49 protein-coding genes (2 of these 49 cut by a window edge) are annotated in these 57005 nt (G+C 69.3%); 17 read left to right on the top strand and 32 right to left on the bottom strand.

Annotated elements, in window-relative coordinates; genetic code table 11:
• Positions 1-528 carry the 5' portion of a methylated-DNA--[protein]-cysteine S-methyltransferase gene (locus AC1RRV_RS01560; RefSeq protein WP_492857821.1) on the bottom strand. The gene continues 48 nt to the left of window position 1, outside the view, so 528 of the gene's 576 nt are visible here — the first part of the coding sequence; it begins with the start codon at positions 526-528; its stop codon lies off the left edge, out of view.
• Positions 529-610: 82 nt separating this feature from the next.
• On the opposite strand from AC1RRV_RS01560, the gene AC1RRV_RS01555 reads away from it, so the two are divergent.
• Positions 611-2242: an amidohydrolase gene (locus AC1RRV_RS01555; RefSeq protein WP_492857820.1), complete on the top strand. Its 1632-nt coding sequence runs from the start codon at positions 611-613 to the stop codon at positions 2240-2242.
• 44 nt (positions 2243-2286) lie between these two features.
• Here AC1RRV_RS01555 and AC1RRV_RS01550 read toward each other — a convergent pair whose 3' ends face one another.
• Entirely contained in the window at positions 2287-4392 is a 2106-nt protein-coding gene (locus AC1RRV_RS01550; protein WP_492857819.1) for a DUF6311 domain-containing protein, read from the bottom strand.
• A gap of 92 nt (positions 4393-4484) precedes the next feature.
• The gene (arr, locus tag AC1RRV_RS01545) at positions 4485-4880 is read right to left on the bottom strand and encodes an NAD(+)--rifampin ADP-ribosyltransferase (RefSeq protein ID WP_492857818.1); all 396 of its coding nucleotides are present in this window, start codon (positions 4878-4880) and stop codon (positions 4485-4487) included.
• 170 nt (positions 4881-5050) lie between these two features.
• Here arr and AC1RRV_RS01540 point away from each other — a divergent pair, with 170 nt between their 5' ends.
• Complete coding sequence (locus AC1RRV_RS01540; RefSeq protein ID WP_492857817.1) at positions 5051-7600, top strand: helicase-related protein; 2550 nt, start codon at positions 5051-5053, stop codon at positions 7598-7600.
• Positions 7597-7881 (top strand): RNA-binding S4 domain-containing protein, encoded by a 285-nt coding sequence (locus AC1RRV_RS01535; protein WP_492857816.1) that lies wholly within the window; start codon positions 7597-7599, stop codon positions 7879-7881. Before AC1RRV_RS01540 ends, AC1RRV_RS01535 begins: the two co-directional genes overlap by 4 nt.
• 122 nt (positions 7882-8003) lie before the next feature.
• Here AC1RRV_RS01535 and AC1RRV_RS01530 read toward each other — a convergent pair whose 3' ends face one another.
• Complete coding sequence (locus AC1RRV_RS01530; RefSeq protein ID WP_492857815.1) at positions 8004-10088, bottom strand: putative bifunctional diguanylate cyclase/phosphodiesterase; 2085 nt, start codon at positions 10086-10088, stop codon at positions 8004-8006.
• Between the two features lie 264 nt (positions 10089-10352).
• On the opposite strand from AC1RRV_RS01530, the gene fdxA reads away from it, so the two are divergent.
• The 6 genes from fdxA (at position 10353) to nhaA (ending at position 18904) form a co-directional block, all read left to right on the top strand.
• A complete protein-coding gene (fdxA, locus tag AC1RRV_RS01525; protein ID WP_492857814.1) occupies positions 10353-10694 on the top strand; it encodes a ferredoxin FdxA in 342 nt (113 codons plus the stop codon).
• A gap of 449 nt (positions 10695-11143) precedes the next feature.
• Positions 11144-11647 (top strand): CarD family transcriptional regulator, encoded by a 504-nt coding sequence (locus AC1RRV_RS01520; RefSeq protein WP_492857813.1) that lies wholly within the window; start codon positions 11144-11146, stop codon positions 11645-11647.
• Positions 11648-11799: 152 nt separating this feature from the next.
• Positions 11800-14070 carry a WD40/YVTN/BNR-like repeat-containing protein gene (locus AC1RRV_RS01515; RefSeq protein ID WP_492857812.1) on the top strand — a complete coding sequence of 757 codons (2271 nt, stop codon included), beginning with the start codon at positions 11800-11802 and terminating at the stop codon, positions 14068-14070.
• Between the two features lie 143 nt (positions 14071-14213).
• A complete protein-coding gene (locus tag AC1RRV_RS01510) occupies positions 14214-16364 on the top strand; it encodes an ATP-binding protein (protein WP_492857811.1) in 2151 nt (716 codons plus the stop codon).
• 88 nt (positions 16365-16452) lie between these two features.
• Positions 16453-17742, top strand: a complete 1290-nt coding sequence (locus tag AC1RRV_RS01505; RefSeq protein ID WP_492857810.1) for a DUF5690 family protein — start codon at positions 16453-16455, stop codon at positions 17740-17742.
• A gap of 1 nt (position 17743) precedes the next feature.
• Positions 17744-18904 carry a Na+/H+ antiporter NhaA gene (nhaA, locus tag AC1RRV_RS01500; RefSeq protein WP_492857809.1) on the top strand — a complete coding sequence of 387 codons (1161 nt, stop codon included), beginning with the start codon at positions 17744-17746 and terminating at the stop codon, positions 18902-18904.
• Here nhaA and AC1RRV_RS01495 read toward each other — a convergent pair.
• From AC1RRV_RS01495 to AC1RRV_RS01450, 10 genes are all read right to left on the bottom strand, one after another.
• Positions 18901-20661, bottom strand: a complete 1761-nt coding sequence (locus tag AC1RRV_RS01495) for a hypothetical protein (RefSeq protein ID WP_492857808.1) — start codon at positions 20659-20661, stop codon at positions 18901-18903. The two genes, nhaA and AC1RRV_RS01495, sit on opposite strands and share 4 nt — an antisense overlap.
• Positions 20654-22570, bottom strand: a complete 1917-nt coding sequence (locus tag AC1RRV_RS01490) for an ATP-binding protein (RefSeq protein WP_492857807.1) — start codon at positions 22568-22570, stop codon at positions 20654-20656. Before AC1RRV_RS01490 ends, AC1RRV_RS01495 begins: the two co-directional genes overlap by 8 nt.
• The gene (locus AC1RRV_RS01485) at positions 22571-23677 is read right to left on the bottom strand and encodes a protein-glutamate methylesterase/protein-glutamine glutaminase (protein ID WP_492857806.1); all 1107 of its coding nucleotides are present in this window, start codon (positions 23675-23677) and stop codon (positions 22571-22573) included. It lies immediately after the preceding gene.
• Positions 23674-24540: a CheR family methyltransferase gene (locus AC1RRV_RS01480; RefSeq protein WP_492857805.1), complete on the bottom strand. Its 867-nt coding sequence runs from the start codon at positions 24538-24540 to the stop codon at positions 23674-23676. The genes AC1RRV_RS01485 and AC1RRV_RS01480 overlap by 4 nt, the downstream gene beginning before the upstream one ends.
• A gap of 61 nt (positions 24541-24601) precedes the next feature.
• Complete coding sequence (locus AC1RRV_RS01475) at positions 24602-25078, bottom strand: chemotaxis protein CheW (RefSeq protein WP_492857804.1); 477 nt, start codon at positions 25076-25078, stop codon at positions 24602-24604.
• Position 25079: 1 nt separating this feature from the next.
• On the bottom strand, positions 25080-26903 hold the full coding sequence (locus AC1RRV_RS01470; protein WP_492857803.1) for a methyl-accepting chemotaxis protein: 1824 nt from the start codon (positions 26901-26903) through the stop codon (positions 25080-25082).
• An 18-nt stretch (positions 26904-26921) separates the two neighbouring features.
• Positions 26922-27422, bottom strand: coding sequence for a chemotaxis protein CheW (locus tag AC1RRV_RS01465; protein WP_492857802.1), 501 nt, complete (start codon positions 27420-27422; stop codon positions 26922-26924).
• Positions 27422-29386, bottom strand: coding sequence for a chemotaxis protein CheA (locus AC1RRV_RS01460; RefSeq protein ID WP_492857801.1), 1965 nt, complete (start codon positions 29384-29386; stop codon positions 27422-27424). The genes AC1RRV_RS01465 and AC1RRV_RS01460 overlap by 1 nt, the downstream gene beginning before the upstream one ends.
• On the bottom strand, positions 29383-29751 hold the full coding sequence (locus tag AC1RRV_RS01455) for a response regulator (protein ID WP_492857800.1): 369 nt from the start codon (positions 29749-29751) through the stop codon (positions 29383-29385). The genes AC1RRV_RS01460 and AC1RRV_RS01455 overlap by 4 nt, the downstream gene beginning before the upstream one ends.
• Positions 29748-30089 (bottom strand): STAS domain-containing protein, encoded by a 342-nt coding sequence (locus AC1RRV_RS01450; protein ID WP_492857799.1) that lies wholly within the window; start codon positions 30087-30089, stop codon positions 29748-29750. Before AC1RRV_RS01450 ends, AC1RRV_RS01455 begins: the two co-directional genes overlap by 4 nt.
• A 336-nt stretch (positions 30090-30425) precedes the next feature.
• Here AC1RRV_RS01450 and AC1RRV_RS01445 point away from each other — a divergent pair, with 336 nt between their 5' ends.
• Positions 30426-31016 (top strand): helix-turn-helix domain-containing protein, encoded by a 591-nt coding sequence (locus tag AC1RRV_RS01445; RefSeq protein WP_492857798.1) that lies wholly within the window; start codon positions 30426-30428, stop codon positions 31014-31016.
• A 3-nt stretch (positions 31017-31019) separates the two neighbouring features.
• On the opposite strand, the gene AC1RRV_RS01440 is transcribed toward AC1RRV_RS01445, so the two are convergent.
• Positions 31020-32153, bottom strand: a complete 1134-nt coding sequence (locus AC1RRV_RS01440) for a PAS domain-containing protein (RefSeq protein WP_492857797.1) — start codon at positions 32151-32153, stop codon at positions 31020-31022.
• A gap of 192 nt (positions 32154-32345) precedes the next feature.
• Complete coding sequence (locus AC1RRV_RS01435) at positions 32346-32834, bottom strand: Lrp/AsnC family transcriptional regulator (RefSeq protein ID WP_492857796.1); 489 nt, start codon at positions 32832-32834, stop codon at positions 32346-32348.
• A gap of 101 nt (positions 32835-32935) precedes the next feature.
• Between AC1RRV_RS01435 and AC1RRV_RS01430 the strand changes: the two genes are divergently transcribed.
• The 4 genes from AC1RRV_RS01430 (at position 32936) to AC1RRV_RS01415 (ending at position 35875) form a co-directional block, all read left to right on the top strand.
• Positions 32936-33916 (top strand): pyridoxal-phosphate dependent enzyme, encoded by a 981-nt coding sequence (locus tag AC1RRV_RS01430; protein ID WP_492857795.1) that lies wholly within the window; start codon positions 32936-32938, stop codon positions 33914-33916.
• A gap of 11 nt (positions 33917-33927) precedes the next feature.
• On the top strand, positions 33928-34548 hold the full coding sequence (locus AC1RRV_RS01425) for a glutathione S-transferase family protein (protein ID WP_492857794.1): 621 nt from the start codon (positions 33928-33930) through the stop codon (positions 34546-34548).
• Between the two features lie 84 nt (positions 34549-34632).
• Positions 34633-35025, top strand: a complete 393-nt coding sequence (locus AC1RRV_RS01420) for a DUF6491 family protein (RefSeq protein ID WP_492857793.1) — start codon at positions 34633-34635, stop codon at positions 35023-35025.
• A 61-nt stretch (positions 35026-35086) separates the two neighbouring features.
• Positions 35087-35875: a YciC family protein gene (locus AC1RRV_RS01415; RefSeq protein WP_492857792.1), complete on the top strand. Its 789-nt coding sequence runs from the start codon at positions 35087-35089 to the stop codon at positions 35873-35875.
• Between the two features lie 9 nt (positions 35876-35884).
• On the opposite strand, the gene AC1RRV_RS01410 is transcribed toward AC1RRV_RS01415, so the two are convergent.
• The 6 genes from AC1RRV_RS01410 to AC1RRV_RS01385 are packed head-to-tail and all read right to left on the bottom strand — an operon-like array spanning position 35885 to position 41898.
• A complete protein-coding gene (locus tag AC1RRV_RS01410) occupies positions 35885-36763 on the bottom strand; it encodes an RDD family protein (RefSeq protein WP_492857791.1) in 879 nt (292 codons plus the stop codon).
• A complete protein-coding gene (locus AC1RRV_RS01405) occupies positions 36756-37778 on the bottom strand; it encodes a stage II sporulation protein M (protein ID WP_492857790.1) in 1023 nt (340 codons plus the stop codon). Before AC1RRV_RS01405 ends, AC1RRV_RS01410 begins: the two co-directional genes overlap by 8 nt.
• On the bottom strand, positions 37775-39085 hold the full coding sequence (locus tag AC1RRV_RS01400; protein ID WP_492857789.1) for a DUF58 domain-containing protein: 1311 nt from the start codon (positions 39083-39085) through the stop codon (positions 37775-37777). Before AC1RRV_RS01400 ends, AC1RRV_RS01405 begins: the two co-directional genes overlap by 4 nt.
• Complete coding sequence (locus AC1RRV_RS01395; RefSeq protein WP_492858096.1) at positions 39082-40038, bottom strand: AAA family ATPase; 957 nt, start codon at positions 40036-40038, stop codon at positions 39082-39084. The genes AC1RRV_RS01400 and AC1RRV_RS01395 overlap by 4 nt, the downstream gene beginning before the upstream one ends.
• 16 nt (positions 40039-40054) lie before the next feature.
• Entirely contained in the window at positions 40055-41275 is a 1221-nt protein-coding gene (locus AC1RRV_RS01390) for a hypothetical protein (protein WP_492857788.1), read from the bottom strand.
• Complete coding sequence (locus AC1RRV_RS01385) at positions 41272-41898, bottom strand: DUF4129 domain-containing protein (RefSeq protein ID WP_492857787.1); 627 nt, start codon at positions 41896-41898, stop codon at positions 41272-41274. Before AC1RRV_RS01385 ends, AC1RRV_RS01390 begins: the two co-directional genes overlap by 4 nt.
• 139 nt (positions 41899-42037) lie before the next feature.
• On the opposite strand from AC1RRV_RS01385, the gene AC1RRV_RS01380 reads away from it, so the two are divergent.
• Together AC1RRV_RS01380 and AC1RRV_RS01375 are read left to right on the top strand one after the other, a co-directional pair.
• Complete coding sequence (locus AC1RRV_RS01380) at positions 42038-42355, top strand: ArsR/SmtB family transcription factor (RefSeq protein WP_492857786.1); 318 nt, start codon at positions 42038-42040, stop codon at positions 42353-42355.
• Positions 42352-42834 carry an SRPBCC family protein gene (locus AC1RRV_RS01375; RefSeq protein WP_492857785.1) on the top strand — a complete coding sequence of 161 codons (483 nt, stop codon included), beginning with the start codon at positions 42352-42354 and terminating at the stop codon, positions 42832-42834. Before AC1RRV_RS01380 ends, AC1RRV_RS01375 begins: the two co-directional genes overlap by 4 nt.
• On the opposite strand, the gene AC1RRV_RS01370 is transcribed toward AC1RRV_RS01375, so the two are convergent.
• The 8 genes from AC1RRV_RS01370 to AC1RRV_RS01335 all read right to left on the bottom strand — a co-directional run bounded on the left by AC1RRV_RS01370 (position 42835) and on the right by AC1RRV_RS01335 (position 53988).
• Positions 42835-43356: a hypothetical protein gene (locus tag AC1RRV_RS01370; protein ID WP_492857784.1), complete on the bottom strand. Its 522-nt coding sequence runs from the start codon at positions 43354-43356 to the stop codon at positions 42835-42837. It abuts the gene before it with no gap.
• 129 nt (positions 43357-43485) lie between these two features.
• Positions 43486-45060, bottom strand: coding sequence for a serine hydrolase (locus AC1RRV_RS01365; protein WP_492857783.1), 1575 nt, complete (start codon positions 45058-45060; stop codon positions 43486-43488).
• Positions 45057-46190, bottom strand: a complete 1134-nt coding sequence (locus AC1RRV_RS01360) for a YkvI family membrane protein (protein WP_492857782.1) — start codon at positions 46188-46190, stop codon at positions 45057-45059. Before AC1RRV_RS01360 ends, AC1RRV_RS01365 begins: the two co-directional genes overlap by 4 nt.
• Positions 46187-47248: an N-acetyltransferase DgcN family protein gene (locus AC1RRV_RS01355; RefSeq protein ID WP_492857781.1), complete on the bottom strand. Its 1062-nt coding sequence runs from the start codon at positions 47246-47248 to the stop codon at positions 46187-46189. The genes AC1RRV_RS01360 and AC1RRV_RS01355 overlap by 4 nt, the downstream gene beginning before the upstream one ends.
• Before the next feature lie 4 nt (positions 47249-47252).
• On the bottom strand, positions 47253-49496 hold the full coding sequence (locus AC1RRV_RS01350; RefSeq protein ID WP_492857780.1) for a TonB-dependent receptor: 2244 nt from the start codon (positions 49494-49496) through the stop codon (positions 47253-47255).
• A gap of 171 nt (positions 49497-49667) precedes the next feature.
• The gene (locus AC1RRV_RS01345) at positions 49668-50945 is read right to left on the bottom strand and encodes a peptide MFS transporter (protein WP_492857779.1); all 1278 of its coding nucleotides are present in this window, start codon (positions 50943-50945) and stop codon (positions 49668-49670) included.
• A complete protein-coding gene (locus AC1RRV_RS01340; RefSeq protein WP_492857778.1) occupies positions 50942-51955 on the bottom strand; it encodes a dipeptide epimerase in 1014 nt (337 codons plus the stop codon). The genes AC1RRV_RS01345 and AC1RRV_RS01340 overlap by 4 nt, the downstream gene beginning before the upstream one ends.
• Positions 51955-53988 carry a serine hydrolase domain-containing protein gene (locus AC1RRV_RS01335; RefSeq protein WP_492857777.1) on the bottom strand — a complete coding sequence of 678 codons (2034 nt, stop codon included), beginning with the start codon at positions 53986-53988 and terminating at the stop codon, positions 51955-51957. The genes AC1RRV_RS01340 and AC1RRV_RS01335 overlap by 1 nt, the downstream gene beginning before the upstream one ends.
• A 135-nt stretch (positions 53989-54123) precedes the next feature.
• On the opposite strand from AC1RRV_RS01335, the gene AC1RRV_RS01330 reads away from it, so the two are divergent.
• Complete coding sequence (locus tag AC1RRV_RS01330) at positions 54124-54762, top strand: helix-turn-helix domain-containing protein (RefSeq protein ID WP_492857776.1); 639 nt, start codon at positions 54124-54126, stop codon at positions 54760-54762.
• Between the two features lie 710 nt (positions 54763-55472).
• On the opposite strand, the gene AC1RRV_RS01325 is transcribed toward AC1RRV_RS01330, so the two are convergent.
• Positions 55473-56777: a glycoside hydrolase family protein gene (locus AC1RRV_RS01325; RefSeq protein WP_492857775.1), complete on the bottom strand. Its 1305-nt coding sequence runs from the start codon at positions 56775-56777 to the stop codon at positions 55473-55475.
• Positions 56774-57005, bottom strand: partial view of a hypothetical protein gene (locus tag AC1RRV_RS01320; protein WP_492857774.1) — the 3' end only. It continues 1160 nt past the right edge of the window; the window shows 232 of its 1392 coding nt (coding positions 1161-1392); its start codon lies beyond the right edge, outside the window — the gene reads right to left on this strand; it ends in the stop codon at positions 56774-56776. The genes AC1RRV_RS01325 and AC1RRV_RS01320 overlap by 4 nt, the downstream gene beginning before the upstream one ends.

The raw sequence follows: 57005 nt of genomic DNA, 5'->3' as shown, positions 1-57005 counted from the left end.
CGGGACCGCGTTGGTCTTGGCCCGTTCGATGGTCAGCAGCCGCGCCTTGGTCTCGGCCCCGCCTGGCGCGGAGAAGCCGCCCATGCCGCCGGATGCCGCCAGCACGCGGTGGCAGGGCACCACGATCGGCCAGGGATTGTCGCCCAGGGCCTTGCCCACCGCCCGCGCCGCGCCCGGCTCGCCCATGGCCTTGGCCACCTCGCCATAGGTCGAGGTCTCGCCGGGCGTGATGGCCCGAGCGATCTCATAGACCCGCAGGTTGAAGGCCGGCTGGCTGGCCAGGTCCAGCGGGATATCCGACAGGTCGTCCTTGCCACCGGCCAGCAGGTCGCGGATCCGGTCGATGATCTTCTCGATCTCCGGCGTCGGATCGGCCTCGACCGCCTCGGGGAAGCGCCGCCGCAGCCGCGCCCAGGCCGCGCCGGGCGTGCTCTCGGGCAATTGCACACCGATCAGGCCGCGCTCGCCCCAGGCGAGGCCGCAGCGCCCGATCACCGTGTCGAAAAGGACGAAACCCGGGGCGGTCATGCGGAAAAAATAGCAGGCCTGTTGCGACTTTCGAGGGGTCAGCCATACGTTTTCCGATTCTTGCTACGCTTGGAGAGCGCCTTTGCCCCGGATCCTTCTCGCCGCGCTCTTCGCCGCGACCTCTTTCACGGCCGCGAATGCCGCCGATCTCCTGATCCACGGCGGCCCGATCCACACCGGCGTCGACACCGCGCCCACCGCCGAGGCGGTGCTGATCCGCGACGACAGGATCCTGTTCGTCGGCCCGCTGGCCGCCGCCAAGGCCAAGGCGGCCAAGGACGTCCGCGACCTCGACCTGAAGGGCGCGGCCGCCTATCCGGGCTTCGTCGACGCCCACGCCCACCTGGTCGGCATCGGCCTGCGCGAACTGACCCTGAACCTCGACCAGACCAAGTCGCTGGCCGAGCTGGTCGCCACGGTGAAGGCCCACGCCGCCGCCCATCCCGAAGGCGCGATCTTCGGCCGGGGCTGGATCGAGACCCACTGGCCCGAGAAGCGCTTCCCGACCAAGGCCGACCTGGACGCCGCCGCGCCCGGCCGCGTCATCGTGCTGGAGCGGTCCGACGGCCACGCCAGCGTCGCCTCCAGCGCCGCCCTGGCCAAGGCCGGGGTCACGGCGACCACCGCCGATCCGGCCGGCGGCAAGATCCTGAAGGGCGCCGACGGCCAGCCCGACGGCATGCTGATCGACCATGCCCAGAGCCTGGTCGAGGGCGTCATTCCGCCACCCAGCGAGGCCCTGAAGCGCGAGGCCATCCGCAAGGCCGGGGCGCTCTACGCCGCCCGGGGCTGGACCGGCATCGAGAACATGAGCGTCATGGGCGACGACCTGGCCCTGCTGCGCGACGAGGCCGGCAAGCGCGCCTTCCACATCCGGGTCGACAACTACATGGACCCCAGCGGCGCGGCCGAGGTGCTGTCCAAGGGCCCGCAGACCGACCCGACCGGCCTGATCCGCGTGCGGGGCATCAAGCTCTATATGGACGGCGCCCTGGGCTCGCGCGGCGCGGCCCTGCTCGAACCTTATAGCGACGCCGAGGGCCTGGGCCTGCAGCTGACCCCGCGCGACAAGGGCCTGGCCCTGATGCAGCAGGCCAAGGCCGTCGGGGCCCAGGTCGCCATGCACGCCATCGGCGATCGCGGCAACCGCATGACCCTGGACTGGTTCGAGGAGACCCTGGCCGGGGACGCCAAGGCCCGCTGGCGCATCGAGCACGCCCAGATCGTCACCGACACCGACGTGCCGCGCTTCGCCAAGCTGGGGGTCATCGCCTCGATGCAGCCCAGCCACGCGATCGGCGACCTCTATTTCGCCCCGGCGCGCCTGGGCCAGGCCCGCCTGCACGAGGGCTATCGCTGGAAGGACTTCCTCAAGGCCGGCGTGGTCGTGGCGGCCGGCTCCGACGCCCCGGTTGAGGTCGGCGATCCGCGCATCGAGTTCTACGCCGCCGTCCATCGCCACAGCCTGACGGGCTTCGCCAATGCCGACTGGCACCTGGAAGAGGCCGTCACCCGCGCCGAGGCGCTGAGGATGCTGACCCTGGCCCCGGCCTATGCCGTGTTCCGCGAGAAAGAGCTGGGCACCCTTGAAGCCGGCAAGAAGGCCGACGTCACCGCCTTCAGCAAGGACCTGATGACGGTCGAGCCCAAGGAGATCCTGACCGCCGAGCCGGTGCTGACGGTGGTGGACGGCAAGGTGGTGTTCGCGAAGTGAAATCCTCCCCCCGCGAGGGGGAGGATTTGGCTCAACCGCCCCGCCTAGCCGCCGAGCGGCACGATCCGGATTTCGTCCACGCCGATGCCGAGCAGGCGAGGATCGCCGCCGCCGGGCGAGGCCGCGTCTGGCAGGCGAAGCTCGATCCGCGTCGGTCCGCCCGCACGGCCGCCCTCGATCCGCGTGGTGAGAAGGCCGGGCGCCATCACCCTCGTGCTGCTCATCATCCGACCGTCGACCAGGACCTCGACACGCTGGGGGCCGGCCGGCGCGACGCTGACCAGGTTCATCACCAGCGCGAAGTCGGGGCTCTTGTTGTCGACGGTGAGCCACGCGGTCTTGGCGTTGGTCCACGTGCCCCCGGGCTCGGGCAAGGCCCAGCCCTCGCCGACGGCGGCCGGGCGCGCGCCGGCCAGCCGAATGACGGGAGCGGCGGCTACGCTCTCGGCCGGGATCGGCGAATAGGGCGCCAGGCCCGTCCGCGACAGGCCGCGCCCGCACACCAGGCCGCGCATGAAGACATAGCAGTCGGACCGGCCCTTGAACCGCTCGAACAGCACCGGTTGCTTGGCCCGGTCGCCGACCACCGCGGTGATGGTCTTGTCGTCGGGCGAGGCATTGACCGTGGCGGCGGGCTCGACGTCGCAGCTCACGGCGAAGGCGCGCGCCGTCGGACCCGAGTTGGAGACGCCGTGACGGCGCAGCGCCAGGGCCGACATCTGCACGATCGTCCAGCCGTCCTCGCCGCTGACGCACTCGACCAGGGGCGCGAAACGCCAGGGCCGCGCCTCGAACGCCGGATCGGTCCGCATGATGGGATCGTAGAAGGCCGCGACCGGTTCGTAGGTCGTGCGAACGCCTCGGATCATCTGGGTCATGTCGAACGCCTGCAGCAGGGTCGCGGCGATCAGGAGCCCGAGGCGAACCTTGCCGGACTCCAGCTTGTCGACGCGCACGACGCCCCAGGCCAAAAGGCCGTAGCCGACGATCCAGAAGAAGCGGCCATGGCAGCGGAAGAGGCCGATCAGGTTTCCGAACACGCCCGAGGGACGCGGCAGGTCGAACAGCATCCGCATGCCCAGATAGGGCTTAGGCCCGACGGCCCAGAACGTCAGGACGATCATCGCGGCGATCAGCGGCCCAAAGCGGAGCCAGAAGCCGGGCTCGATCCTGACGCCGCGCGCGAGGCCAAACACGGCCCTTCCGAGCGCGACCAGGACCAGCAGCAGGACGCCCGCGCCGAGATAGGCGAAGCCCTCGAAGGTCTGGGCGCCGTTGGCGTCGAGCGTGCCGGTGAACCACTGGCCGTTCCAGGTCTGGCCGAACACCGCCGAGGCCTGCGGCAGGATCGGCCCGACGAGATTCATCGAGTAGAAGCCCATCGCCGCGCCGCCGCCCGACTGGCCGCCGTTCTCGCCATAGCCCAGCACCCAGGCGGCAAGGCCGGCGCCGACGCCGTAGGCGACGATCGTCAGGGCGACATCGCGCACGGCCTTGCCCCGCGCCTGCAGCAGTTGCGACAGCAGACCCGCGCCCAGGCAGGCCGTGACCGTGACGATGTGATAGGGATGCGTCCCCAGGGCCAGTACGGCCAAGGCCGTGATCTCGACCATTCTGCGGACCGAGAGGCCCACCCGGGCGACCTGGATGCTCCAGGCCAGGCTCAAGATCAGCAGCCAGTGGCCAGCCAGCGCGATGTGGCCGAACTGCCGGACGAACCAGGCCGGATAGAACAGGGCGATCAGTCCGCCCAGCACCAGCGACGACGTCCGCTTGACGCCGCAGGCCCGCAACAGCGCGACCATGGCCAGCGGCTGGGCGACGTAGGAGATCAGCAGGAACAAGGCCAGGGGGTTGATCACCCGTCCCAGTCCCAGCGCCTTCATGACGATGGTCAGCCACGGCAGGCTGTCGGTGTAGACGATCGAGGTCGGCAACGCTTCGCCGCGCAGGGCCGTCGTCTCGGTGAGCGGGAAGGTCCACGGATGGTCGATGACCGCGTGATGGCCGGCCATCATGGTCGCCATATCGCCGCGCGGCTCTATCCAGTAGGCGGCATCGGCGCTGAGCAGCGGCAGGCCCATGACCAGATGGAACAGCACAAGCGCCGCCAGGATCAGCCCCAGTTGCCAGTACGATTGACCCTTCACGTGCTCTCGCCCCCAACGAATACCCATCACGGCTACCCTAGGGTGCGACGCTTATCCACCGATGTTTATGGTGGAGCTTGATCGTGGATTTCTCAGTCCTCGATCGCCTCGACGCCCTGCCGGTCCAGTTCCGCCAGGTGCTCCCGCATCGTCTTCAGCTGCTCGGGCGTATGCCCGGTCCACTCGGCCACCTCGCCGATGATCCGCAGCGGCTCCCGCGTGCGGTACGACCTGGTCGGATTGCCGGGGAATTTCTTGTCGGTGAGGTTGGGGTCATCCTCGAACGGGCCGGTCGGTTCGACGATGTAGATCCGCTCGCGCGCCTCGCCCTGGGCCAGCTCCGCGCCCCAGGTCGCCGCCTCCAGCGTGGCGCTGAAATAGACGAAGACCGCCGCCTTCCGCTTGCCGTAGTTGGAGTTGAAGCCCGCGCCCAGCAGGTCGCCGGCCTTCAGGTCGATCTTCGTGCCGTGATAGAAAGTGTCGGTCATCGCTGGCGGCCCTTCGTGAAACGGGAACGCGGTTCCCTCTCAGGGCGCTACAAACTGCGCATAATTCGTCGGCCGCCAATTCTTGATCTCAAGTTTTTCGCCCCCAAATCCCCTTCAGGCGCGGCGCCGTGGCGCTTGCCTCCCCCCGATTCCCGCCCCACCTTTAGGTCATGAGTGACCGTTCGACCGGCCTGGCCCCTTCCAAGCTCACCGCGGTCCTGGGGCCCACCAATACCGGCAAGACCCATCTGGCCGTCGAGCGGATGCTGGGCCACGCCTCGGGGATGATCGGCCTGCCGCTGCGCCTCTTGGCGCGCGAGATCTACGACCGGATCGTCAAGCTGCGCGGCAAGGCCTCGGTGGCCCTGATCACCGGCGAAGAGAAGATCGTCCCGCCGCGCGCGGCCTATTTCGTCTGCACGGTCGAGGCCATGCCGCTGGGGCGCGAGGTCGACTTCCTGGCCGTCGACGAGATCCAGCTGTGCGCCGACCCCGAGCGCGGCCACATCTTCACCCACCGCCTGCTGCATGCGCGCGGCAAGTTCGAGACCATGTTCCTGGGGGCCGGGACCATGGCCCACCTGGTCCGTCGCTTGCTGCCCGACGCCGAGATCGTCGGGCGCGAGCGGTTCAGCAACCTCTCCTACGCCGGCTCCAAGAAGCTGACTCGCCTGCCGCGGCGGACGGCGATCGTCGCCTTCTCCACCGACGCGGTCTACGCCATCGCCGAGCTGATCCGGCGCCAGCGCGGCGGGGCGGCCGTCGTGATGGGAAGCCTCAGCCCCCGCACCCGCAACGCCCAGGTCGCGCTCTACCAGTCCGGCGAGGTCGACTTCCTGGTGGCCACCGACGCCATCGGCATGGGCCTGAACATGGACGTCGACCACGTGGCCTTCGCGGGCCTGCGCAAGTTCGACGGCAAGCGCACCCGCTGGCTCTATCCGCAGGAGGTCGGTCAGATCGCCGGCCGCGCCGGCCGCTACACCCGCGACGGCACCTTCGGCGTGACCAGCGATTGCGAGGAGATCGACGAGGACCTGGTCGAAGCGGTCGAGAACCACACCTTCGAGCCGATCACCCAGGCCGAGTGGCGCAACGCCCGCCTGGACTTCGGCACGCTCCCGGGCCTGCTCCGCTCGCTGGCCGAGACGCCCAAGCGCAATGGCCTGTCGCTGTCGCAGGAGGCCCTGGACGAGCGCACCCTGCGGGCCCTGGCCAAGCAGGAGGACGTGGTCGCCCGCTGCAAGACCGACCGCTCGGCCCTGCTGCGATTGTGGGACGTCTGCCAGACGCCGGACTTCCGCAAGACCACCGACGATGATCACCAGCGCATGGCGCGCACCCTGTTCGACGACCTGACCACGGGCCGCAAGCGCCTGCCCGAGGACTGGATCAACGCCCAGTACAAGGCGCTGGACCGCGTCGACGGCGAGATCGACAGCCTGGCCGCGCGGCTCTCGGGCGTGCGCACGCTCAGCTACATCGCCAACCGTCCCGACTGGGTGGCCAATCCCGCCCACTGGCAGGGCCTGACCCGCCAGCTGGAAGACCGGATCAGCGACACCCTGCACGAAAAGCTGATGGCCCGATTCATCGACCGCCGCACCAGCGTGCTGATGAAGCAGCTGGGCGAGCGCGAGACGCTCTATGCCGGCGTCGGCCAGGACGGCGAGGTCACGGTCGAGGGCCACGTGGTCGGGCATCTGTCGGGCGTGGCCTTCACCCCGGTCCAGGCCGCCTCGCCGCTGGAGGAAAAGGCCCTGCGCAACGCCGCCCAGCGCGCGGTCGGACCCGAGATCGCCCGCCGCCTGGGCTTGCTGGCCAGCGAGCCCGACGACGCCTTCGCCCTGACGCCGGACGGCGCGATCCTGTGGCGCGGCGAGATGGCCGGGGCCGTGCGCCACGGCCTGCCGTTGCTGTCGCCCCGCGCCCGCCTGCTGGGCGAGCTGGGCCCGGCCGCCGTGCGCGAGCGGGCCGAGCGGCGGCTGGACGCCTTCCTGGCCAGCGAAGTCGACAAGCACCTGGCGCCGCTGCGCAAGCTGGAACGGTCCTTAAGCGGCGGCGAGCTTCGCGGCCTGCCGCGCGGCATCGCCCACCGCCTGCTGGAGGCCGGCGGGGTGCTGGACAAGGGTCCCGTGGATCCCGAGCTGAAGGCCCTGAGCCAGGGCGAGCGGCGCACGCTCAAGAGCCTGGGCGTGCGGATCGGGGCGTTCAGCCTCTACAGCCCCGGCGTCCTGCGGGCCGAGGCGATCGCCTGCGCCCGGGCGCTCAATCCGACCGGCTGGCGCGGGGCGCTGACCACGCTGGAGGCCCTGCCCAAGCCCGAGCCCTCGTCGCGCGAGCTGTCGGCCAGCGGCTTGCGGGCCGTGGCGGGCTTCAGCGTCCCGGTCGAGGCGCTGGAGAAGCTGGACGCCCTGTTGCGGGCCGAACAGCAGCTGGGCGGGGTGGTGCTGACCGAGGCCGCCTTGACCGATCTGGGCTGGACCGCGCCCCAGGCCTCGGCCGTCCTGCGCGCCCTGGACTACACCCCGGCGATCCGCGCCAAGCCCGGCCAGCCCATCGTCTGGAAGCGGCGCGGGGCGGCCAAGCTGGAGCAGAAGCCCGTCAAGGCGCGTCCGGACTCGCCGTTCGCGGCCCTGGCCAAGCTGACCGAACCCCCGCCGCGCCGCAAACGACCCAAGCGCCGCAAGCCCGCCGCGCCGAAACAGGCCGCCTCATGACCGACACCGTGAACGACGCCGTTCGCGCGGATGTGTGGCTTTGGCGGGCGAGGTTCTTCAAGACGCGGTCGCTGGCGGCGAAGTTCGTCGACGAAGGCCGCATCCGCCTGACACGCTCAGGGACCGAAAGCCGGGTCGACAAGCCTTCGCGGACCGTGAAGCCCGGCGATGTGCTGGTCTTCGGCCTGGGCGGGCGCCTGATCGCCGTGCGGGTCCTGGACTGCGGCGAAAGACGCGGCCCGGCGACCGAGGCGCGCGGGCTGTACGAGGCGGTGGAGTAAAGATCCTCCCCCTTTGGGGGAGGTGGCCCAGAGGGCCGGAAGGGGCAGCTCGGCATAGGCCGCATTAGCCCCCTCAGTCGCTCCGCGACAGCTCCCCCAGCGGGGGGAGCATCTGCTCGGCGCTACATCCTGAATCCCTTCAGGAAGCCCGCCACCTCGTTCGCCGGCATCGGGCGGCCGAAGTGGTAGCCCTGGACCTGGTCGCAGCCGTAGTGCTCGAGCGCCTTGAGCTGGGCGGCGTCCTCGACGCCCTCGGCGACGACCTTCATGCCCATGGAGGTGCCCAGGGTGATGACGGCCTTCACGATGGCCTCGTCCTCGGCGTTCTGGACGAAGGACTTGTCGATCTTCAGGCGGTCGATCGGGAACTGGCGCAGATTGGCCAGGCTGGCGTAGCCGGTGCCGAAGTCGTCCAGGGCGATCATCACCCCGGCGTCGTGCAGCTGGCGGACGGTGTCGCTGACCAGGTCCGAACCCCAGCCCATATAGACGTTCTCGGTGACTTCGATCGTCAGTCGGTCGCAGGGCACGTTCCAGCGGGCCAGGCGCTCCTGGATCTCTTCGGCCAGGCGGCCGCTGCGGAACTGGGCCGAGCTGATATTGACCGCCACGCGGCCGAAATCGACACCCTCGTCCATCCAGTCGCGCATCTGGCGCAGCGCTTCCTCGAAGGCGACGTCGCCCAGCTTCAGCGACAGGTCCTGGTCCTCGAAGGCGGCCATGAAGCGGGCCGGCGTCAGGATACCCTGCTCGGGGTGGGCCCAGCGCATCAGGGCCTCGAAGCCGGCGACCTTGTTCTCACGGATATCGACCACCGGCTGGTAGAACAGGGTGAACTCGTTCTCGACCAGGGCCGCGCGCACGTCGCGCAGCAGCTCGATCCGCTGCTCCACCTCGGACCGCATCGACGGTTCGAACATGATGCTGCGGTTGCGGCCCGCCTCCTTGGCCCGGTAGAGGGCGATATCGGCGTTCTTGATCATGTGGGCCGGATCGGCGTCCGGATCGCCGTGCAGGGCGGCCCCGATGCTGGCGCTGGCCGTGAAGCTGCGGCCGGCGTGCTCGATCGGACGGCGCAGCAGATCCTGCAGCGTCTTGATCGGCCGCAGCATGTCGGCCTCGCCGTGCAGGCCGCGCAGGATCACCGCGAACTCGTCACCGCCCAGCCGGGCGACCGTGTCTCCGGCCCGGAAGGCGTGCTCCAGCATGCCCGCCAGACGCTTCAGCAAAGCATCCCCGGCGTCGTGGCCCAGGGTGTCGTTGATGTCCTTGAAGTGATCGACGTCGATCATGATCAGGCCGAACATCTCGCCCAGCGTCTCGGACGCCGACACCGCCTCCTGGAAGCGGTGCTGGAACAGGGCGCGGTTGGGCAGGCCCGTCAGCGAGTCCTTGAAGGCCAGGGTCTCGATCGCCTCGGTATGGCGACGGCGGTCGGTGATGTCCTTGAACAGATTGACCAGCTTCTCGGGCTGGCCGTCGGCGCCGACGAAGACCTTGCCGACCGAGCGGACCCAGGTCTCGACCCCGTCCTCGCGGTGCAGGCGGAATTCGAACACCCGCGCCTCGCCCAGCTTGCGGGAGGCCACGGCGTCAGCGCAGCGCTGGCGGTCGTCGGGATGGACGATCTCCAGCGGGTCGTCCTTGAATTCGCAATATTTCTGCAGCTCGGGCGCGGCGCCCGAGAAATAGACCTCGCGGGTGCGCAGGTCGTACTCACGGACCAGCAGGTCATCCAGCTCCAGCGCCATGGTCAGGCGCTGCTTGTCGCGCTCGGCGCGCAGGACGCTGTCGGCATAGCCGGTGACGTCGCGGGCCGTGGCCATGACCGCGTAGGTCTCGTCCCCCTCGCGGCAGGCGCTGAATTCGGTGCGCCAGACGTGTTGGACACCGGTGTCGTCGCAACTCGCCAGATAGCGCGAAAAGGCCACGCCCTCCTCGGCGCAGGCGAACAGGGCGGCGATGTCCTCGGGCGCGACCAGCCCGCCGGCGCTGGCGTCTTGCTCGTTTCCCAAGCTCGCGGCGATGCCCTGGGCGCGCCATTCGCGGCTGACGGCGACCAGAGTCAGGTCGCGGTCCAGCAGGGCGGCGGCGAACGGAAGCTCGCGAACAAACTCACCGAACGCGCGCGCGCGCGCCCTGGCCAGGGCGCGAGTTTCGCGGTCGGCTTCCAAGGTCGGCTGGATAGCCAAGGCTTCATTCTTCATGGTGTCGGGTTTCCGACTGTTTTTATTGGGCGTTTCCCGGTCGGCATAATTATGTTCGTTCAATAAGAAATAGTTTGCATCCAGACGACGCGTTGTCGCGCGGCGTGGCGTCCCAGCCCCCACCAGGGCCCCAGAAGGAGACGCGGTCTGGCCGCGCCGTGAGAATTCCTGGGCGCGAGGACCAGTAAGCCGCATTGACAATCCGGCCCCAGACTTCGAAAACGCGCGCGCCCTTTACTCCGTCCGACTTCATTCGAGTTTACGATGACCTACATCGTCACCGACGCCTGCGTTCGCTGCAAGTTCATGGACTGCGTGGAGGTGTGCCCGGTCGACTGCTTCTACGAAGGCGAGAACTTCCTCGTCATCAATCCCGACGAATGCATCGACTGCGGTGTGTGCGAACCGGAGTGCCCGGTCGACGCCATCAAGCCCGACACCGAGGACGAGGCCGACGGCAAGTGGCTGAAGGTCAATTCCGACTACGCCAAGATCTGGCCGAATATCACGGTCAAGGGCGAGCCTCCGGCCGACCGTGAGGAATTCGAGCGCGAGACCGGCAAGTACGAGAAGTACTTCAGCGAAAAGCCGGGCAAGGGTTCCTGATCCTGGCGTCCGCCGGTTTCTGATGGCGCATCAGAAACGGATCAGCAGGTTCGACTTGTGGGGTCTAGAGCGTCACGCGCGCCGATGCCGCTCACGCTTTCGCCGCCAGGCTTCGGGCCCGATTTCTCAAGCTTGAAGCGGCGCCGCGATGCGAAAGCTTGGCGGCTTGTCCCGACCTGCTGGGACGCAACCCTTTCATAGGGCTGAATTTTATGCTATTGTCGCTGTCGACGTGACGGTTGCGGCTTATCGCGACGGTCCGTCTTGTCGAAGAAGCCGTTCAACCGGCGCGCCCCGATCGAAGGCGAAGGGTGTCTTAAAGGTCTAATTCCAAATCCTGAAGGCTTGGCCCCGCGCCCAGTATTTCCGCGGAGCGGGAAGCTGTCGCCTTTGTTTCGGAATTTAAGACGGCGTTCGGGCCCGGCGGGCCCGCATTGATGAGGACGAACATGAGCAAGTCTGGTCTGGAATTCTCGGTCGGCGATCACGTCGTTTACCCCGCGCACGGCGTGGGCACCATTCAGGCGGTCGAGACCCAGGAAGTGGCCGGTTATTCGCTCGAAGTCTACGTCATCACCTTCGACCATGAAAAAATGACGCTGCGCGTCCCGACCAAGAAGGCCAAGACGGCCGGCCTGCGCCCGCTGGCGGAAGGCGGCACCGTCAGCCAGGCCCTGACGACCCTGAAGGGCCGCGCTCGCGTGAAGCGCACCATGTGGTCGCGTCGCGCCCAGGAATACGAAGCCAAGATCAATTCGGGCGACCTGATCTCGATCGCCGAGGTGGTCCGCGACCTGCACCGCGCCGAGAACCAGCCGGAACAGTCCTATTCGGAACGCCAGCTGTATGAATCGGCCCTGGATCGCATGGCCCGCGAAGTCGCCGCCATCGAGCGTATCGACCGCGAAGCCGCCATCGGCATCCTGACCAAGTCGCTGGTCAAGGCCGCCTAAGGCGGTTCTTTCGACCGACGAACACGAAGACGCCCTCCGCCCAGCGGAGGGCGTTTTTGTTTGGGCGGCGACGGCTTGAAGCCTCGCAAGTGACAGCGCTAACATCGACCCGAGCGGCGGAGTCATGTCGCGTCTCTTGATCTCTGGACGCCATGCCGATCTCGCCTCCCAGTCGCCGCGTACTTTTCAAGGGCTTGATCGGCGGGGTCAGCTTGGCCGCCCTGTCGCCAGGCCGAGCCTTCGCCGCCGAAGACGCCTCCCCGCTCTATCGCTGGCGCAATGTCCGGGTCGGCGGCGGGGGGTTCATTCCCAATGTGGTGTTCAGCAAGGTCGAGCGGGGCCTGGCCTATCTGCGCTCCGACATGGGCGGGGCCTATCGATGGCAGGCCAAGGACGAGCGATGGATCCCGCTGCTCGACGACCAGGCGGAAGGCAGCTGGCAGGGCGTCGAGAGCGTCGCCGCGGATCCGCGCGACGCCGATGTCGTCTATCTGGCCTGCGGCATGGGCCGGCGCGATCCGGCCGCCATCCTACGCTCCGAAAGCCGCGGGGCCGACTGGACGGTGACGCCCGTCCCGTTCCGCATGGGCGGCAACGAGGATGGCCGAGGCCTGGGCGAACGCCTGGCCATCGACCCCAACGACACCACGACCCTCTATTTCGCCTCGCGCCACGACGGCCTGCAGGTCAGCCGCGATCGCGGCGCGACCTGGAGCCGGTCGGAAAGCTTCCCCCTGCCGGGGCTCGGCCTGAACCAGCGCCCCGCGCCGACCCACGGAGGCCTGTCGTTCGTGATCTTCGATCCGGCGAGCGGCGAAGCGGGCGCGGGGTCGCGCACCCTGTTCGTCGGCGTGGCGGATCCCAGCCAGCACCACCTCTGGCGCAGCGACGACGGCGGCCGGGCCTGGAGGCCGATCCCCGCCCCCCACGACTTCTATGCCTGCAAGGCGGCCCTGGACCACCAGGGGCGCCTCTATGTCACCTATTCCAGCGGCATCGGGCCCAACAACGTCGCGGACGGCGCCGTCTGGCGACTGGACACCGCCACCAACGCCTGGACCGAGGTCACGCCGGCCAAGCCGGTCGCCGGGCAAGGCGGCGGCTTCATGGGCGTGGCGGTCGACGCCCAAGGCGCGGTGGCCGTCACCAGCCTGAACCGCTGGAACCCTCACGACAGCCTGTGGCGCTCGACCGACGGCGGCCGAAGCTGGACCGACCTCTATCCGGACGCGCGGCGTGATGTCAGCACCACGCCCTTCCTGCTGTGGGGCGAGCCGCGGGCCGATTTCGGCTGGTGGATGGCCGGCCTGGCCATCGACCCGTTCGATCCCGACTTCGCCTGCTACACCACCGGCGCCACGATCTACGCCACGCGCGAGTTCACCAAGGCCGCCGCGGGCCGCGCCACCCAGTGGTTCCCCTGGGTCGAGGGTATTGAGCAGACGGCGATCATCACCTTGTGCAGTCCGCCGGAAGGCCCCCAGCTTCTCAGCGGGTTCGGCGACATCTCCGGCTTCGCCCACGAGGACCTGACCCGCTCCCCGACCCTGCAGTTCACCAACCCGGTGTTCGGCAACACCAACTTCATCGACTATGCCGGCATGAGGCCCGCGGTGATCGTCCGCAGCGGCACGCCGCATCAGCGCCACAGCGGACCGACCCTGGCCTGGTCGGGCGACCATGGACGAACCTGGGCGCCGATGAGCGCGCCCCGCATCCAAGGCGCGCCGCCCCCGCCGGGCGCCGGGCGACGCGGTCCCGACCCGCACGAGGACGCCGCCATCGTCGTCAACGCCGACGGGAGCGTGTTCATGGTCATGACGGCCACGCCCCAGATCACCCGTGATCGCGGCGCGAGCTGGGGCCAATGCCAAGGCCTGCCGGCCTGGGCGCGACCGGTCCCCGACCGGGTCGACGCCCGCCGCTTCACGGCGATCGATTTCATGACCGGCCGGCGCCATGTCAGCCTCGACGCCGGCGCGACCTTCGCCGAAGCGCCCGTCCAGGGGCTTCCCGCCGACCTTTCGGCCGACCACGCGACCTGGCGCGAGGTCCCCTGGCCCCTGAAGGCCGCGCCCGGCAAGGCGGGACATCTTTGGCTCGCCTCGACCCAGGGCCTGTTCCGCTCGACAGACGGCGGCGCCCGCTTCGAAAGGATCGATGGCGGCGTCCAGGTGGAGCAGCTGGATCTGGGCGCGCCGCCGCCCGGCCACAACCACCCGACCCTGTTCGCCATCGGCCGCAGGGGCGGTGTCCGGGCGATCTGGCGCTCGACCGACGAAGGCCGGACCTGGGCGCGGGTCAATGACGAGCGGCACGAATTCGGACGCCGCTTCCGGTGCCTGGCGGCCGATGCGCGGGTCCATGGCCGGGTGTATGTCGGCACAGACGGGCGAGGCATTGCCTACGGCGAGCCCGGCTGAGGCGCGCCCGCTCAACCTCCGCCTCGACCGCAACCACACGCCGCTTGTCCCGCGCCTAAAGGCGCCGTCATATGGCTTTCGTGGCTGCACGGGCGTTCCCGGGGGGGAGGCGTCGAGGGCGGCTCACAGCGTGCGGAGACCTCGTGGATTCCGGCCCTCTCAAGCGTCTCGACGGTGCGACCTCGCTGGCTCAACGCCTGAGCCTGCTGACGGTCCTGTTCCTGGCGCCGATTATCATCCTGCTGTCGACCATGACGGCCTATGCGCTGCGCGAGATCACCTTCACCGAGCGCGAGGTGCGCGGGGCGCGGTTCCTGGAACAGACCTGGCCAATCGTCATGGGCGCGCCCTTGGCGGGGCAGGCCAAAGACCTGGAGAACGCGGCCGAGAACCTGGGGGTCCCCGACGAATGGCGCGCCTTTACCCAGGCTCAGCCGGACAATCGCGCCGAGGCCGGGGCCGCGCTGATCGTGGCGACCGCCGACGCTTCCAACCTGACGCTCGATCGAGACCTGGCCCGCTTCTATCTGGGCGACACCTCGACCGTCGCCCTGCCCGGCACGCTGATCGCGGTCGAGCGCCTCGACCAGGCCACCAGCCTGCCCGGCGATATGGCCGGTCGGCGCGAGCGCGTGTTCTCCGCGTTCGAACGCCTGAACGCCCAGTCCGAGCTGCTCGACCTGGCCCTGGCCAAGGCGGCGCGAAACCATCCGGCTCCCGAAATACGCGACCAGATTCTGGCGCACCGGCGGGACCTGACCGCCGCCCGCGCCGCGACCCTGGCCCAGCGCGACGCCGCCATGGCCGGCGCCCGGCCGGATCTCACACGCCTGCGCGGCGCGCTTCACGCGACCTGGACGACCAGCGCCGGACAACTGCGCGACCTCGTCAAGCAGGAGCTGGACCTGCTGGTCATGCGCTTCGCCTTCAGCCTGGCCCTGATCGCCGTCTCGGTGGCCGGAGCGCTGGCCCTGACCGTCACCATCCATCGCGGCATCACCCGGCGGATCGACGACCTGATCGGCGTGATGTCGCGGCTGATCGGCGGCGACCTCGACGTCGAGGTCCCGCACCTGGACCAGCACAACGAGTTCGGCCGCATCGCCGAGACGGTCCTGGCCTTCCGCGACAGCCAGATCGAACGGGCCCAGCTGGAGGACGAGGCCGCCGCCGCGGCCCGCGCCAAGTCCGAGTTCCTGGCCAATATCAGCCACGAGATCCGCACGCCGCTCAACGGCGTCATCGGCGCCACCAGCGCGCTGTCGACCACGCCGCTCGCCCCCGATCAGCGCCGCATGGTCGACCTCATCCGCGCCTCGGGCGCCGATGTCGAAAGGCTGATGTCCGACATCCTGGACGTCGCCCGCATCGACGCCGGCGACCTGCGCGTGGAGCTGTCGTCGTTCGACCTGGTCGAGGTCATCAAGGACGCGCTCGCGCCCATGCGGCTCCGGGCCGCCGACAAGGGCCTGGCGCTGCGGCTGGACCTCAACGCCCAGACCGAGGGTCTGTTCGAGGGCGACCCCGCCCGCCTGGCCCAGGTGGTGGCCAACCTGACCGCAAACGGCATCAAGTTCACCGACAAGGGCGAGGTCGTCGTCTCGATCGCCACCCTGCCGACCGAGGTCCCCTCCACCCGCCGCCTGACGGTCGAGGTGCGCGACACGGGCGTCGGCTTCGACGAAAGCCAGTTGCCGCGCCTGCTGGAGCCGTTCACCCAGGCCGACGGCTCGCTGTCGCGGCTCCATGGCGGCGGCGGGCTGGGCCTGCCGATCTGCAAGGCGATCATCGAACTGCTGGGCGGGGCCTTGGACGTGCGCTCCAAGCTGGGCGTCGGAAGCTGCTTCCGCTTCTCCGTGCCGCTGCGGGTGGCCGTCGCCACCCTGCCGGCGCCCGCCAACGAACCGATGGAACGCCCGGCCCGCGTGCTGCTGGTCGAGGACCACGAGGTCAACCGCGCGGTCGTCGAGCTGTTGCTGGCCCCGCTCGGCGTCGAACTGGTCATGGCCTGCGACGGCCAGGAGGGGATCGACGCCTTCCGGGACGACCACTTCGACCTCGTGCTGATGGACATGCAGATGCCCCGCGTCGACGGCCTGGCCGCCACCCGCCGGCTGCGCGACATCGAGGCCCAGCGCGGCAACGGCCGCACGCCGATCGTCATGCTGACGGCCAATGTCGGCCCGGAGCACCAGCTGGCCGCCCTGGCGGCGGGCGCCGACGCCCACCTGGCCAAGCCGATCGACCGCGAGCGGCTCTGGAACGTGATCATGGGCGGCGCGGCGGCGGCCTGACGAACCCTCCCCGCGCCGACTCTGGTTGCCCCCCTCGAACGAAGCGGGCTAGCTGATGGCCACAAGAGGGACGGGGACGGACAGCAGCATGAACGCAACGGCCGACGAGACCGTCCGCAAGGGCCTGGTCACCCGCTTCCTGACCACGGCGCCGCCCTGGGCCTTCGCCCTCTATGGCGGGCTCTCCTCGTTCGCCGTCTATTTCGCCATGTTCGGCTATCGCAAGCCGTTCACGGCCGCGGCCTTCTCGCATCCGGAAGGTTGGCCGTTCGCCTTCGACTTCAAGATCGCCCTGGTGATCGCCCAGGTCGCCGGCTACGCGACCGCCAAGTTCATCGGGGTCAAGGTGATCTCCGAGATGCAGCCTGGCCGGCGCGCCATCGCCATCCTGACCCTGATCTTCGGCGCCGAGATGGCCCTGCTGCTGTTCGGCACCCTGCCGACCGTGATCGGGCCGATGGCGATGTACTTGAACGGCCTGTGCCTGGGCATGATCTGGGGCCTGGTGTTCGGCTTTCTCGAGGGCCGCCGTCTGACCGAGGTGCTGGGGGCGATGCTGTGCGCCAGCTTCATCCTGTCGTCGGGCGTGGCCAAGTCGGTCGGCAAGATGCTGCTGCTGTCGAACGTCGACGAGCGCTGGATGCCCGCCATCTCGGGCCTGATCTTCGCGCCGCTGATGCTGATCGCCGTCGTGGCCCTGGCCCAGCTGCCGCCGCCCAACGCCCAGGACGAGGCCGAGCGGGTCAAGCGCGCGCCGATGGACGCCAAGGACCGCGCCGCCCTGTTCACCGCCCACGCCCCGGCCCTGATCCTGCTGATCGGGGTCTATGTGATGCTGACGGCGCTGCGCGACTTCCGCGACAACTTCTCGGCCGAGATCTGGGCCGAGCTCGGCTTCAAGAACGCCGCCTCGATCTTCACCCTGTCGGAGCTGCCGGTGGCGGCGATCGTGCTGGTCGGCCTGGCCGCCCTGATGGGGGTCAAGGACAACCGCAAGGCCGTGGCCTTCAACATCGGCTTCGTGGCCCTGGGCTTCGTGCTGCTGGGCGCCTCGACCCTGGCCTATCAGCTGCATCTGCTGTCGCCGGTCTGGTGGATGGTCCTGGCCGGGGCCGGGCTCTACATGGGCTACACCCCGTTCAACGCCATGCTGTTCGACCGGATGATCGCCGCCACCGGCAAGATCGGCACGGCGGGGTTCCTGATCTATGTCGCCGACTCGTTCGGCTATATCGGCAGCATCTCGCTGCTGCTGGTGAAGTCGTTCGCCAAGCTGAACATCGAGTGGAGCCAGTTCCTGGCGGGCGGCGCCTATATCGCCTGCGGCCTGGGCCTGGTCGGGCTGTTCTTCGCCAACCGGTTCCTGAGGACGCTTTGACGTGGCGCTGCGGACCATCAGCCTCCGCGCCCGCCGAGCTCTCGCCGATTTCCTGAAGGACGAGGCCGCCGGCGGCTATGCGCTGATGGTCGCCGCCGCCCTGGCCCTGATCGTCGCCAACTCGCCGCTGGCCTCGGCCTATTTCAAGGCGCTGCACGCCTATCTCGGCCCGATGAGCGCCCTGCACTGGATCAACGACGGGCTGATGGCCCTGTTCTTCCTGCTGGTCGGGCTGGAGATCAAGCGCGAGGTGCTGGACGGCCAGCTGTCCCGGCCCGCCGACGTGCTGCTGCCCGGCGCGGCGGCCTTGGGCGGGGTGATCCTGCCGGCGGCGATCTACCTGGCCTTCAATCTCAAGCACCCCGACAGCATCGCCGGCTGGGCCATTCCCTCGGCCACCGACATCGCCTTCGCCCTGGGTGTGCTGGCCCTGATGGGGCCGCGCGTGCCGACCTCACTGAAGGTGTTCCTGACCGCCATCGCCATCATGGACGACCTGGCGGCCATCGTGATCATCGCGCTGTTCTACACCGAGCAGCTGCACCTGCTGGCCCTGGCCGGGGCGGGCGGCGTGTTGCTGGTCCTGATCGCCCTCAACCGGCTGAAGGTCATGAGCCTCTGGCCCTATCTGCTGCTGGGCGTGGCGCTGTGGTTCCTGGTGCTGCAGTCGGGCGTCCACGCCACCCTGGCCGGGGTCGCCCTGGCCCTGACCATCCCGCTGCGGGCCGACGACGCTTCGCCGCTGCACCGGCTGGAGCATGCCCTGCACAGGCCGGTCGCCTTCGGGGTGACGCCGATCTTCGGCTTCGCCAACGCCGGGCTGTCGTTCGCCGGGGTCGGCCTCGCGGCCGTGCTGGACCCCGTGCCGCTGGGCGTGGCCCTGGGCCTGTTCCTCGGCAAGCAGCTGGGCGTGTTCGGCGTCGCCTTCGGCCTGGTCAAGCTGGGCTGGACGCGAATGCCGCGCGGCGCGTCGCTGGGCCAGCTCTACGGCGTGGCCGTGCTGTGCGGGATCGGCTTCACCATGAGCCTGTTCATCGGCGGCCTGGCCTTCAGCGACCCGAAGCTGATCGACGAGACCAAGATCGGCGTCCTGGCGGGCTCCGTGGCCTCGGCGCTGCTGGGCATGGCGATCCTGAGCGCCGCCAAGCCGAAGACGGACTAGAAGAACACGTCGTCCAGGTCGACCTCGCCGGTTGGCGCTTCGGCCGGTTCCTTGGCGGTTTCGCCGTCCTGAACGGTCTGCGCCAGCTCGCCGACCACGGCGCCGTGCGTCTCGCGCTCCTGGGCCATGCTGTACTGGGCGTAGAGCGCGTTCAGACAGGCGGTCAGCACCTCGTCGGCCTCGCCTTCGGGTTCGAACGGCGCGGCCGGCAGGGCGTCCAGGGCCGTGGCGGACGCTTCCAGCATCAGGCCGATCTCGCGGCGGCAGTCCATGCGCGCGGCGGCCTGGTTCATGGCCTCGACCACCGCTCCGCCCTGTTTGGCCAGGTCGACGATAGCGCCGCCGCCCGAGCCGCCGACCTCGCGGATGCGGGACAGGGCGGTCTGCAGGACGCCCGAGATCTGGGCCGTGGCCGGATTGCCCGACAGCTCGCCGCCACCCAGTCCCACCGCGCCGCCGATCAGGGTTTCCACTCCGGCCAGGGTGCGGTCGGCGGCCAGTTCGAGCTTGGCGGCGTGGCCGCGCAGCTCGACGGCGATGACGGTGATCGGCTTGCCCTGCTCGCCGATGCGGGCGCAGCGCAGGGTGGCGTTGAGGGCCATCTGGTGGACATTGGCCTGGATGCGGCGCACGCCGTCGATCCGTTGCGCCAACCGCTCGGCCGCCGCCGCCACGGCCTGGCCGACATCGAGGGCGGCCTGGTCGGCGGCGGTCATCTCCTCGACCAGGATCAGGGCCTTGCCCACATGGCCTTCAAGCCGTCCCAGGAAATCGCCGTCACTGCGGTCCGCCCGGCCATAGGCCAGGTCCTGCAGCTGCAGGATCTCGCGCGTGTCGGCGGCGATGCCGGCCATGTTGCGCTCGATGGCCGCCATCTCGAGTCCGAAGTCCTCGATCGTGGCGTCCAGCTGCGCCTTCAGCAGGGCCAGCATCACCGAGCGGATCCGCTCGCGACGCTCGCCCGACAGGTCGGCGTCCAGGCCGTCCAGCAGCTGCAGTCCGAACTGAACGTGCTCGGCGCGCTGGCGGGTGATGTCGCCGATCTGCAAGGCCATCAGCACCCCGCCGACCTTCTTGCGCGTATCGCGGGCCAGCTGGGCGACCTGGTTGGCGACGGCCGCCACCTGCACGCGCTGCGAGGCCAGCTGGCCGGCGTTGGCCTCGATGGCGTCCGGCGTATCGACCGCCAGGTCGGCGCAGTGGATCCGCAGGTTGCTCTCGTAGATCATCGCCGAGCGCAGGTCGTGGTCCAGCAGGCGCAGGTCCTCGTCGAACGACTCCAGGTGCTCGCGGCCCACGGCGATGCAGTCGGCGATCTCCTGGGCGAACAGGGCGAAGTCGCCGTTGTCGCCCTCGACCCCGCCCGCGGCGATCTTGATGTAGAGCGCGACCACCCGCAGGTAGGCGAGGTTCTGGTGCATGTCGACGATGTGCGCCGCCAGGTCGCGGCTCAGCGTCTCCAGCTTCTCCAGCGCCAGATGGCGCCCGACCAGACCGTCCGGCAGGACCCGCAGGCCCGCCGCGGCCGTGTTCAGGTCGCGGGTGGTGGCGTCGACCATCGACTGGTCCATGGCCTTGGCCAGGGTCTCCAGCGAGGCGATCAGCACCCCGACGCTGCCGGTCGCGTCCGCCAGGACGCCGCCCGTCTTCAGGAATTGCCCCTCGATGGCCTTGGCCACGGCGCCGAGCCGATCGGCGACGGCGCGGGTCTCGGGATCGGAAGGCGCGGCGTCGAATTGCATCGCTGGTTCAGCCATGGACCGGTTCCCCTCGCTGCGCATGCGCAAGGACTTCGTTGAGCGCGGCGAAGAGCGCCGCGGCGGTGATAGGTTTTTCGATATGCATGTCCGCCCCGGCCGAGCGGCTGGCGGCGACGTGCTCGTCGCCGGCATTGGCGGTCAGCATGATGATCGGCGCTCGCGCCGCGCCGCTTTCGCGTTCCAGGCGGCGGATCTCGCGCACGGCCGAGAGGCCGTCCATCACCGGCATCTGGACGTCCATCAGCACGACGTCGACAGCGCCTTCGGTGAAGGCGTGGACCGCCTCGCGGCCGTTCTCGACGCTGATGACCTCGGCCGCGTCGGCCAGCATCAGCTCGACCACGCGGCGATTGGTCGGATGGTCGTCGGCCAGCAGCACCCGCACGGCGCGCTCGGCCTCCAGGGTGTCGGTGTCGACGTCGGCCTGGGTCGGGGCGGTCGTGCGCGGCAGGGGCAGGCAGAACCAGAACTTCGCGCCCTCGCCCGGCTGGCTGTCGCAGTCCAGCTCGCCGCCCATCAGGGCCACCAGCTCGCGCGAGATCGACAGGCCCAGGCCCGAACCGCCGAACCGGCGGGTGATCGAGGCGTCGGCCTGCTGGAAACGCTCGAAGATCCGCGCCTTCTCGATCTCGTCGAACCCGATGCCCGTGTCGGAGACCGAGAAGCGCACCGGGCCGTCGTCGTCGCGATAGGCGGTCAGGGAGACGGCGCCGCGCTCGGTGAACTTGGCGGCGTTGCTGATCAGGTTGACCAGCACCTGGCGCAGGCGGACCGGATCGCCGATCACCACCCCCTCCAGCTCCGGCAGCACGGCGACGGTGAAGTCGACCGGCTTCTCGCTCATCGCCAGGCGCGAGGAATCCTCGACCGTGCGCAGCAGGTCGCCCAGGTGGAAGGGTTGCTCCTCGACCGTGACGCGGCCGGCCTCGATGCGGGCCAGGTCGAGGATGTCGCCCAGCAGGCGCTCCAGCATGACGCCGGAGTTGCGGATGATGCCGACCAGTTCGCGCGAGGCCTCTGGCAGGTCGTGCTTGGCCAGCAGGTCGGCGCCGGCCACGACGCCATTCATCGGCGTACGGATCTCATGGCTCATATTGGCCAGGAAGGTGCTCTTGGCGAGGCTGGCGCGCTCGGCGTCCCGCACAGCCTCTTCCAGGGCCCGGGCCTGGGCGACCCGCTCGCCGACGTCCTCGCCCAGGCTGATCAGGTGGCGCGCGCCCAGGTCGTCGAACGTGGCCAGCACCTTGATGTCATAGACGCCGCCGCCCCTGTCCGGGGGGGCGCGCAGACCGCGGATTGTTCGCGTCTCGCCCATCTTCAGCGTCGAGGCGCCGTTCTTCTCGAAGAAGGCGGCCATCTCATCGCCGAACAGTTCGGCGCGGAGGCGGCCGATCGCGTGCTCGGCGTCGATGCCGAAGGCCTTCTCCGACGCGCGGTTCCACAGCACGTAGCGGCCGGTGTCGCTGGCCTGGACGGCCAGGGGCGAGGGCAGCGATTGCAGCACCGCCTCCATCAGGGAGGCGCTTTCGACCTCGTCGGTGACGTCGCGCGACAAGGCCATCAAGGCGGTCAGTTCGCCGTCGCTGTCCGGCACGGGAGAGATCAGGGTCTCCCAGTAGGTCGGGCCGTTGATCTCGAAGGCGTCGAAGGTGCGGAAGCAGGCCAGCTGACCGGTGGCCGCCGTGCGCAGGGCGCGTTCGACCGAGAAGCGGCTCTCCTCGGGCCAGACCTCGACCAGCGGGCTCATGGCCGGCAGCCGGCTTTCGCGTTCGGCATAGGCCTGGGCGGCCGAGTTCATGCCTTCGATGCGCCCGTCCAGAGTCAGCATCCACTGCCGGAACGGCAGGGCGCCGCCGGCCCGGCTGGCGCGCAATGAATCGCGGAGGTCGGGGCGCGCCTCGATCATCTACCGCTCCGTGCCCCGCAGGATCTCGGCGGCGATGCGCTGCAGTGGCAGGATGCGGTCGACGCAATTGCGGGCGATCGCCTCCTTGGGCATTCCGAACACGACCGAAGTCGCCTCGTCCTGGGCGATGGTGAAGGCGCCGGCGGTCTTCATCTCTTCCAGGCCGCGCGCGCCGTCGTCGCCCATGCCGGTCATGATCACGCCGACGGCGTTCGGACCGACGGTGCGGGCGGCCGAGCGGAACAGTACGTCCACGGACGGTCGGTGGCGCGAGACCAGCGGGCCCGGCTTGACCGAGACGTGATAGCGGGCGCCGCCGCGCTCGATCATGGTGTGGAAGTTGCCCGGCGCGATCAGGACGCGGCCGCGCAGCACGGCGTCGCCGTCCTCGGCCTCCTTGACCTCCATGGCGCACAGGCTGTCCAGGCGCTTGGCGAACGAGGTGGTGAAGCGTTCGGGCATGTGTTGGACGATGACGATGCCCGGGGCGGCGGCCGGCAGGCCTTCCAGCACCTCGCGCAGGGCCTCGGTGCCGCCGGTGGAGGCGCCGATGCAGACGATCATCTCGGTGGTCTTGGCCATCGCCCGGCTGGTGGGCGGCGGCAGCATGGCGTCGGCGGTCAGCTTCTTCTCGGGAACGGCCCGGCGCGGTGGTGGAGTCCGCAGGCCGGCGCGCGGCACGCGGTCGAAGCTGCCCACCCGCTTGGCGCGGGCCGCGGCCTTGACCGTGTCGCAGATCAGGATGCGCGCCTCGGCCAGGTGCTCGGCCACGCCCATGCGCGGCTTGAGGATCACGTCGACGGCGCCGGCTTCCAGGGCCTGATGCAGGGTCTCCGACCCGCCCTCGACCAGGGACGAGCACATCACCACGGGTATCGGATGCTGGGCCATCAGGCGGCGCAGGAAGGTGACGCCGTCCATGCGCGGCATCTCGACGTCCAGGGTGATGACGTCGGGGATTTCCTCGGCGATGCGCTTGGCGGCGACAAACGGGTCGGACGCGGCCCCCATCACCTCGATCTCGGGATCGCTCTCCAGCACCGCCGTCAGGGTCTGGCGGACCACCGCAGAGTCGTCGACGATCAGGACACGGATCTTGTCGCTCATAGCCGTTGAAACACCGTATGGGCGACGGGGGCGACCGGCAGGTCGACGCCGACAATCGATTCCGAATGACCCAGGATCAGGTAGCCGCCCGGACGCAGGTGGTCGCAGAGATTGTTCAGCACCTTGGCCTGGGTCGGTTTGTCGAAATAGATCAGGATGTTGCGCAGGAAGATCACGTCGAAGTCGCGATCGGCCGGATAGGCGTCGTCCATCAGGTTCAGGCGAGCCACCGACAGCTTGCCACGCAGTTCGGGCGCGATCCGCACCTCGGGACGGCGCGGATCTCGGCACCGCATCACGTAGCGGGCGCGCAGCTCCTGCGGCACCGGGTCGATCATCGCCTCGGAGTAGCGGCCGGCCGTGGCCTGGGTCAGGACCTGGGTGCAGAGGTCGGTGCCGAGGATCGAGTAGTCGACGCGGCGGACCTGGCGGCTGAACTCCTCCAGCACCATGGCCATGGTATAGGCCTCGGCGCCGATCGAGCAGGCCGCGCTCCAGATCTTGAGCTTGGTGCGGCCGCCCTTGGTCAGAGTCTGCAGCCCCTCTTCGCGCAGGAAGTCGAAGTGCTGGGGCTCGCGGAAGAAGTCGGTCTTGTTGGTGGTGATCGCGTCGATCAGGCGGACCTCTTCCCGGTCCAGGCCGCCGCCGTCGAACAGATAGTCGCAATAGTCGTCGACGGTCAGGTAGCCGCTGTCGCGCATGCAGCGGCGCAGGCGCCCCTCCAGCATCGTCCGCTTGTTCGGCGGCATGCGGATGCCGCTGTAGTCGTGGATGAACTTGGCCAGCCGGTTGAAGTTGCGCAGGCTCAGCGCCTCGCTCAACGAAGGGTCCTGCGGCTTCATCTGGACGGCGAGGTTCGACAAGGGCGGGCTCCGGAGCGCCGCGTTTTGCGGCGCGAAGAGGCGGAAGAGATCACGCCGCCGGTCAGGCGGCTTGGCGGATGGCGTCGGCGTCCTGGGCGGTCAGCATGCGGGTCATCTCGAACAGGACGACAAAGCCCGTTTCGCGCCGGACGACGCCCTGGATGTAGTCCGAGCGCCACGGCACCCCGATGTCCGGGGCCGGCTCGACCTGGTCCGACCGCACGGTGATCACCTCGATCACCCGGTCGGCCACCAGGCCCAGCGACAGCAGCCGGTCCTCGAGCGGGACGTCCAGCACCAGGATCCGGGTGCTGGGACCTGGCGCCACCGGCGCCAGGCCCAGCTTGCGGCGCAGGTCCAGGGTCGGGGTTCCCTGGCCGCGCACATCGGTCAGCCCCAGGAGGAAGGGCGGACCATCGGGTATGGCGAACGGCGCGCGGTACTCCAGGATCTCGCGGACGAACGTCACCGGGATCGCGAAGACCTCATCGCCCAGGCTCAAGGTTACGAACTGAAGTTCGTCAGCCGGGCTGGACATCTCACGCATACTCCCGGAAGTCGCGGTCGTCCTCGTCCGGGCCGCCGGTCGACAGGTCCAGGGCGAAGCCGCGGGCGCGGCTCTGCTGCTGGGCCACCGGGTTTGACGGCTTGCGCGCGGCCGGAGCCTTGCCGGCGGGCTTGGAGAACGACTTGGCCGGCTTGCGGGCGGCCGGGCGCGCGGCCACGGGGGCCTTGCGCGAATTGCCGTCCTCGATGCGGAAGTACGAGATCGAGGCTTGCAGCTCTTCGGCCTGGGCGGCCAGCTCTTCCGAGGTCGCCGACATCTTGTCGGAGGCGTCGGCGTTCTGCTGGGTCACCTTGTCCAGCTGTTGCAGGGCTTCGTTGATCTGCGAGGTGCCGATGTCCTGCTCGCGGCAGGCGGCGCTGATCTCGGAGACCAGTTCGGCGGTCTTGCGGATGTCCGGCACCAGGCTGGTCAGCATGTCGCCGGCCGATTGGGCGGCCTTGACGGTTTCCGACGACACGGCGCCGATCTCGGCGGCGGCGGTCTGGCTGCGTTCGGCCAGCTTGCGCACTTCCGAGGCGACGACCGCGAAGCCCTTGCCGTGCTCGCCGGCGCGGGCGGCTTCGACGGCCGCGTTCAGGGCCAGCAGGTCGGTCTGGCGAGCGATTTCCTGAACGATGGTGATCTTCTCGGCGATGGTCTGCATGGCTTCGACGGCGCGCTTGACGGCTTGACCGCTCAGCTCGGCGTCAGCCGACGACTGGCGAGCGATCTTCTCGGTCTGGGCGGCGTTCTCGGCGTTCTGCTTGATGTTGGCGGCCATCTCTTCCATCGAGGCCGAGGCCTCTTCGGCCGAAGCGGCTTGCTCGGTCGCGCCTTGGCTGACCTGTTCCGAGGCCGCCGACAGTTCCTGGCTGCCCGCCGAGACGTTCTGCGAGGCCGAGATAGCGTCAGCCACCACGCCGCGCAGGCGATCGACCATGCGCTCCAGCGCCAGGCCCAGGGTGTCCTTGTCCGACAGCGGCTGCGGCTGGACGGTCAGGTCGCCGTCGGCCACGCGATCGGCCAGGGCGGCGGTCTCGCGCAGGTTGGCGGCCATGGTGTTGAAGTTGTCGATCAGGTCCTTGATCTCGTCGTTCGACTTGACCTCGGCCGACTGGTCCAGGTCGCCGACGGCGACGGCCTGGGCCATGCCGATGACGCGCTTGAGGCCATTGGCGATGCTCAGCGAGATCCAGACGCCGGCGGCGGCGGAGATCAGCAGGATCAGGCCGGCGGCGGTCAGCAGCAGGGTGCGGGCGTGCTCATACTGCTTGGTCGTGTCGGCGTCCGTCTGCTTGACGGCGTCGTCGGCGGCCTTGGTCATGGCGTTGATCGAGTCGACGACATGGCCGTAGTGCGTACGGACCTCGCCCATCGACAGGGCGCCGGCGCGAGCCTTGGCGTCGGACGAGTCGCTCTTGGCCAGGGTCCGCAGCTGGTCTTGCGTGGCCATGTATTCCGGCCAAACCTCGTCGATCTTGCGCAGTTCGTCGGCCATCTTCGGCGTGGCGATCTTGAGCAGTTCGCGACGCTCCTCGACCACGCGGGCGCGGTGCATCTCGATCTTGCCGTCGTATTCCTCGATCTTCTTCTGGTCCGTGACCAGGATCAGGTTCTTTTCGTTGCGCAACATGGCGTTGACGTCGTCGACCATGTTGTTGGCGATCCGCGCCTGGGCGACCGGGCCGGTCATCAGGTCGCTGATGGCGACGTTCAGCGACGCCAGCTGGGCGACGCCCAGGGCGGCCATCACCGTGGCGAGGAGGGTGACCAGACCGAAGGCCAGGCCGAGTTTGAGCTTGATCGTGAAGCGCATGAGCTTGCTCCGGGGCCCTTAGGACTGAGCCGTGGTCTGAAGAGACGGTTGCGAGGAGGTCCGGCCGCGCGCGGCGAAGATGCGCGCAAGATCGGGAACGATAATCAGGTCGTCGGAACGCTTGGCGAGACAGCGGATGAAGTCCTGGCGCCAGCGCATGCCGACGCGGGGCGGGAGCTCCGTGTCGGCGTAATTGATCGTGGTGACCTCGTGCACGCGGTCGGCGCGCAGACCGATCAGGGTCGGCTGGTCGCTGACGTCGAACTCGATGACCACGATGCGGCTGTGGGTGGTGGTCGTCCCGCGCTCCAGCCCGAAGGCCAGGCGCAGGTCGACCAGGGGGATCACCCGGCCACGGAAATTGATCACGGCGCCCGCGAAGGCCGGCGCGCCGGGCACGTCGGTCTCGGGCAGCAGGTCCAGCACCTCGCGGACCAGACCGGCCTCAAGGCCGAAGGTCTCACCGTGCAGGTCGAAGGTCAGGGCCTCGATAGCCCCATCTTGCGCGAAGCTCGTCATCAGCCGGCCGCCTGGAACTGTTCGTCGCGCCGCTGGCCGGCGGCGACGAGGTTGGTGACCTCGAGGATCAGGGCCACGCCGCCGTCGCCGAGGATGGTCGCGCCCGAGAAGGTCTCGAGGTCGGCGTGGAAGGCGCAGAGCGATTTGATGACCGTCTGGTGGTCGCCGATGATCTGGTCGACGGCCAGGCCGACGCGGCCCTGGGCGGTCGAGACCACCACCACCTTCTGGTACGGATCGGGTTGGCCGCCGGCGCTGAACAGCTCGCGCAGGCGGACGAAGGGCGTGATCTGGCCGCGCAGGGTCAGGAAGTTGCGGCCGGTGGAGCGTTGGTCCTGCTCGGCGGTGAGCTCGACGCACTCCTCGACGGCCGCCAGCGGGATCACGTAGCGGCCGTTGCCGACACGAACCAGCAGGCCGTCGATGATGGCCAGGGTCAGCGGGATGCGCAGGGCGATCTGCGAGCCCAGGCCCGGCATCGAGGACATTTCGATCGAGCCGCCGAGGCCTTCGATGGCGCTCTTGACCACGTCCATGCCGACGCCGCGGCCCGACAGGTTGGTCACCTGGCCGGCGGTCGAGAACCCGGGACGGAAGATCAGGTGCAGCAGCTCCTGGTCGGTCAGGACCTGGCCGGGGGTGATCAGGCCGTTTTCCTCGGCCTTGGCGCGGACGCGGGCGCGGTCGACCCCACGGCCGTCGTCGGTGATGGTGATGATCACCTCGGCGCCGGCCTGGCGGGCCGAGAGGTTGATCGTGCCGGTCTCGCCCTTGCCGGCGGCCAGGCGCTGCTCGGGCGTTTCCAGGCCGTGGTCGGCGGCGTTGCGGATCAGGTGGACCAGCGGATCGGCGAGGCGCTCGATCACCGTCTTGTCCAGCTCGGTCGTCTCGCCCTCGGTGGTGAAGGCGATGGTCTTGCCGGTGTCGCGCGCCAGGTCATGGACCAGGCGGCGGAAGCGGCCGAACAGCTGGATGATCGGCACCATGCGCACGACCATCATGATCTCGCGCAGTTCCGAGGCCAGCTGCTCGATCTCTTCGGAGACCGACAGCAGCTGGATGTCGCTGCTGGAGAGCGCGACCTGCTTCAGGCGCGACTGGGCGATGACCAGCTCGCCGACGCGGTCCATCAGCTCGTCCAGGCGATCGGCGGGGACGCGGATCATCTCGGCCGAGCGCGCCGAGCGGCCCTCGGCCTGCGGCGTGTCGTTGGCGGCCTTGGGAGTTTCGATCGCGGCGACGGCATTTGGAGGGGGGGCCGTCGCCGCGACCACGTCGCCCTGGGGGGTAGCGACGATCTCGGTGATATCCAGGGTCATGTCGTCGATGACGAAGATGAAGACATCTTCGATCGCCGAACGCGGCTTGTCGGTGGTCACGACCACGTCCCAGGACAGCCGGCAGTCGGTCGGGACCAGGTCCTCGATCGCGGGCACGGCGTCGGTGATGGCGGTGACTTCGCACACGCCCAGGTCGCGCAGTTCATCCAGCAACGGCAGCGGACGGCCGCCATTGACGAAGGTCTCGGGCGGCAGGCTGAAGCGCACGCGCCAGGTCTTGTCGGCCGGAGCGGCCGGCGCCGGGGCCGAGCCCGCGCCGTCCACGGCCTGTTGCAGATCGGCCAGCAGGGCGTCCTCGACACCCGGCTCGACCGGCTCGCCCTCGGCCAGGGCCCGCATGTGGTCGCGGGCGGCCAGGACGGCGTTGACCAGGGCCGGCGAGGCGGCGACCTCGCCCTTGCGAACCCGGTCGAAAGCCGTCTCGCAGTGGTGGGTGAAGCCCGCCAGGGCGTCGAAGCCGAACATCGAGCCTGACCCCTTCAGGGTGTGCAGGCTGCGGAACACCGCGTCGATCGTCTCGCGATCGTCCAGGCGCTCGGCCAGGGTCAGCAGGTCCACCTCGACCTGCTCCAGCAGATCCCGGGCCTCGAGGCGAAAGGTGGCGACGGGATCCAGGCCGCTCACTTGGCGAGGACCTTCTTCACGACGGTGATCAGCTGGTCGGGGTTGAACGGCTTGGTCAGCCAGCCCGTGGCCCCCGCCGCCTTGGCCTGGGCCTTGATGTCGGCGTCGGACTCGGTGGTCAGGAAGATGATCGGCACGCCGGCGTGCTTGGGCTTGGCCCTCAGCGTACGGATCATCGTCAGCCCGTCCATGATCGGCATGTTCAGGTCGGTGATGATCAGCTGGAAGTCGCCGGCGTCGGCCTGGGTCACGCCCGCCTGGCCGTGCTCGGCCTCGGTCACGGCATAGCCCTCGCCGGTCAGGGCGATCTTGATCGCCTGTCGCAGGCTGGCCGAGTCATCCACCGTCAGGATCGAGGCGCTCATGAGTTCACCGTGTCTTGAAGCCAGAAGGCGGCGCGGTCAGGCGCGCCGAGAAAGCCACCGCGCTCGAGCACGGCGCGCGTCGGACCGGAGGCCGGCGCGGAAAGATTGAGAGAACGGCCGCGTCGGGAGGCCGACGTCCGGGCCGCTTCAACGAGTTGCACGAGGGTCAGATCGGCGTCCGTGACGCCGTCCAAGTCGATCACGATCGGCAGATCTTGATCGAAGGCTGACAAGACCTTCTCGTGAGCTTGCGCGACCGAGGCCAGCGACAAATTGCCGCACAGCTCGACGCGGAAGAACTCCCCCTGTGGTGTCGCCATGTTGTGCGCCACTTTCATCTATGTGTTTTTGATCGCTGCCCCCGTTGGCGCGATCACCCCGTCCCTGTTTGCCAACTCGACACGCGAATATTTGATCAGCGCGCGACGAAGACTGAACACACCCATTAGTCGTGTAGGAGCGTGAATTTTCCCTTAATTGTGAGAATGGGAGAGAATTTCTCACTGCGACCGAGAATCGCACCACTGTGCGCAATGCTCATCCCAGTTGGCCGCGCCCTAGGACGCGACCAGGACCACCGTCGACGGCGATCTAGGGCGACGTCGACGTGCAAACGGACTGCGGAGATTGAAGACTTGTATGTCGTCCCTGAGCGCTTGAAGGCGAACTGACCGATGCGTCAGCGCCTCTCCAGCGGCGCCGGACTCGCGGTCCGGAAGCTGAGGCTCGCCAAGGGCCTGACCCTCGCCGAATTGAGCGAGCGCTCCGGCGTGCCCCTGTCCAGCCTGTCCAAGCTGGAGCTGGGCCAGGTCTCGCTGACCTATGACAAGCTGATGCGGCTGTGCCGTTCGCTGGAGGTCGACCTCGAGCACGTCATTCGCCACGAGGCCGAGACCGCCCCCGCCCCCAGCGGCCGGCGCGTCGTCAACCGGGCCGGCGAAGGCCGAGCCGTGCGCGTGGGGCCGCATCTGGGGGTCGTGACCGCGTCCGAACTGCTGTCGAAGCCCTTCGCCCCGGCGATTCTCAACGTGACCGCCCGCTCGCTGACTGAGCACGGCCCGTTCACGCGCCTGTCAGGCGAGGTCTATCTGCTGGCCCTGGAGGGCGCGGCGGTGCTGCACACCGAAAGCTATTCGCCACTCACCCTGAACCCCGGCGACGGCGTCTATTTCGACGCCCGGACGCCATACGCCCTCTTGGCCCAGGGCAAGAAGGCCAGGGTGCTGCTGGTGGCCCCGCCGGGCGAACCGACGCTGGAAGCCTAAGGGCTAGTTGGCCGCCGGCCGCAGCAGGAAGACGAAGCCCTCGGCCTCTTCCTCCGGCAGGCTGACCTCGACATCCCACAGCTCGACGACGCCGAAGCGGCGGGCCAGGCGCCGCCGCCGACGGCTGATGACCTCGCCGGCCGCCTTGGGCGTGGCGTGGCTGAGCGCCTCGCGATCGCCGGGCTCGAACAGGTCCCAGACCAGTCCGCCTTCCATCTCGTCCGGATCGAAGTCGAGTTCGGGGCAGGCCGGCGACGTGAACACGATCTCGCCGGCATGGTCGGTGCGCAGCACTAGGGCGCGGGTGTGGTCGGACAGCAGCGAGGCTCGCATCTCGTTGACCAGGACCTGGCTCCAGGCGGCGCGGGCGTCGATCAGCGACAGGCGCAGGGCGTCGACCCCGCGGGCTATGCGGCCCATGTCGTGGTGGTCTTCCACGTAGGGCGTCGGGCCGCTGGTGTCGTTCTCGGCCAGCCGGTCGATCTGGGCGACCAGCTGGGTGATGCGCCGGCTGAGGTCGCGGGCCATGCTGATCGCCAGCCAGACGCCCAGGACCACGCCGCCGCCGACGAGCAGCACGCCCAGCATCAGCTTGCGCACCATGGCTTCCCGCCGCTCGGCCAGCAGGCCGGCGAGATCGCGGGCCGTGTCCTCCCACAGGACCGGGCTCTCCCGCGCCACCACGGCGGCGGGGGCGGCGCCCAACTGATCCAGCCGATCGGCGCGGGCCTTCAGGGTCTCGCTCAACTTGCCGCGCGGAAGACTGGCCGAAGCCTGGGAAAGGCTGAGCGCGGCGCGGTGCGCCAAGCGCGTCCGATCGCCGGGCTCGTCGCGGACGCCCAGGGCCAGCACCAGGAGGTCCGAGCTCAGGGTGTTCGCCAGGTGATAGGTCTCGGAATAGGGGTCGAGGATCACCGTCCGGGTGACCGAGGCCGCCCGCTCCACGGCGGCGCGCTCGTCGCCATCGCTCTGGCTTCGGACCTGAGGCCAGATCGCCTGAAGGGCCGACACGTCCTGGATCTCGCGATCCAGGAACGCGAAATCCCGCCGCGCCCGGTCGGCCTGGAAAAACAAAAGCAGGAAGAGCGGCGCCAGGAACAGCGCGCATAGAATCGCGATGCGCGTCCTGAAGTTCATGTTCTTTTGGAGCGACAGGGGCACGTCAAAGGTCCGCCAAGTTCGCCCGCCATCAAGACTGCCGCCGGTCTCGTTCGAGAACCCGCGATCATGCCCCCCAGCACGGCCTTACTTGGGCAGTATCAAACCTTAAGCTTGCAAGGCGTTGTGGCGTTTTGCCGCATGCGTGTCGCGGAGCCGACAGAACCCCGCCTAGGCGTCCAGCGGCTGGGCGCCGACCGGCGCGGTCAGCCCCACCTTGGTGCGCTCCATGACCACCGACGTGCGGAAACGGCGGACATTGCCGTTCTCGAAGAACAGCCGGTGCGTCAGGGCCTCGAAGTCGGACATGTCGCGCGCCACGCACACCAGGGCGAAGTCGCTCTCGCCGGTGACATAGTAGGCCTGCTGCACCTGCGGCTCGTCGCGGATCGCCGCGCGGAAGGCCGCCAGCTGCTCGCGGCGCTCACGCTCCAGCTCGACCATGATGATGAAGGTCATCGGCGCGCCGACCGCCGCCGGGCTCAGTATGGCCACCTCCCGCTCGATCACGCCGGTCGCGCGCAGCCGCTTCAGTCGCCGCTGCACCGAGGCGACCGACAGGCCGCAGGCGTGGGCCAGGGCGTCGACACCCAGCGAGGCGTCGGTCTGCAGCCGGTCCAGCAGAATGCGATCGGCGTTGTCGAGCGTCGCGGCGGCCATGATCGATTTCACTCATACAGAAGGTCAATTCTGGGAAACTTAGTCGTCGATCGGCCGATCGGCGAGCCAATTAGCGCGCGAACTTTCGCTAGTCTGCGGCCATGACGATCGACCTCGCCTTCCAACCCGACCTGGCTCGGCCTCTACGCACCTTGGGCGGCCTCCCCGGCTTCGCCGCCACGCCGCTGCGCACCCTGGCCCAGCCGAAGGGTCCCGCCGTGCTGATCAAGGACGAGCGCGATCGCATGGGCCTGTCGTCCTTCAAGGCGGTCGGCGGCATCCATGCCGTCGCCGTGCTGCTGGAGGAGATCCGCCGCGACACGCCCGACGCCGCCCCGACCTTCGTCTGCGCCAGCGCCGGCAATCATGGCCATGCGGTCGCCGTCGGCGCGCGGCTGTTCGGCGCCAAGGCGCGGATCCGCCTGTCGCGCGCGACCCCCGCCCCGTTCGTGGCCCGGCTGGCGGCCGCCGGCGCCGAGGTCGTGATCAGCGACGGCCGCTATGACGACATCCTGCTCGAGGCCGAAGCCGACGCGGCGGCCACCGGCGCCATCCTGCTGTCCGACTCCGCCACCTCCGACCACCTAGGGCCGCCCGCCCTGGTCATGGAGGGCTACACCCTGATCGCCGAGGAACTGCGGACGGTGTTCGAGGTCTCGGGCCGCTGGCCGACCCATGTCTTCCTGCAAGCCGGCGTCGGCGGCCTGGCCGGGGCGATCGCCCACATGGTCCGCGAGACCTGGCGCGAGCAGCCGGTCCTGATCATCGTCGAGCCCGAGGCCGCGCCCTGTCTGGCCGCCAGCGCCCAGGCGGGCCGTCCGATGCGAGTCGAAGGACCGGACTCGGTGATGGGCCGCCTCGACTGCAAGGCGCCGTCGATCCTGGCCCACGCCATCCTGGCGCGCCGCGAGGTCGGCTACGCCGTCGTCAGCGACGCCGCCGCCCAGACCGCCGCCGACCACCTGGCCTTCGCGGGCCTGGCCACCACGCCCTCGGGCGCGGCCGGTTTCGCCGCCCTGCTCGCCGCCGGCCTTCCGGCCGACGCCCGCCCGCTGGTCTTCCTCACCGAAGCCGCCCTTTGACGGAACCCGCCATGCAACTGCTCTACCAGACCCACTCGCCGTTCGCCCGCAAGGCCCTGGTCTTCGCCCACGAGGCCGGCCTCGCCGATCGGATCGCCGTGATCCACCACGAGACCAGCCCGACCCTGCGCAATGAGGTGGTCCATGCCCTGAACCCGCTCGGCAAGGTCCCGGTCCTGATCACCGACACGGGGGACGCGATCTTCGACTCCGGCGTGATCTGCCACTATCTCGACGACCTGGGCGACGGCCCGCCGCTGATCCCCGTCGACCCGGCCGAGCGGATCGCCGCCTTGCGTCTGCAGGCGGTGGCCGATGGCCTGTCGGAGGCCGGCATCCTGGTGCGCTGGGAGACCGCTCGCCGTCCCGAGGCGTTGCGCTATCCGCCGCTCGCCGAAGGCCACCTGGCCAAGGTCGTGGCCGGTTGCGACTTCCTGGAAAGCCGCTTCCAGCCGCGCGAGACGCCAGGCCTGGCCGAGGTCGCCATCGCCACCGCGCTCAGCTGGCTGGCGTTTCGCCAGGTGTACGATTTCCGCCCCGCCTGCCCGAGCCTGGCCGACTGGTACGACGTCTTCAGCCGGCGCCCCTCGATGCGGGCTACCGCGCTGGAGGGCGAAACCGTCGACGCTTGAAACAAGCGAAACAAACCAGCCTTGAGCCGGTCACGCTTTGGCGCGAGGATGAGGCTGGCGGGCGCCACCTGGAGTACGAAGATCATGCGCATTCTGATCGGTTCGGCCGCACTGCTGGCCCTCCTCGCCGCCGGTCCCGCCCTGGCCGAAAAGACCAAGGGCAAGCCCGACCGCTCGGCCTGTTTCCACGTCTCGTCGATCAATGGCTGGTCCGCCGTGGACGACCGGACCGTGGACGTCAGGATCACGTCGAAGGACGTCTGGCGCCTGACGCTGTTCGCCCCTTCGCCCACCATCGACTGGAGCCTGCGGATCGGCATCGACACGCGCGGCCAGTCCTGGCTGTGCTCGGGCAGAAGCATGGGCGCCGAGATCATCGTTCCGGGCGACATCGGCATGCGCCGGTATCCGGTGACCGAGATCCGCAAGTTGACCCCGGAAGAGTTGGCCACGCCGAAAAAGGACAAGAAGTCCTAGGCCCGTTGCGAACGACCGGCTCGCCCTCTAGGCTCGCCTCAATCTTGGGGTGAGCGAACACATGACGACCTTTGAAGCGGTAGGCGGCCAGTTCGATTTCGGCCGCGTGGTGCAACGGACCTTCAAGGTCATCGGTGAGAATCTCGGTCCGTTCGCCCTCTGGGCCCTGATCCTGGTCACCGCGCCGGGCTTCATCGTGACCCTGGTGGCGCTGCGGAGCCAGCCCGCCGAGATCATGCCCCTGTACGTCTTCGGCGGTGCGCTGCTGTCCGGGGTCGGCTCTCTGATCCTTCAGGGCGTGATCGTGCATACGGTGATCGCCGGGTTGAACGGTCGCGCGGTCGGCGTCAGCGCGGCCCTCGGCGTGGGCGCGCGCTTCCTGCTGCCGCTGCTGGGGTTGGCGATCATCACCACCCTGGCGCTGACGCTTGGCTTCGTCCTGTTCCTCGTGCCCGGTCTTATTCTCATGACGATTTGGGCCGTCTCCGCGCCCAGCCTGGTGGCCGAGGAGCGTGGCGTCTTCGAGAGCTTGCAGCGCAGCCGCGACCTGACGCGCAACCACCGCTGGTCGATCTTCGGCCTGCTGGTGGTCTATTTCATTCTCAGCATGATCATCAGCACCGTGGCGCGGCTGCTCGGCGCATCCGCCGGCCTCAACATGACGAACAACTTCGCGATCGGCGCCCAGGCCGGTTTTACGCCCGTCATCGTGATGGTCACGTTCATCACCGCGGTGATCAACAGCGTACAAAGCGTGATCGCCGCGGCTGGCGTCTCATCGCTCTATTACGAGCTGCGGGTCACCAAGGAAGGCGTCGCGCCGGATCAGCTGGGCGCGGTCTTCGACTGACGGACCGGCTCAGACGTCGTGCTTGTCGCGACGTCGCACGCCCATCAGCAGCCGCGCCTCCAGCCGCTTGCGCAGGGCCGCGTAGTAGGCGCTGAGGAAGTCGTAGTCGTCCTCGCCGGCCGCGCGCGCCCAGCCGATCTTGGCGGCGATCCGCTCGGCCACGACTCGCAGGGTGCGGCGGTCGCGCTGGCGCAGAACGTCTTCCAGCACGTGCAGCTCCTTGGCCCCATAGGTGTCCATCTGCTCCACGGTGAAGGCGTAGCGGGCCAGGCGCTCGGCCCCCTCGTCGGCCATGTCGCGCACCAGGTTACGCTTGGGCGTGCGCACCACCCAAGTGCCGCCGACTAGGTCGCCCGCCCGCAGGCGGTCGGCGTTGAACAGCGGGAACAGCACGAAGATCGCCGCCCAGGCGAAACCCAGCAGGTACATCCAGCTCTCGACCCCGCCGTCGCCGGTCGGCGCGAACAGGATGCTGATCGGCAGGAAGACCTCCAGCTCGCGCATGGCGTTGCGGGCGAAGATCGCGCCGGGCCGCAGCCGGCCGCCGTCGCGCGCCGCCACCCGCAAGCCCATGATCCGCTTGCCCGGCGTCGCGGCGGCGGCCGAGAGCTCGAAGCCCACGAAGTAGAAATTGCGCAGCAGGAAGAAGCCCAGCAGCCAGATCACCCCCATCACCTCGGCGCCCTTCAGGCCCATGGCCGAGATCGCGCCCAGGGCCAGCAGCAGCGCCACGAGCGAGACGACCAGAAGCGTGCCGACGATGATCGCCGCATCCAGCAGGAAGGCTCCCGCGCGCTGGCCGGCGTCGCCCAGCTCCAGCCGCAGGTCGACGCCCTCGGGCGTGACGAAGGCGCGGGTCATCTTGGCTTCGGACGCGACCTTAGCCATCGCGGCGCTCCCCCTTCGTCTTCTGGCCGCGCGGCCCGTAGAAATAGGCGCTCCACATGACCGCCGTCGCGGCGGCCACGGCATAGCGCGCGGCGGTGTCGGTGATCAGCTGGCGGCCGAACCCCTCCAGCAGGCCAGCCAGGAACAGCATCACCACCACCCCGCCCATGACGGTGGCCGCGTGGCGACCGGCCTCGGCGATGGCGTCCAGCCGCCGCTGCTCGCCGGGGAAGGCCACCGCCCAGCCAATGCGCAGGCCCGCCGCTCCGGACAGCACCACGGCGAACAGCTCGGTCACCCCGTGGATCAGCAGCCAGCCGCCGGCCTCGACGCCCAGCCCACGACTGGCGAACAGGGTGACGAAGGCCCCCAGCGTCGCGCCGTTGTAGAACACCAGGGCCGCGCTCGGCAGGCAGAGCGCGAAGCCGAGGGCGAAGGCCAGCAGCGAGACCTGGGCGTTGTGGGTGAACAGGAAGGTCGCGAAGAACGACAGCCCGTCCTTGCCGCCGCTAAACAGGGTCGAGCGCAGCATCTCGGTCGAGGCGGCCGGATCGCGGCCGCCCGACATGCCCTTGGGCATGAAGGCATAGTACCAGTCGGCCTCGTGGCCCACGAGCCAGGCGGCGACCAGGGCGCCGGCCATCATCAGGACGAAGCTGGCCAGGGTTTCGCGCCACAGCCCCTTCACCGCCTTCGGCCAGCCCTCGCGGAAGAAGGCCGCCAGCTGCCCCCACAGGGTCTCGCGCGAGCCATAGACGAAGAAGTACGACCGCGCGCAGAGCGTCTCCAGATAGTCGATCAGCGCCCGGTCCAGCGAGGTCGCCCGCGCCACCGACAGGGCCGAGAGAGCCGACCGGTACAGCACCGGCGCGGCCAGCAGGTCCTCGTCCGACAGGCTGGCGATCGAGCCCTTCTCGACCTTGGTGATCAGGCGCTCCAGCCGCCGCCAGTCGGCCTCGCGCTCCTGGCGGAAGCGCTGGCTTTTCAGGCGCGGATCGATCTTGACCTCGATCACAGGAGATCCCTCCGCTTGAGGTCGACATAGGCGTTGATCACGGCCGGCCCGATGGCGGCGGCCGGGGCCTCGACGATGTGGGCGCCCAGGCGGCGCAGGCGGGCGATGACCGTGTCGCGCTCGCGCAGCAGGCCCGCCGCGACCACGGCGCGCGAGACATCGGCGGCCTCCGCCGGATCGGTCGCGACCATGCCTTCCAGCTCCTCGTCCTGCATGACGACGAACAGCACCAGGTGCCGCTCCAGCAGCCGGGTCGAGGCCTCGATCATCAGCTCGGCCGCCGTGGGGTCGGTGAAGTCGGTGAACACCACGACCAGGGAGCGCCGCCCCAGCTTCGCCGCCAGGGTGGCCAGGGCCAGGGTGTAGTTGGTCTCCTCGGCCGAGTAGTCGATCTTGCCCGCCGCGTGCTGCAGCTGGCGGAAGGCGTCGGGCCCGCCGACCACGCCGGTCAGCAGGCGCGGAACGGAGTCGAAGGCGAAGAAGCCGGCGCGGTCTCCCGACCTCAGGCAGGCATAGGCCAGCAGCAGGCCCGCATTGATCGCCCGGTCGACGCGCGGCGCCCCGCCGATCGGCTCGCACATGGCCCGGCCGCAATCCATGGCCATCACCACGTGGTGGTTGCGCTCGGTTCGGAACTCCTTGGCCAGCAGGTGGACGTGGCGGGCGGACTGCTTCCAGTCGATGGCCCGCCGGTCCATGCCCGGGCTGAAGTCGCGCAGGGATTCGAACTCCGAGCCCTCGCCACGATCGACCTGGCTCTTGCTGCCGATCAGGGCGTCGCGGGCCAGCATCTTCACGGCCTCGTCGCGCACGCCGCGCAGGTCCGTGCCCACGGGCGCGTCGAGGCCCAGCTCGAACAGCTTCTGTTTCCAGACCAGGCCCAGCGGCCCGGTCCAGCGGATCCACAGCCGGCTCAGCCGCCCCTCGCCGCGCCGCTCGGGGGTCAGGAAGAACCGGAAGGTCCCGACCTGATCCTCGACCGCGCCCTCGACGAAGGGCGCGGCCAGGCCCAGGCGCGGATCGGCCTCCAGCGCGGCCTCGGCCCGGGCCGGCGCGCGGCTGTCGAAGCGGGCGGTGAAGGCCGCCTCCGCCGGTCTCGCGACTGACAGGAACGGCCGCTCCGGCGCATCCAGGGCCAGCTTGCGCCGCGAACCGCCGGACAAGGCGTCGGCGGCCATGGCCAGCAGGATCAGGCCGATCCAGGCCGGGCCCGACAGCCACCCCGCCGGCGTCAACACGCCGACCAGCAGCGCCGTCGGCAGACCGACGGCGGCGGCGATCACCGCGCGGCGCGTGGGATAGATCACCGGGGGGCCGCCACCCGCTCGACCAGGCCGTTCAGCACCAGGTCGACCTTGCGCCCCTCGATCTCGGCGGCGGCCGACAACACCAGGCGGTGGCGCAGGGCGGGCGCGGCGAGAGCCTTCACGTCGTCGGGCACCACATAGTCGCGGCCGTCCAGCGCCGCCGCCGCGCGGGCGGCCACGGCCAGCATGGCCCCGGCGCGCGGCGAGGCGCCGGTCTCGATGTCGGTGGAGTCGCGCGTGGCCCGCACCAGGTCGACGATGTAGCCGATCACCTCGTCGGTCAGCCGCACCTGAGCCACCGTCTCGACCGCGGCGTCGATCGCCGCCCGCGACAACACGGGCTCCACGCCGAACGCCGCCGGGTCCATCTGGCCGCTGCGCGAGCCGTGGCCGACGATGATCGCCCGCTCTTGCTCGGGTGTCGGATAGTCCAGCACGTGCTTGAACAGGAAGCGGTCCAGCTGGGCTTCCGGCAGCGGATAGGTCCCCTGCTGCTCGATCGGGTTCTGGGTGGCGACCACCGTGAAGCGGGGGCTCAGCGCGTGGGAGACCCCGTCGATGGTGACGTGACGCTCCTGCATGGCCTCGAGCAGGGCGGCCTGGGTCTTGGGCGGGGTGCGATTGATCTCGTCGGCCAGCAGCAGCTCGCAGAACACCGGCCCGCGCGTCAGCGAGAAGGTCGAGGTCTGGAAGTTGAACAGGTTGGCCCCGATCACGTCGCCCGGCATCAGGTCCGGGGTGAACTGGATGCGGCCGTAATCCAACGCAACGCTACGCGCGAAGCTCTGGGCCAGCAGCGTCTTGGCGGTGCCGGGCGGCCCCTCCAGCAGCACGTGGCCGCCGGCGAACAGGGCCACCAGCAGCAGGTTCACCGCCTGGTCCTGGCCCACCACGGCCTTGCCGATCTCGGCCCGGATCCGGGCGGCCAGCGCCCCGACTTCACTCACATCCAGCTTGGCGTCACCGGCCTTATTGGCGTCCACGGATGAGCTCCTGTTTCCAAGTATGAAGGTCGCGGGCCACGCGCGTCAGGTCGGACGCGGTGGCGTCTCGCGCGCGTTCGGCCAGCGCCGAATAGGTATGGGTCGCGCCAACGGTCTTGCTGACGCGATCGAGGAAGTCGTCGAGGGCCTGGCCCTCCAGCCCGCGCGGCGCACCGATCGCCCGCGCGGCCGAGGCCTGGACCAGGCGGGCGTACAGCGGCGCCATGCGCGCCTCGCGGCCGGCCAGGCGGATCAGGCCGGCGGTGTTGTCGGCCAGGGCCGTCTTGCCCAGGGCCACGGCGCGGCGCGCCCGCAGCGAAGGCCCGAACCGCGCCACCGCCTGCATCCCCGCCAGCGCGGCCAGGGCGACCAGCACCAGGGTCGCGCCCAGCAGCGGCGGCTCCACGGCCAGGCGGATCAGGCTGCGGGTGCGCTTGAAGCCGTGCAGGGTCAGGTCGAAGACCACCGGCGTATCCTTGGCCCGGATCAGGTCCAGCATGGCCACGGCCGTGCGCGCACCGTTCGCGGTCTTCAGTCCCCGGGTGTTCAGGAAATCCGGATCGGCCAGGACATAGGTCCCACCGCCCTTGTGCATGACCAGCACCGGCTGGCCCGTCTGGTCGAGCAGTACGGGCGTCCAGTCCGCGCCACGCAGGGCGCGCGGCGAGCGATGGCGAACCGGCGCGCCGAAGGCCTGGCCGCTGGGCCGCGTCAGCCGCACCTCCCGCTCGCCCTTGGTCGTGCTCAGGGTCAGCCCCTTGCGCAGGTCCTTGGGCAGAACGTTCAGACTGGCCGCTTCGGGCTCGACCTCGACCGTCATGACCCAGCCGCGATGGCGCGGATAGGGCGCGGTGCGCCACTTGGGCAGCACGATCAGGCGCGGCCCGGGATAGTCGAACTGGTCAAGGTCGATCGCCGACATGGTCGCGGTCGGCGTCAGGACCAGCAGGCCGTCCTCGGCGGTCGGCGGCAGGATCCCGCGGCTCGTCAGCACCGGCTCGCCGGCCAGGTGCAGCAGGCGAGCGGCGGCCGCGAAACCGACCGAGGAGCGCGACAGGGCATGGCCGCCGCCGTCATCGCCCTTCTTCAGCTCGGGCGCATAGGCCGACAGCACCATCAGGCCCGCGGCGCAGACGATCCCGACCAAGGCCAGGACGATCATCGCCATCGGCGAGAAGCCGCCGCTCCGGGCCTTCCAGGGGCTCATCCGCGCCACCCGTCGGGCAAGGCGAAGGCTTCATAGGCGGCGCGGCAGGCGGCGAAGTCGTCGCGGTCAACCGGCCTGCCGCCGAACAGGCCGCGCTCGACCACCCGGGCGATGTTGACGAAGGCCGGTCGGGCGGCCTCGGGCAAGGCGGGCAGCCCGGCGATCTCGCGCGCCGTCAGCGAGACCCGCACGGCCTTGGGCCGATGCTTGTGGATGTCCTGGACGCTGCGCAGCAGCAGCAGGTGCGCGGCTTCGAGGAACTGCCCCTCGGCCGCCAGCCGGTCGGCGGCGGCCAGCAGGTCTCGCGCCTCGCCAGCGTCGGGCCGCCACGGCGGATCGGCGATCAGGCGCGGGCCTTCCGCCCGGGCCGCCGGCTTGCGCAGTCCCAGGATCTCGCGGGCGATGGCGTAGAGGATCAGCAGGACCAGCACCGCCAGTCCGACCCAGAAGACGTATTTCATGTAGGGGGCGATCGCCTTCAGCCCCTGGCCCAGCCAGACCAGCCATTCGGGAATCTTGGGCGGCGCGAAGGTCACGGCCTCGAACTGGAAGCCCGTGTCGCCGCTCAGGCGTCGGTGCGCCTGTTCGACCGCCTCGCCGGACGCCTTGTCAGAAACCCTCACGCCCCGGAACCCAAAGTCGCCCCACCCCGCGACCGAAGCGCTGCGCCCCAACCCACGACGCGGCATCATCGGCTCAACCTTACGACGTGGCAATGGGGTTTGGCTTGACTCATCCGTTAGCAAACACTAACCGTTAGTCATGACTAATATTCAAGGCGCATTGGCGGCTCTCGTCGATCCCACCCGCCGAGCGGTGTTCGACCGCCTGTCGGAGGGACCGTCCGACGTGGGCTCGCTGGCGGCCCGGCTGCCCGTCACCCGCTCGGCCGTCTCGCAGCATCTGAAGGTGCTGAAATCGGCGGGGCTGCTGACCGACGAGGCGATCGGAACCCGGCGGATCTACCGGATCGATCCGGCGGGCCTGGGCCCCCTGCGCGCCTGGCTGGACCAACACTGGGATCGAGCGCTCGGCGCCTTCGCCGCGCTCGCCGACGACATGGAGCAAGACGAAGAATGACCACCGCCCTCATCCGCCCCGCGCCGATCCGCAAGCGCCTGGAGCTGCGCGCCGGCCCTGAACGCGCCTTCGAGGTCTTCACGCGTTCGATGGGCAAGTGGTGGCCCAAGGAGCACTCGATCGTGCTGGCCTTGCACCAGACCCCTCAGGTCGACGTCCAGATCGAGCCCGTGGTCGGCGGGCGCTGGTACGAGATCGGCGAGAGCGGAGCTGAATATACCTGGGGAGAGGTGCGGGCCTGGGAGCCGCCGAGCCGCCTGGTGCTGGTCTGGCGCCTGAACGCCCAGTTCGAATACGACCCTGACCTGGACACCGAGGTCGAGCTCCGCTTCCTGCCCCGCCCCGAAGGCGGCACGGTGGTCGAGTTCGAGCACCGCGGCCTGGAAGCCTTCGGCGCCAGCGCCGCCGAGATCATGATGGGCATGGACGCCGGCTGGGGCCTCATCCTGGGCAATTTCGTCGGCGAGGCGGAGGGCTGATCAGCGCCCCCGCCCTCCCACCAACGCCTGGGCGTAGTGGTGGCGATCGATGATAGGGCGACAGAAGATCAGTACGCCGTCGATCACCGCCGGCTCTTCCAGCAAGGACCTGAACCAGCCGTTGGCCTCGGGCGCCCCGGCGTGCAGGGCGGTGACCCGGTAGCTGTGCCGGCCGGAGACGGCAGCCGCGGTCGAGACGTAGGGGTCATCTCGCAAGCGCGCTTCCAGGCGGATCAGGTTTTCGCCGTCGGTCAGCCGCGTGCGCAAATCGGCGATGCAGTGGCAGACGCTGTCGGGCAGCCGCACCCGGTCAACCAGCTTGAGCATGCCGCTCTGCTTGAAGCGGGTGATGATCCGGAAGGCCGTGGTCTGGGAGACGTCGAACAGCTGCGCCAGCTCGTGCACCGTCGGCAGCGGCTTGCCTTCCAGCTTGGCCATGATCTCGAGGTCCGCCGTCAGGCCGTCGTGCGGCGCGACGGCCTGACGCGAGGCGTGGGGCGATCCGGGTCTAATCTGGTTCACGAGCGCCTCGCCTGGTCTGGGGAGCGGGCCCGCCCGCCCCTCCGCGACCCCGCGAGTAGACCGTGGAAGCGTCTGAATAGCAACGAAATTCTCTGATTAGAGAATTTGTTCCTGAATTGAGAAATCCTCCTACTGGCCGCCCTTTTTCGGGGTGAACAGCAGGTCGTGATAGTCCCAGCTGAAGTCGGCGATCGGCGAGGCGGCCTTCATGGTCACCCGCTCGATCGCTCCGTCGGCGTTGAGGCCGAAGGTGACGTAGGCCGGCTCGATGGTCTTGTCGTCGAAGCGGGTGACGAAGGTGTCGTACTGCCAGTGCTCCAGCTTGCCCGCCATGCGCGGGGTCGACTTGAAGTCGATGCGCAGGCCGTCCGACCCTTGCGTCACCGCGATGTCGCCGTACCAGGGGTCGTTGTAGGTCCCGGCGTACTTGGTCGTGGGCAACGAGGGTCCGACGCCGGCCGGCTTGGCCTGGACCGCGCCCAGGCTTTTCAGCGCGCCGGCGACCAGCTGCTTCTTGTAGGCGATGTAGCGCTGGGTCCACGGCTCGGGCTTGAGGTCCAGATAGTGGTCGAGCAGCTCGTACATCAGGCCGCGCGGCAGCTCGCCGTCCTCGCTGTTCAGCTCGATCGAGAAGCCGACATTACGGTCCGGGATCAGCACGACCACGGTCTTGAAGCCCAGCACCGCGCCGCCGTGCCAGACGATCTTGGTCCCGCGATAGTCCTGGATCTGCCAGCCCAGGGCATAGGCCTGGAAGGTCGGCTTGGTGACCTCCATGCCGGGCGGGGCCCGGTCGAGCGGTTCGATCACCGTCGGCTGCCACATGGCCGCGTGCGAGGCCTCGCTGAACAGCCGGCCGCCGCTGGGCAAGGCGCCGTGCGCCAGCTGCAGCTTCAGCCACTTGGCCATGTCGTTGGCGCTGACGGCCATGCCGCCGGCCGGCGCGCCGCTGCGGGCCAGCTCGTCGCGCTCGTCGAGGATCTCCTGGTCGCCCGCCCCGCGCAGGCCGCCGTTCATGCGGGCGTGAGGATAGGCGCGGTTGACGTTGGCGAAGCGGCGCTCGTCGGTGGTGGCGGTCGCCATCCCGGCCGGGGCCAGGACGTGCTGGCGGACATAGTCCTCCCAGGTCTGGCCGGTGACCGCCTCGATCAGCTGGCCGGCCACCATGTAGAGGATGTTGTCGTAGGCATAACCACTGCGGAAGCTGGTGGCGGGCTTCAGATAGCGGATGCGGCGGACGGCCTCGGCGCGCGGGATGTTGCTGCGCGGCACGAACAGCAGGTCGCCCTGCCCCAGGCCCAGGCCGCTGCGGTGGACCAGCAGATCGCGGATGGTGATCTCGCGGGTCACCCACGGATCGTACATCTGGAAGCCCGGCAGGCGGTCGGCGACCTTGTCGTCCCAACCGATCTTGCCGGCGTCGACCAGGGTGGCCAGGGCCGCCGTGGTGAAGGCCTTGCCGGTCGAGCCGGTCATGAACAGGGTGTCGCCGTCGACCTTCTCGGGCGCGCCCAGCTTGCGCACGCCGTAGCCCTTGGCGAGCACCGTGGTCCCCTCGTCGACGATGGCGATCGACAGGCCCGGCGCGCCGACGGCCTGGCGCAGCGTCTCGACATGGGCGTCGAAATCCTTGGGCGGCTGGACGACGGGCCCGGCGGCCATGGGGGCCGCCTGCAGGGCGGCGGCGAGAACGAGGCTGATCATGGGACCTCCGGTTGGAAGGCGGGACGCCGGACGAGACGAAGAAGACCGATCGTCGCCAGCGGGGCGACGTAGAGCGCGATCAGGGCGTAGGCCAGCAGGCGGTAGCCGCCGGCGATCAGTCCGACCAGTCCGACCCGCTCGGCCAGCACCATGCAGAAGACCAGCAAGGCCAGGGCGCACAGGGCGCGGGCGCGGACGCCGAACGGGCGGCCCAGCCGCGCCTGGAAGGCTCCGGCGACGCGCTCATTGATGGCGTGGACCGCGCCCGTGCCGCTCTCCAGCAGGGCCGCGAAGACCATCACCTGGAACAGCAGGCGGAAGATCGGCAGGTTCAGCTTGGCCAGCAGCACGTCGGACGGCAGGGCCGCGGCGCTGACGTCGGGCGCATAGGCGCACATGCAGACGAAGAAGATGAAGGCCGGGATCATGGCCAGCGGACCGGCGATCAGGCCGGCGGTCACGGCGTCGCGGTCGCTGAGCAGGTGGCGGGTCACCGGCAGGATGATCACCGCTCCAATGATGTTGTAGCCGGCATAGGTCGCCCCGCCCGCCAAGGCGTCGGTCCCGACCAGGAAAGGCGTGGAGAAGGCCGTGGCGACGTCGTGACCGAAGGTGGTCAGCGCCAGCACCAGGAACAGGGCGTAGACGCCGTACAGCAGGATCGAGACCCAGGCGAACAGCTGCTCGACCACCTTGTTGCCGAAGGCGGCGAAACCGGTGACGCCGACCAGCAGGGCCAGCATGCCCGCCCACTTGGGCGCGCCGAACAGCGCGTGGCCGATCTCGCCGGCCGCCGCGCCGAACACGGCCAGCACGATCACCACGAAGAAGGCGTAGGCCAGCTCGAAGGCGATCCAGCCGCGTCCCAGCAGCGCCTGGAAGAAGCTACGATAGTCCCGCGCCCCGGTCGCTCGCGCGAACAGGAAGGTCAGGACGCACATGCCGCTCCAGATCAGGGTGGCCAGGGTCAGGCCTACGAGACCTCCCCACGGACCGGCGGGCATGAAGAACTCGGCGATCTCGCGCCCGGTGGCGTAGCCGCCGCCGATGACGGCGGCCTTGAACGCCAGGCCCGGCAGCAGCCAACGGCTGAACCAGCCGGACGCCGTCGCCGGAGCCTGCCCGCTCATGCGAGGCAGGCGTCCAGCAGTTGCTCGAACGCGGTCCCGCCGCGCAGCGGATCGGCGGTCGGCAGGCCAAGGCGCGCCGCGACCGCCTCGATCTCGGCCTGGGCCGCCTCGGGGCTGAGTTTGCCGGTGTTCAGGCTGACCCCCGCGCAGCGGATGTTCGGATTGGTCACTCGGCCCAGCGCGATGGTCGCCTCGATCACCGCTTCGATCGACGGAACGGCGTGACCGGCATGGCCCAGGATCTCGGTCCGACCCGGCTCGTGGCAGACGACGAAGGTGTCCGGCTGGCTGCCTTGCAGCAGGCCGACGGACACCGCGCCATAGGCTGGGTGCATCAACGAGCCCTGCCCCTCGATCACGTCGATATGGCTGGGATCGGCGGCGGGACTCAGCATCTCGGCCGCGCCGGCCACGAAGTCGGAGACCACCGCGTCGATCGGGATGCCGGCGCCGGCGATCATGATCCCCGTCTGGCCGGTGGCGCGGAAATCGACATCCAGCCCCCGCCCCTTCAGCCCCCGCGTGATGGCCAGGGCCGCGTACTTCTTGCCCAGGGCGCAGTCGGTGCCGACGGTCAGGATGCGCCGACCGGAGCGCCGGACACCCGTGCCGACGGGAATGCCCGGCGGCGGGGTGCGCACGTCGATCAACCGCCGTCCCGTCCGCTCGGCGGCCGCCTTCAGTTCGGGAATGTCCGACAGCTTGGCGTGCATGCCCGAGATGATGTCGAGCCCCGCCTCCAGCCCTTCGACCAGGCCGGCGATCCAGGTCCGGGGAATGACGCCCCCGGCATTGGCCACGCCGATCACCAGGCCGCGAGCGCCCTCGGCCACCGCCTGGGCGGGGGCCAGCGCCGGCAGGCCGGTGGTGACCCCCGCGCCGGGCAGGACGAACTCACCGACGCAGCGGTGCCCCACCCAGTCGCGCAGGCCGAACGCCGTCTTGGCGTAGCCGGGCTCGACCGTGTCGCCGAGGAACAGGAGGTAGGGCGACGGCAGGCCGCCGGCCTCCTCTCCTCGCCGCGCGTCGTCTCGCGCTGCTCTGGCGATGGCGCTCATGCGATCAGAAGCCGGCCGTCAGGCTGACGCCGATGGTGCGCGGCCGGATCACCCCCGTGCCCATCGCTCCACCCGGATAGACCGGCAGGCCGTTGGCCAGGATCGAGCTGGTCGACATCTTGCCGTCGGCGTCGCCCAGGTTCTTCACGTAAGCTTCCAGGTCGACCCTGCCGATGGTGATCCCGGCCCGCAGGTCGATCACCTCGTAGCCCGACAGCTTGCGCTGGTGGCCGTTGGCGGTGCGATAGGTGGCGTCGAAGGCCCCGCTCTGCCCGCCCATCAGACGCAGCGAGGCGCCGACATAGGCCTGCTTGTCGCCGAGCGACCAGCTGTAGTCGCCGTTGAAGCCCACGCTGAGCTTGGGGGTGAAGGGCAGCTGATCGCCCTTCTTGCCGCCGACCAGGGCGCTGGTGTCGCCGGCCAGGCGGGCGTCGGTATAGGCGCCGTTGGCCGAGACCGTCAGGCCGCTGGCCAGGCGCGCGGTGGCGTTGAACTCGACCCCGTCGCTCTTGGCGTTCGCGCCATTGGCGTTGATGCCGAAGTTGTTGACGACGGTGAGCAGCTGGATGCCCTTCCAGTCGATGTGGAAGGCGGCCACGTCCAGGGTGAAGCGGCGATCGGCGCTCTCGCCCTTGTAGCCGACCTCGTAGCTGGTGACCGTGTCGGGCGCGAAGCTGGACGGCGTGTTGGCCGGGGCGCTGGGCGGGATCACGTTCGGGCCGCCGGGGCGGTAGCCCTTGGAGACGCGGCCATAGACCGAGCGGTGATCGTCGATCTTGAACTTCGGCGCCAGCGAATAGGTGAAGACGTTGTCCGAGGAGGTCAGGCCGCTGTTGATCGGCACGCCGCCCGCCAGCACGCCCTTGGCCGCCTGGTCCGCGCCCTGTTTGTTGTGGCTGTAGCGGCCGCCCAGGTCGACGTCGAAGCGTTCGCTCAGGTGGATCGTGGCGTTGCCGAAGCCGGCATACTCCTTGTAGCGCGACACCAGGCTGACATCGGCCAGCAGCGGCAGGGTGGTCAGCGGCGTCAGCGTGCCCGGCGCGACGGCGATATACTGCTGGAAGATCAGGCCCTTCTCGTCGGTGTAGTAGCCGCCGACCAGCCACTCGAACTTGGCGCCCTCGTTCGAGACCAGGCGCAGTTCCTGGGTGTATTTCCGGTTGTTGGTCTTCTGGCCCAGATAGAGGTCGTTGGCGGGACCGAAGATCGATTTGATCAGGCCGCTGAGGTTGAACGAAGCGTCGTCGCGCTTGGTCTGGTTCAGCTTGCTGTAGCTGCTGGACGCGGTGAGCGTGGCGAAGCCGACGTCGTGGTTCAGCACGCCGTTATAGACCCGGTAGTCGACGTCCGAGAACGTCGGCACGAACTGCGACAGGGTCGGCCCGCCGTGCAGGGTCTTCAGGGTGTTGGGATCGCTCTCGACCACGGTCGGGGCGTCGGCCTTGATGTTCTGCAGCACCGCGGTGAGGCGCAGGTCGGTGCGGTCGTTGGGCTTGAACATCAGCGAGGCGCGGCCGCCATAGATCTTGGCGTCGTTGATGTTCTTCTCGACGTCCGAACCGCTGGTTCCGATCGAGTCGATGAAGCCGCCTTGCTTGTGGTACGAGCCCGAGGCCCGGAAGGCCACCGTCTCGCTCAGCGGGATGTTGACCATGGCCGTGCCCCGGTACGAGGCCTCGCCGCCCTTCACGCTCTCGACGCTGGCGCGGCCCCGGGCGAGATAGCCGCCGGTGTCGGGGGTGTTGGTCACGAACTTCAGCAGGCCGCCCATCGAGCTGGCGCCGTACAGCGTGCCTTGCGGGCCGCGCAGGATCTCGATGCGCGCCACGTCGAAGGTGTCGAAGTCGCCAGCCAGGACGGCGCCGTTGACCAAGGCGGTGCTCGAGCCGAACGGGGTCTCGTCCATGTAGATGGCCACGGTCGAGGCGACGCCACCGGTGTTGACGCCGCGTATGACCAGGCGGCCTTGGCCAGGCGTGCTCTGGACCAGCTGCAGGCCGGGCGCCAGTTTCAGATAGTCGCTGAAGTTGGTCGCATGCACGGTCTCCAGCATGTCGCCCGACACCACCGAGATCGCCTGCGGGATGTCGATCAGCGTCTGTTCCCGCTTCTGGGCGGTGACGACGATTTCCTCGACGGTGGACACGTTCGGCTTGGGATCCGCATCGGCCGCGAAGGCCGGGGCCTGCAGGGCCAGCAGGGCGCCGACGGCGCTGGTGATCAGCAAGGTCGCACGATTGAGCTTCATTTTATTCCCCCTCGTTGAAGCGTTCGACGGCCCCGAAGGGACTGAAAGCCCTTCCCGTCGACGCTGGGGTCCGCTCGGATGTTCCCGTGCTCGACCCTGCTCATTACGCTTATGTAATCCTAATTGGGACAATGTTATCCCGATCAGAGAATTGTCAATCGCAATCGAAAACTAGCTGGCGGAGGGTCCCGCCTCGGCCTTGCGCGCCCACGGATCGATCAGTCGCAGGAGGATCGCGGCGGTGACGGCCAGGCCCGCGAGCAGGGCGAAATAGGCGGTGTGGCTCATCCGGCTCCACAGGGTCCCCACCAAACCCGCGCTCAGGCTGCCGGCGAAGATGGTCAGGTACCAGGCCGCCACGGTGGTCGCGCCGAACCCCGGCGGGGCCAGGCGCGCGAACAGGCCCAGGCCCGTCGGCAGGATGAACAGCTCGCCGAAGGTGTAGACGCCGAAGAACGCCACCAGCCACAGCCAGTGCGCCTTGCCGTCGGTGAAGGCCGCCACCGCGCAGAGCATCAGATAGGCCCCGGCCACGATCAGGGCGCCGGTCGCCATCCGCCGGGCCGGGGAGGTGTCGCGGCCGGTGTCGGCCCGGCGCTTCCAGCCCGCCAGCAGGATGGGCGTCATGGCCATGACCAGCAGCGGGTTCAGCGACTGGAACCAGGTCATCGGTACGGTCCAGGCGCCCAGCGCCCGGTCGACCCCGGCATCGGCCCACAGGGCCACCGTGTTGCCGGCCTGCTCATAGGCGCCGCGGAAGACGGTCACTGACAGGGCGACGCCGGCCAGGACCAGGACGGTCGACAGGCCCATGCCGCCCCGTGCGCCGGCGGGCGCGAGCTCGGCCCTGCCCTGCTCGGCCGGCAGATAGCGCTGGCCCCACAGATAGATCACGAGGCCCGCCAGCATGCCCAGACCCGCCACGGCGAAGCCGACGTGCCAGCCGAACAGCTCGCCCAGGGTCCCGCAGATCAGGGGGGCCAGGAAGCCGCCAATATTGATGCCCAGATAGTAGACGTTATAGGCCCAGCCGCGCCGCGGATCGCCCTCGGCATAGAGGTCGTTGATCTGGCTGGGCAGGGTGGGCAGGAACAGTCCGTTGCCCAGGGCGATGGTGGCCAGAGCGACGTAGAGCAGGTCCGGAAAGCTCATCATGAAATGGCCGGCGGCCATGACGCTGGCGCCGATGATGATCGCCCGCCGCTTGCCCAGCAGCCGGTCGGCGATCACCCCGCCGACGATCGGCGTGAAGTAGGCGCAGGCCGTATAGGTCCCGTAGATCAGGGACGAGGTCCCCTGCTCGATCAGCAGCTGCTTGGTCATGTAGTAGACCAGCAGGGCCCGCATGCCGAAGTAGGAGAACTGCTCCCACATGTTCGTCAGGAACAGGACGGTCAGGCCGCGCGGTTGACCGAACCAAGGCGAGGCGTCGAGGGCCTTCTGGCTCATGCGGCGACCGCCGAGGCCGGAGCGCCCCAGACGCCGTCGCCGGCCCAGACCGTGCCGTCGCGATAGACCGCGCCCGGCGGACGGTCCTTCTCCAGGAAGGTCGCGCCGTCCAGGTCGACGAGGTCGCAGATCTGGCCCAGCACGAAGCCGGGGCCGGTGGCCAGGCTGGTGCCGACCATGGTCCCGACCATGACGCCCAGGCCCAGCCGGCGCGCCTTGGCGGCCATCAGCAGGCCCTCGGTGAGTCCGCCGCACTTGTCGAGCTTGATATTGATGACCTGGAAGCGGCCGACCGCCGCCGCCACGTCGGGCAGACAGACCGCGCTTTCGTCGGCGGCGATCGGGATGGGGCTGTCGAAATCGTCGAGCTCGTGTTCATGGCCCCGCGCCAGGGGCTGCTCGAGCAGCGAGACGCGCTCCTCCACCAGGGTCTCGACCAGGGCGTCCAGGTCGGCGCGGACGAAGCCCTGGTTGCCGTCGACGCCCAGCCAGGCGTCGGGGCGCGCGGCCCGGATCGCCCGCACCCGGGCCTGGTCGAGGGCCAGGTCGCCGGTCAGCTTGATCTTGATCGACCGGGCCTGGGCGTAGTCAACCGCGCCCTTGGCCATCGCCTCGGGCGTGTCGGCGCCCAGGGTGAAGGTGGTGCGCAGCGGCCGCGGCGCGTCCAGCCCCGCCAGCATCCAGACGTGGAGGCCGGTGCGCGCGGCCTCCAGCTCCCACAGGGCGCAGTCGACCGCGTTGCGGGCCCCGCCGGGCGGCAGGATGAAGCGCAGGGCTTCGCGCGTCGGCCCGGCCTCGATGGCCTCGCGGACGGCTTCGATCTGCGCGCGCATCCCGTCGACGGTCTCGCCCAGGAAGAAGACCCCGGACGCCTCGCCGCGCCCTTTCGCCTCGCCGTCCGAGAGCGTCACGACGACGATCTCGGAACTGTCGAAGACGTGGCCGGCGATGCGGAAGGGCTGAGCCAGCCGCAGCGTCTCGCTCGCGATGTCCAGGGTCAGGCGCGCCATCAGTAGTGCACCGACATCGCCAAGAGGTGGAAGGTTAGGGCGACATAGGTCAGCACCAGCGGCGCCAGCAGCATCAGCACGCTCCAGAGCTTGCGCGCCCAGCCGCGGCCGTCGGTCCAGGTCAGCCACAGGTTCCAGCCGGGGGTGACCAGGGCGATCGGCAGCACCAGCCAGCCCAGTCCCTGGAGGACCATCATGACCCCGTCCATCGACCCGGCCATGGCGGCCGCGCTGGACGTCATCTTGGTCACGCCCACGCCCCAGCCGATGATCAGGGCCAGCAGCAGACCCGCCCCGGCGCGCGCGGCCCGCGAAGCGGTCAGCGCCTTGCCCGAGATGTCGGCCTTGGTCTTGTAGCGGCGGCGGATCATGGCCACGACCGGCCAGTACAGGAAGGTCAGGGCCAGGACGGCGATGCTGGCCATCAGGGCCGGCAGCAGCCAGCCGCCGTTCTGGCCGGCCGGGATGCGGTCGAAGACCATGAAGGGCGAGCCGAAGTCCCAGCTCCAGCGAACGGGCTTGCCGTCGACGACCTGGGCGGCCAGGCGATCGTGGCCACCGACCTCGCGCCAGACATAGGGGGCGATCTCGACCCACTCCTTCGGGCGGCCGTTCGGAGCCAGCAGGCTGGGGACGATCAGTTCGCCCTTGGGGCCCACGGCGACCTTGGCCTGGCCCATCATGTAGAACAGCGACAGGAAGGTGCTGTCGGCGCGACGGCTGACCGACCAGGCGCCGGCCATGGCCTTGGCGTGTTCGACGGCGGTCTTGGCGTCGACCTTGCCGTCAGGACCACCGGCATAGGGCAGGTAGCGGTCCGAGAAGTCGCGGAAGATGGCGGTGCGCAGCGTGCCCGCCGCGCCTTGGCGACCACCGCTGTTCACCGACAGATACAGGCCGACGCCGTCGTTCATGTAGAGGTGCAGCGAGGAGTGGAAGCCCTCGGTGTCGCCCAGGTGGCCGATCACGTTGCGACCGTTGATCGAGGTCTGGAAGAAGCCCAGCTCCATGCGGTCCAGCGGCCCGATCAGCGAGCGCGGGTCCACCTTCGAGGTCGGGCTGTCATGCATCACGCGGGCCGTCTCGGCCGACAAGATGCGCTGGCCGTCCAGCTCGCCGCCCTGCAGGTGAGCGATCATGAAGCGGCCCATGTCCGAGCCGGTGGACGAGGCCGAACCGGCCGGGGCCGGGCCGACGATCTCGAAACCCTTCGAGGGCTTGCCGGGCTTGGAGTAGCCGATGGCGTCCGTGCCGGCCAGGTTCGCGGGCAGCGGCTGCCGGAACGTGGTGTTGGCCATCTTCAACGGGCCCATGACGTGGCGGTCGAGATAGTCGTTGAACTTTTCGCCCGATACGCGCTCGACCAGGTAGGCCGCCAGGGCCGTCCCATAGTTCGAATAGGCCGGGGTCACGCCCGCGTCGAAGATGCGCTTGGGCACGTGGTTCTTCAGATAGGCGCCGAGCTCCGGCTCGGGCTTGCCGTAGAAGATCAGCTCCTTGACCACTTCCTCGAAGCCGGCCGTGTGGGTCATCAGCTGGCGCGTCGTGACGGGCTTGCCGTTGCGCGCCGGAATCTTGAAGTCGAGATAGGTGTTGATGTCGGCGTCGAGGTCGATCTTGCCGGCCTCGACCTGCTGCATCACGGCCGTCCAGGTGAACAGCTTGGAGATCGAGCCCGGACGGAACAGGGTCTTGTAGGGATCGACCGGCGTGCGCTTGTCGCGATCGGCGTAGCCGAAGCCGCGCGTCGTCAGGATCTGGCCGTCCTTGACCACCGTGACCACCGCGCCGGGGATGTCGCCCGTGCGCAGGGCGTAGGGCATGTAGCCGTCCAGCCAGAGATCGACATCGGCCTTGGTCAGGCCGGGCGAGGTCGCCGGGGTGACCGCCGCGGCCGGCATGGGCTTCACCGGTCCCGTCACCTTGGCGACCGGCGGCGGCGCCGTCTCCTGCCTGGTCTGGCCTTCGGCTGGGCCGCCCAGCCCCGCCAGCAGCGCGAACACCGCCACAGCGGCCCCCTTGATCGCTCGCATCCCTTGCCTCCCCTCGAAAACGGTAGGATTGCCCCCGGTCGGCCCAGCCGATAAATTGGGTGACAGCCATCCTGATTAGGACAATTGCTATCCTGATTGGAAAATTCGTCAACCGCCTTCGGGGAGTCGCGGCGCGTGCCTGCTAATGTCCACACGCTTGGAACACTGCTTCGTGGACTGAGAGACCGGGAGGGTTGGACCCTCAAGCAGATGAGCGAGAAGAGCGGCATTCCCGTCTCGACGCTCTCCAAGGTCGAGCACGACCGGTTGACCCTGACCTACGACAAGCTGCAGCAGCTCTCGCAACGGCTGGGCATGCGCATGTCGGAACTGTTCGCCGAGGAAGGCGCCAGTCCGCCCCAGGCGGTCACCGCGCGTCGCAGCCTCAGCGAGATCGAACGCGCCGTGCGCGTCGAGACCCCGAACTACGACTACTACTACCTGCACACCGAGCTGCGCGGGAAACGGATGATCCCGGTGATCACCAAGATCCGCGCCAAGAGCGCCGAGCAGTTCGGCGACCTCGTCCGTCACGCGGGTGAGGAGTACATCTACGTCCTGAAGGGCCGGATCGTCGTCAACACCGAGTTCTACGATCCGGTGATCCTGGAAGAAGGCCAGTCGATCTACATCGACTCCAGCATGGGCCACGCCTATGTCGCCGCCGAGGGCTGTGACGAGGCCGAGGTCCTGGGCGTCATGTCCAGCTCGGACGAGGAGCTGATGAAGGCGCTGCTGGACCTGCACGAAGACCAGAAGCAGGCGGGGCGGTAGGTTTTCAAAAAGCGACCGCCAGCGGTCGCCTACCGCCGATGGCGGCCTCTGAAGGTCCGAAAGTCGGCGTCAGGCCAAGGACCGTTATTGGCCCCAGTCGGACATTGGCTCACTGCGTCCTTCGAGGCGCGCTCAGGAGCGCGCACCTCAGGATGAGGTGGTCAGTGCAAGGAGATCCTCATCCTGAGGCGTGAGCCGCAGGCGAGCCTCGAAGGACGCACTGAACATCCGACTCCCACCCTGGTCGGACGTTGGCAAAGCACCCGTTGCGGATGCCAGATTGTCAGGAGGAGCGGAAGCCGAGCCGGATAAATCGGGCCAACCAGCGGCCTGCGGCGATGAGCCCAAGCGTTGCCGCCACGAGCCAGACAAGATCGATCGAGCTCCAGGCCAGGACCGCGAGCGGCTCAGTCTCGAAGTTCGCCCAGCGACTTGGCGATCCTTACCGCCCCCCAGGCACGAAGACCGATCCTCGCGCCAGCAATGAGAAGGCGTTCCAGGCGCACCAAGCGATCGAAGCGGCGCTGATTGCGAGAACGCCCAGCCATTCGATCCACCCAAACCGCAGATAGGCGTACAGCGGCTCGGGCCATTGCATACGGGATTTGGCATCGAAGCTCATAGGGCGCCTGGGCTCTTGATCTTCACCAACCGTACCTCCCCGAGCGGCGGCTAACCACCCCAAGCGGACGCTCAGCCCGACCGCTCTCCTACGGCGTCGCGTACAGATCCGCCTCCGCCTTGCGGCGCAGGACCAGGCCTCGCATCACCTTGCCGTCGTTCTTGTTCCACCAGGCGAAGGCCTCGCGCGCGCCGGCATAGTCGCCGGCCTTGTGGCGCTGGGTCAGGGTCGCCTTGGCTATGGCGCCGGTGTTGTAGTGGAACGAGACCATCGCATCGAACTGGTTCTGGGTCGTCGGACTGTCGCCCAGCACCCTGGAGACCTCGGCGGCGTAGCGCTTGAGGTCCACGGCGAACCGCCCGTCGCACTCTTCCTGGGTCCAGATCGTGCCGGGGGTCACGTCGGCGCCGGTCGAGCCCCAGCCGATGGTCCAGGGCTTGCCGTCTTTGCTGCCCGGGTCGGGATAGGCCTGGAACCTGCCGTCGGGCAGCCTGGTCTCGCAGTGCTCGTAGTACTGGATGAGCTTGATCCCGGCCTCGCCCAGTGCGCGCCCGCCCGTGAGGGGTTCGGCGGGCGCGACGGGCGGATACGCCGGCGCGGGGCCCGCCCCGTTGGCGTCATTGTCGTCGACGCCGTCGAGCAGAGCCGCCCAGGTCTTCGGTCCGGCGATGCCGTCCGGCGTCAGATGTCGCTGCCCCTGCAGGGCGCGCAGCGTCGCCTCGGTCCGGGGCCCGAACACCCCGTCCGGATCGACGCCCATCGCGCGCTGGAGCGTCTCCACCGCGGCGCCACGATCGCCGCGCCGCAGGGTCGGCCGGTTCTTGGCGTCGACGGCCGCGATCAGGGGCGGCGGCGTCTTGCCCTGCATGAAGGCGGCGACCGCGCTGCGGAACTCCGGCATGTCGAAAGTTGGGTCGGTCTTGCGCTTCGGCGCCCACTCCTTGTGGCCGCAGCACATGTTCGACGCCGCGCCGATGTGTTTCAGGATCGCCGCGACGCCGCGCCGATAGGCGTCCATCTGGACGTCGGGCCACGGGGTCTTGGGATCGCCGCTGTGTTCGGCCTCGATGCCGATGAAGTGGGTGTTGCCGAAGGTGACGCCTTCCCAGAAGCCCGGTCCCGCGTGATTGGCCTTGCCGGCCGCCACCACATAGTAGGTCCCGTCCCGGCCCAGGCCCAGCTGGCAGAGCGGGCCCGCGAGGTCGGAGCGCCCTTCGACCAGCATCTTCAGCGTCGGCATGTTGCCGGCGACGGCCGTGGCGGTGTGGTGGCACATCACGCCCTTGACCGTTCCCATCTCGGCGCGCCCCCGCGTGCGCCAGCCCGGGACCTCGGCCACCTTCAGGCCGGCGTCTTCGAGGACGGTGGGGAGCCAGGTGAGGGAATAGGTCATGACGCGCCGCCTTCCTTGGCCGCCACCCCGCCACTGGCGGGCGGCAGGTCGGCGTCGGGCGTGGCGTTGGTTTCGTCGATCTCGATATCGCAGGCGCAGCCGTCCACATGCGCCTCCTCGGCGGCCGCCCCGGCCTCCGCCGCGTCCTGGGGCTCCACGGGCTTCGGCGCGCCTTCCTTGCCGCCCAGGGGCGGCGGCGTTGGCGGCGGCTCGCCCGCATTCGGTCGC

The organism is Caulobacter sp. GW821-FHT11E10 (genome assembly GCF_058808375.1).
Note: the sequence above shows the minus strand (reverse complement) of the source record. Positions and strands in the feature narration are given on the sequence as shown.

What these genes read in the sequence shown, in the direction of transcription:
- arr (WP_492857818.1), bottom strand. Translation starts at nt 4,880, where the DNA reads ATGACCGACACTTTCTATCACGGCACGAAGATCGACCTGAAGGCCGGC.
- AC1RRV_RS01540 (WP_492857817.1), top strand. Translation starts at nt 5,051, where the DNA reads ATGAGTGACCGTTCGACCGGCCTGGCCCCTTCCAAGCTCACCGCGGTC.
- AC1RRV_RS01535 (WP_492857816.1), top strand. Translation starts at nt 7,597, where the DNA reads ATGACCGACACCGTGAACGACGCCGTTCGCGCGGATGTGTGGCTTTGG.
- AC1RRV_RS01530 (WP_492857815.1), bottom strand. Translation starts at nt 10,088, where the DNA reads ATGAAGAATGAAGCCTTGGCTATCCAGCCGACCTTGGAAGCCGACCGC.
- fdxA (WP_492857814.1), top strand. Translation starts at nt 10,353, where the DNA reads ATGACCTACATCGTCACCGACGCCTGCGTTCGCTGCAAGTTCATGGAC.
- AC1RRV_RS01520 (WP_492857813.1), top strand. Translation starts at nt 11,144, where the DNA reads ATGAGCAAGTCTGGTCTGGAATTCTCGGTCGGCGATCACGTCGTTTAC.
- AC1RRV_RS01515 (WP_492857812.1), top strand. Translation starts at nt 11,800, where the DNA reads ATGCCGATCTCGCCTCCCAGTCGCCGCGTACTTTTCAAGGGCTTGATC.
- AC1RRV_RS01505 (WP_492857810.1), top strand. Translation starts at nt 16,453, where the DNA reads ATGAACGCAACGGCCGACGAGACCGTCCGCAAGGGCCTGGTCACCCGC.
- AC1RRV_RS01495 (WP_492857808.1), bottom strand. Translation starts at nt 20,661, where the DNA reads ATGGCTGAACCAGCGATGCAATTCGACGCCGCGCCTTCCGATCCCGAG.
- AC1RRV_RS01490 (WP_492857807.1), bottom strand. Translation starts at nt 22,570, where the DNA reads ATGATCGAGGCGCGCCCCGACCTCCGCGATTCATTGCGCGCCAGCCGG.
- AC1RRV_RS01485 (WP_492857806.1), bottom strand. Translation starts at nt 23,677, where the DNA reads ATGAGCGACAAGATCCGTGTCCTGATCGTCGACGACTCTGCGGTGGTC.
- AC1RRV_RS01475 (WP_492857804.1), bottom strand. Translation starts at nt 25,078, where the DNA reads ATGTCCAGCCCGGCTGACGAACTTCAGTTCGTAACCTTGAGCCTGGGC.
- AC1RRV_RS01470 (WP_492857803.1), bottom strand. Translation starts at nt 26,903, where the DNA reads ATGCGCTTCACGATCAAGCTCAAACTCGGCCTGGCCTTCGGTCTGGTC.
- AC1RRV_RS01465 (WP_492857802.1), bottom strand. Translation starts at nt 27,422, where the DNA reads ATGACGAGCTTCGCGCAAGATGGGGCTATCGAGGCCCTGACCTTCGAC.
- AC1RRV_RS01455 (WP_492857800.1), bottom strand. Translation starts at nt 29,751, where the DNA reads ATGAGCGCCTCGATCCTGACGGTGGATGACTCGGCCAGCCTGCGACAG.
- AC1RRV_RS01450 (WP_492857799.1), bottom strand. Translation starts at nt 30,089, where the DNA reads ATGAAAGTGGCGCACAACATGGCGACACCACAGGGGGAGTTCTTCCGC.
- AC1RRV_RS01445 (WP_492857798.1), top strand. Translation starts at nt 30,426, where the DNA reads ATGCGTCAGCGCCTCTCCAGCGGCGCCGGACTCGCGGTCCGGAAGCTG.
- AC1RRV_RS01440 (WP_492857797.1), bottom strand. Translation starts at nt 32,153, where the DNA reads ATGAACTTCAGGACGCGCATCGCGATTCTATGCGCGCTGTTCCTGGCG.
- AC1RRV_RS01435 (WP_492857796.1), bottom strand. Translation starts at nt 32,834, where the DNA reads ATGGCCGCCGCGACGCTCGACAACGCCGATCGCATTCTGCTGGACCGG.
- AC1RRV_RS01430 (WP_492857795.1), top strand. Translation starts at nt 32,936, where the DNA reads ATGACGATCGACCTCGCCTTCCAACCCGACCTGGCTCGGCCTCTACGC.
- AC1RRV_RS01425 (WP_492857794.1), top strand. Translation starts at nt 33,928, where the DNA reads ATGCAACTGCTCTACCAGACCCACTCGCCGTTCGCCCGCAAGGCCCTG.
- AC1RRV_RS01420 (WP_492857793.1), top strand. Translation starts at nt 34,633, where the DNA reads ATGCGCATTCTGATCGGTTCGGCCGCACTGCTGGCCCTCCTCGCCGCC.
- AC1RRV_RS01415 (WP_492857792.1), top strand. Translation starts at nt 35,087, where the DNA reads ATGACGACCTTTGAAGCGGTAGGCGGCCAGTTCGATTTCGGCCGCGTG.
- AC1RRV_RS01410 (WP_492857791.1), bottom strand. Translation starts at nt 36,763, where the DNA reads ATGGCTAAGGTCGCGTCCGAAGCCAAGATGACCCGCGCCTTCGTCACG.
- AC1RRV_RS01390 (WP_492857788.1), bottom strand. Translation starts at nt 41,275, where the DNA reads ATGAGCCCCTGGAAGGCCCGGAGCGGCGGCTTCTCGCCGATGGCGATG.
- AC1RRV_RS01380 (WP_492857786.1), top strand. Translation starts at nt 42,038, where the DNA reads ATGACTAATATTCAAGGCGCATTGGCGGCTCTCGTCGATCCCACCCGC.
- AC1RRV_RS01375 (WP_492857785.1), top strand. Translation starts at nt 42,352, where the DNA reads ATGACCACCGCCCTCATCCGCCCCGCGCCGATCCGCAAGCGCCTGGAG.
- AC1RRV_RS01365 (WP_492857783.1), bottom strand. Translation starts at nt 45,060, where the DNA reads ATGATCAGCCTCGTTCTCGCCGCCGCCCTGCAGGCGGCCCCCATGGCC.
- AC1RRV_RS01360 (WP_492857782.1), bottom strand. Translation starts at nt 46,190, where the DNA reads ATGAGCGGGCAGGCTCCGGCGACGGCGTCCGGCTGGTTCAGCCGTTGG.
- AC1RRV_RS01355 (WP_492857781.1), bottom strand. Translation starts at nt 47,248, where the DNA reads ATGAGCGCCATCGCCAGAGCAGCGCGAGACGACGCGCGGCGAGGAGAG.
- AC1RRV_RS01350 (WP_492857780.1), bottom strand. Translation starts at nt 49,496, where the DNA reads ATGAAGCTCAATCGTGCGACCTTGCTGATCACCAGCGCCGTCGGCGCC.
- AC1RRV_RS01345 (WP_492857779.1), bottom strand. Translation starts at nt 50,945, where the DNA reads ATGAGCCAGAAGGCCCTCGACGCCTCGCCTTGGTTCGGTCAACCGCGC.
- AC1RRV_RS01340 (WP_492857778.1), bottom strand. Translation starts at nt 51,955, where the DNA reads ATGGCGCGCCTGACCCTGGACATCGCGAGCGAGACGCTGCGGCTGGCT.
- AC1RRV_RS01335 (WP_492857777.1), bottom strand. Translation starts at nt 53,988, where the DNA reads ATGCGAGCGATCAAGGGGGCCGCTGTGGCGGTGTTCGCGCTGCTGGCG.
- AC1RRV_RS01325 (WP_492857775.1), bottom strand. Translation starts at nt 56,777, where the DNA reads ATGACCTATTCCCTCACCTGGCTCCCCACCGTCCTCGAAGACGCCGGC.